Origin of the sequence: Enterococcus mundtii (genome assembly GCF_002947535.1) — a bacterium.
GTDB classification, from domain to species: Bacteria; Bacillota; Bacilli; order Lactobacillales; family Enterococcaceae; genus Enterococcus_B; species Enterococcus_B mundtii_B.
Genome location: NZ_PUAP01000010.1, coordinates 57,672 through 114,521 on the forward strand (window position 1 = coordinate 57,672; position 56,850 = coordinate 114,521).

Annotated in this window: 67 protein-coding genes, 1 tRNA gene, 1 pseudogene and 1 riboswitch (2 of these 70 running past the window's edge); of the genes and pseudogenes, 64 read left to right on the plus strand and 5 right to left on the minus strand. The window is 37.1% G+C overall.

Translation table 11 applies throughout. The features are described 5' to 3' along the window. The 4 genes from CUS89_RS03190 to CUS89_RS16280 form a co-directional block, all read left to right on the plus strand. Positions 1-165: the 3' portion of a helix-turn-helix transcriptional regulator gene (locus CUS89_RS03190; protein ID WP_002314901.1), read on the plus strand. It extends 63 nt beyond the left edge of the window; 165 of the gene's 228 nt are visible here — the last part of the coding sequence; its start codon lies off the left edge, out of view; its stop codon occupies positions 163-165. A 146-nt stretch (positions 166-311) separates the two neighbouring features. Further along, positions 312-491 (plus strand): XtrA/YqaO family protein, encoded by a 180-nt coding sequence (locus tag CUS89_RS03195; protein ID WP_002326226.1) that lies wholly within the window; start codon positions 312-314, stop codon positions 489-491. A gap of 102 nt (positions 492-593) precedes the next feature. Continuing rightward, a complete protein-coding gene (locus CUS89_RS03200) occupies positions 594-1,181 on the plus strand; it encodes a hypothetical protein (protein WP_002309105.1) in 588 nt (195 codons plus the stop codon). 244 nt (positions 1,182-1,425) lie between these two features. Beyond that, complete coding sequence (locus CUS89_RS16280; protein ID WP_002330140.1) at positions 1,426-1,557, plus strand: hypothetical protein; 132 nt, start codon at positions 1,426-1,428, stop codon at positions 1,555-1,557. Positions 1,558-1,565: 8 nt separating this feature from the next. Here CUS89_RS16280 and CUS89_RS03205 read toward each other — a convergent pair whose 3' ends face one another. Continuing rightward, entirely contained in the window at positions 1,566-1,730 is a 165-nt protein-coding gene (locus CUS89_RS03205; protein WP_002330141.1) for a YjzC family protein, read from the minus strand. 389 nt (positions 1,731-2,119) lie between these two features. On the opposite strand from CUS89_RS03205, the gene CUS89_RS03210 reads away from it, so the two are divergent. The 30 genes and pseudogenes from CUS89_RS03210 (at position 2,120) to CUS89_RS03355 (ending at position 26,884) form a co-directional block, all read left to right on the plus strand. Further along, positions 2,120-2,380: a DUF6275 family protein gene (locus CUS89_RS03210; protein ID WP_072538728.1), complete on the plus strand. Its 261-nt coding sequence runs from the start codon at positions 2,120-2,122 to the stop codon at positions 2,378-2,380. 40 nt (positions 2,381-2,420) lie between these two features. After that, entirely contained in the window at positions 2,421-2,645 is a 225-nt protein-coding gene (locus tag CUS89_RS03215) for a hypothetical protein (protein ID WP_104871020.1), read from the plus strand. A gap of 42 nt (positions 2,646-2,687) precedes the next feature. Continuing rightward, positions 2,688-3,398 (plus strand): phage terminase small subunit, encoded by a 711-nt coding sequence (gene terS, locus CUS89_RS03220; RefSeq protein ID WP_104871021.1) that lies wholly within the window; start codon positions 2,688-2,690, stop codon positions 3,396-3,398. After that, on the plus strand, positions 3,364-4,689 hold the full coding sequence (locus CUS89_RS03225; RefSeq protein WP_104871022.1) for a PBSX family phage terminase large subunit: 1,326 nt from the start codon (positions 3,364-3,366) through the stop codon (positions 4,687-4,689). The genes terS and CUS89_RS03225 overlap by 35 nt, the downstream gene beginning before the upstream one ends. Continuing rightward, positions 4,683-6,197 (plus strand): annotated as a pseudogene (locus tag CUS89_RS03230) (phage portal protein); the annotation flags it as partial. The gene CUS89_RS03225 and the pseudogene CUS89_RS03230, both read left to right, overlap by 7 nt. A 296-nt stretch (positions 6,198-6,493) precedes the next feature. Then, positions 6,494-7,630 carry a phage minor capsid protein gene (locus CUS89_RS03235; RefSeq protein WP_104871023.1) on the plus strand — a complete coding sequence of 379 codons (1,137 nt, stop codon included), beginning with the start codon at positions 6,494-6,496 and terminating at the stop codon, positions 7,628-7,630. Positions 7,631-7,740: 110 nt separating this feature from the next. After that, positions 7,741-8,316 (plus strand): phage scaffolding protein, encoded by a 576-nt coding sequence (locus tag CUS89_RS03240; protein ID WP_104871024.1) that lies wholly within the window; start codon positions 7,741-7,743, stop codon positions 8,314-8,316. Positions 8,317-8,334: 18 nt separating this feature from the next. Next, positions 8,335-9,207: a hypothetical protein gene (locus CUS89_RS03245; RefSeq protein WP_104871025.1), complete on the plus strand. Its 873-nt coding sequence runs from the start codon at positions 8,335-8,337 to the stop codon at positions 9,205-9,207. Positions 9,208-9,224: 17 nt separating this feature from the next. Continuing rightward, positions 9,225-9,470 (plus strand): Ig-like domain-containing protein, encoded by a 246-nt coding sequence (locus CUS89_RS03250; RefSeq protein WP_104871026.1) that lies wholly within the window; start codon positions 9,225-9,227, stop codon positions 9,468-9,470. Between the two features lie 37 nt (positions 9,471-9,507). Continuing rightward, complete coding sequence (locus tag CUS89_RS03255; RefSeq protein ID WP_002300152.1) at positions 9,508-9,903, plus strand: hypothetical protein; 396 nt, start codon at positions 9,508-9,510, stop codon at positions 9,901-9,903. Then, a complete protein-coding gene (locus tag CUS89_RS03260) occupies positions 9,900-10,247 on the plus strand; it encodes a putative minor capsid protein (protein WP_002300153.1) in 348 nt (115 codons plus the stop codon). Before CUS89_RS03255 ends, CUS89_RS03260 begins: the two co-directional genes overlap by 4 nt. After that, on the plus strand, positions 10,247-10,582 hold the full coding sequence (locus tag CUS89_RS03265; RefSeq protein ID WP_104871027.1) for a minor capsid protein: 336 nt from the start codon (positions 10,247-10,249) through the stop codon (positions 10,580-10,582). The genes CUS89_RS03260 and CUS89_RS03265 overlap by 1 nt, the downstream gene beginning before the upstream one ends. Next, positions 10,582-10,974 carry a phage tail terminator protein gene (locus CUS89_RS03270; RefSeq protein WP_104871028.1) on the plus strand — a complete coding sequence of 131 codons (393 nt, stop codon included), beginning with the start codon at positions 10,582-10,584 and terminating at the stop codon, positions 10,972-10,974. Before CUS89_RS03265 ends, CUS89_RS03270 begins: the two co-directional genes overlap by 1 nt. A 12-nt stretch (positions 10,975-10,986) precedes the next feature. Continuing rightward, the gene (locus tag CUS89_RS03275) at positions 10,987-11,454 is read left to right on the plus strand and encodes a phage tail tube protein (RefSeq protein ID WP_104871029.1); all 468 of its coding nucleotides are present in this window, start codon (positions 10,987-10,989) and stop codon (positions 11,452-11,454) included. Next, positions 11,454-11,711, plus strand: a complete 258-nt coding sequence (locus CUS89_RS03280) for an Ig-like domain-containing protein (RefSeq protein WP_172966955.1) — start codon at positions 11,454-11,456, stop codon at positions 11,709-11,711. Before CUS89_RS03275 ends, CUS89_RS03280 begins: the two co-directional genes overlap by 1 nt. Positions 11,712-11,824: 113 nt before the next feature. Further along, positions 11,825-12,205, plus strand: a complete 381-nt coding sequence (locus tag CUS89_RS03285) for a hypothetical protein (RefSeq protein WP_104871030.1) — start codon at positions 11,825-11,827, stop codon at positions 12,203-12,205. 4 nt (positions 12,206-12,209) lie between these two features. Beyond that, the gene (locus CUS89_RS03290; RefSeq protein ID WP_016627832.1) at positions 12,210-12,830 is read left to right on the plus strand and encodes a Gp15 family bacteriophage protein; all 621 of its coding nucleotides are present in this window, start codon (positions 12,210-12,212) and stop codon (positions 12,828-12,830) included. A 12-nt stretch (positions 12,831-12,842) separates the two neighbouring features. Further along, the gene (locus CUS89_RS03295; RefSeq protein WP_104871031.1) at positions 12,843-17,333 is read left to right on the plus strand and encodes a tape measure protein; all 4,491 of its coding nucleotides are present in this window, start codon (positions 12,843-12,845) and stop codon (positions 17,331-17,333) included. After that, the gene (locus tag CUS89_RS03300; RefSeq protein WP_104760079.1) at positions 17,326-18,153 is read left to right on the plus strand and encodes a phage tail domain-containing protein; all 828 of its coding nucleotides are present in this window, start codon (positions 17,326-17,328) and stop codon (positions 18,151-18,153) included. The genes CUS89_RS03295 and CUS89_RS03300 overlap by 8 nt, the downstream gene beginning before the upstream one ends. Positions 18,154-18,161: 8 nt before the next feature. Continuing rightward, positions 18,162-19,181 (plus strand): phage tail protein, encoded by a 1,020-nt coding sequence (locus tag CUS89_RS03305; protein ID WP_104871032.1) that lies wholly within the window; start codon positions 18,162-18,164, stop codon positions 19,179-19,181. Then, the gene (locus CUS89_RS03310; protein ID WP_104871033.1) at positions 19,182-20,231 is read left to right on the plus strand and encodes a hypothetical protein; all 1,050 of its coding nucleotides are present in this window, start codon (positions 19,182-19,184) and stop codon (positions 20,229-20,231) included. Beyond that, positions 20,231-22,510 carry a BppU family phage baseplate upper protein gene (locus tag CUS89_RS03315; protein WP_104871034.1) on the plus strand — a complete coding sequence of 760 codons (2,280 nt, stop codon included), beginning with the start codon at positions 20,231-20,233 and terminating at the stop codon, positions 22,508-22,510. Before CUS89_RS03310 ends, CUS89_RS03315 begins: the two co-directional genes overlap by 1 nt. Before the next feature lie 18 nt (positions 22,511-22,528). After that, entirely contained in the window at positions 22,529-22,975 is a 447-nt protein-coding gene (locus tag CUS89_RS03320) for a hypothetical protein (protein WP_104871035.1), read from the plus strand. A gap of 1 nt (position 22,976) precedes the next feature. After that, complete coding sequence (locus CUS89_RS03325) at positions 22,977-23,114, plus strand: XkdX family protein (protein WP_002290625.1); 138 nt, start codon at positions 22,977-22,979, stop codon at positions 23,112-23,114. Positions 23,115-23,151: 37 nt separating this feature from the next. Continuing rightward, complete coding sequence (locus tag CUS89_RS03330) at positions 23,152-23,445, plus strand: hypothetical protein (protein ID WP_104871036.1); 294 nt, start codon at positions 23,152-23,154, stop codon at positions 23,443-23,445. 22 nt (positions 23,446-23,467) lie between these two features. Further along, positions 23,468-23,665 (plus strand): phage holin, encoded by a 198-nt coding sequence (locus tag CUS89_RS03335; RefSeq protein WP_002302122.1) that lies wholly within the window; start codon positions 23,468-23,470, stop codon positions 23,663-23,665. A 10-nt stretch (positions 23,666-23,675) separates the two neighbouring features. Further along, positions 23,676-24,950, plus strand: a complete 1,275-nt coding sequence (locus tag CUS89_RS03340) for a LysM peptidoglycan-binding domain-containing protein (RefSeq protein ID WP_104871037.1) — start codon at positions 23,676-23,678, stop codon at positions 24,948-24,950. Positions 24,951-25,076: 126 nt separating this feature from the next. Next, a complete protein-coding gene (locus CUS89_RS03345) occupies positions 25,077-25,769 on the plus strand; it encodes a DUF3800 domain-containing protein (protein WP_104871038.1) in 693 nt (230 codons plus the stop codon). A 420-nt stretch (positions 25,770-26,189) separates the two neighbouring features. Next, complete coding sequence (locus CUS89_RS03350; RefSeq protein ID WP_002293041.1) at positions 26,190-26,387, plus strand: cold-shock protein; 198 nt, start codon at positions 26,190-26,192, stop codon at positions 26,385-26,387. Positions 26,388-26,810: 423 nt separating this feature from the next. Next, positions 26,811-26,884 (plus strand) — tRNA-Ile (locus CUS89_RS03355). Positions 26,885-27,399: 515 nt separating this feature from the next. Here the strand turns inward: CUS89_RS03355 and CUS89_RS03360 are convergent. After that, the gene (locus CUS89_RS03360) at positions 27,400-27,702 is read right to left on the minus strand and encodes a DUF5960 family protein (RefSeq protein ID WP_104871039.1); all 303 of its coding nucleotides are present in this window, start codon (positions 27,700-27,702) and stop codon (positions 27,400-27,402) included. A 43-nt stretch (positions 27,703-27,745) separates the two neighbouring features. Here CUS89_RS03360 and CUS89_RS03365 point away from each other — a divergent pair, with 43 nt between their 5' ends. Beyond that, positions 27,746-27,937 (plus strand): hypothetical protein, encoded by a 192-nt coding sequence (locus tag CUS89_RS03365; protein WP_002309144.1) that lies wholly within the window; start codon positions 27,746-27,748, stop codon positions 27,935-27,937. Between the two features lie 377 nt (positions 27,938-28,314). Here CUS89_RS03365 and CUS89_RS03370 read toward each other — a convergent pair whose 3' ends face one another. Beyond that, positions 28,315-29,400, minus strand: a complete 1,086-nt coding sequence (locus CUS89_RS03370) for a GHKL domain-containing protein (RefSeq protein ID WP_181055295.1) — start codon at positions 29,398-29,400, stop codon at positions 28,315-28,317. Between the two features lie 236 nt (positions 29,401-29,636). After that, positions 29,637-30,338, minus strand: coding sequence for a LytR/AlgR family response regulator transcription factor (locus tag CUS89_RS03375; RefSeq protein ID WP_181055296.1), 702 nt, complete (start codon positions 30,336-30,338; stop codon positions 29,637-29,639). A gap of 266 nt (positions 30,339-30,604) precedes the next feature. On the opposite strand from CUS89_RS03375, the gene CUS89_RS03380 reads away from it, so the two are divergent. The 13 genes from CUS89_RS03380 (at position 30,605) to CUS89_RS03435 (ending at position 42,686) form a co-directional block, all read left to right on the plus strand. Further along, on the plus strand, positions 30,605-33,256 hold the full coding sequence (locus CUS89_RS03380; RefSeq protein WP_104871042.1) for a class III lanthionine synthetase LanKC N-terminal domain-containing protein: 2,652 nt from the start codon (positions 30,605-30,607) through the stop codon (positions 33,254-33,256). Positions 33,257-33,263: 7 nt separating this feature from the next. Then, the gene (locus CUS89_RS16030; protein ID WP_181055297.1) at positions 33,264-33,404 is read left to right on the plus strand and encodes a SapB/AmfS family lanthipeptide; all 141 of its coding nucleotides are present in this window, start codon (positions 33,264-33,266) and stop codon (positions 33,402-33,404) included. Between the two features lie 310 nt (positions 33,405-33,714). After that, a complete protein-coding gene (locus CUS89_RS03385; RefSeq protein ID WP_104871043.1) occupies positions 33,715-35,091 on the plus strand; it encodes an FtsX-like permease family protein in 1,377 nt (458 codons plus the stop codon). A gap of 91 nt (positions 35,092-35,182) precedes the next feature. Next, a complete protein-coding gene (locus CUS89_RS03390) occupies positions 35,183-37,093 on the plus strand; it encodes a prolyl oligopeptidase family serine peptidase (RefSeq protein ID WP_104871044.1) in 1,911 nt (636 codons plus the stop codon). A gap of 105 nt (positions 37,094-37,198) precedes the next feature. Beyond that, positions 37,199-37,906, plus strand: a complete 708-nt coding sequence (locus CUS89_RS03395; protein ID WP_104871045.1) for an ABC transporter ATP-binding protein — start codon at positions 37,199-37,201, stop codon at positions 37,904-37,906. Between the two features lie 224 nt (positions 37,907-38,130). After that, positions 38,131-39,519 carry a C39 family peptidase gene (locus CUS89_RS03400; protein WP_104871046.1) on the plus strand — a complete coding sequence of 463 codons (1,389 nt, stop codon included), beginning with the start codon at positions 38,131-38,133 and terminating at the stop codon, positions 39,517-39,519. Positions 39,520-39,758: 239 nt separating this feature from the next. Then, complete coding sequence (locus tag CUS89_RS03405; RefSeq protein WP_258082369.1) at positions 39,759-40,121, plus strand: YxeA family protein; 363 nt, start codon at positions 39,759-39,761, stop codon at positions 40,119-40,121. 252 nt (positions 40,122-40,373) lie between these two features. Then, the gene (rpsN, locus tag CUS89_RS03410; RefSeq protein WP_065095743.1) at positions 40,374-40,643 is read left to right on the plus strand and encodes a 30S ribosomal protein S14; all 270 of its coding nucleotides are present in this window, start codon (positions 40,374-40,376) and stop codon (positions 40,641-40,643) included. Positions 40,644-40,660: 17 nt separating this feature from the next. After that, positions 40,661-40,828 carry a 50S ribosomal protein L32 gene (gene rpmF / locus CUS89_RS03415; protein ID WP_104871047.1) on the plus strand — a complete coding sequence of 56 codons (168 nt, stop codon included), beginning with the start codon at positions 40,661-40,663 and terminating at the stop codon, positions 40,826-40,828. A 30-nt stretch (positions 40,829-40,858) separates the two neighbouring features. After that, complete coding sequence (locus CUS89_RS03420; RefSeq protein ID WP_104871048.1) at positions 40,859-41,236, plus strand: hypothetical protein; 378 nt, start codon at positions 40,859-40,861, stop codon at positions 41,234-41,236. Positions 41,237-41,272: 36 nt separating this feature from the next. Continuing rightward, positions 41,273-41,680 carry a NusG domain II-containing protein gene (locus CUS89_RS03425; RefSeq protein ID WP_104871049.1) on the plus strand — a complete coding sequence of 136 codons (408 nt, stop codon included), beginning with the start codon at positions 41,273-41,275 and terminating at the stop codon, positions 41,678-41,680. A gap of 177 nt (positions 41,681-41,857) precedes the next feature. Then, a complete protein-coding gene (locus CUS89_RS03430; RefSeq protein WP_104871050.1) occupies positions 41,858-42,208 on the plus strand; it encodes a BMC domain-containing protein in 351 nt (116 codons plus the stop codon). Between the two features lie 43 nt (positions 42,209-42,251). After that, complete coding sequence (locus CUS89_RS03435) at positions 42,252-42,686, plus strand: EutP/PduV family microcompartment system protein (protein ID WP_104871051.1); 435 nt, start codon at positions 42,252-42,254, stop codon at positions 42,684-42,686. A 46-nt stretch (positions 42,687-42,732) separates the two neighbouring features. After that, positions 42,733-42,924, plus strand: a riboswitch (cobalamin riboswitch). A gap of 129 nt (positions 42,925-43,053) precedes the next feature. Here the strand turns inward: CUS89_RS03435 and CUS89_RS03440 are convergent. Beyond that, positions 43,054-43,962, minus strand: a complete 909-nt coding sequence (locus CUS89_RS03440; RefSeq protein ID WP_104871052.1) for a PocR ligand-binding domain-containing protein — start codon at positions 43,960-43,962, stop codon at positions 43,054-43,056. A 280-nt stretch (positions 43,963-44,242) separates the two neighbouring features. On the opposite strand from CUS89_RS03440, the gene CUS89_RS03445 reads away from it, so the two are divergent. The 16 genes in view from CUS89_RS03445 to CUS89_RS03520 are tightly spaced (at most 29 nt apart) and all read left to right on the plus strand, a layout consistent with a single transcriptional unit that may run on beyond the window. Beyond that, positions 44,243-44,524, plus strand: a complete 282-nt coding sequence (locus tag CUS89_RS03445) for a BMC domain-containing protein (protein ID WP_071867467.1) — start codon at positions 44,243-44,245, stop codon at positions 44,522-44,524. 9 nt (positions 44,525-44,533) lie between these two features. Next, entirely contained in the window at positions 44,534-45,343 is an 810-nt protein-coding gene (gene pduB, locus CUS89_RS03450) for a propanediol utilization microcompartment protein PduB (protein ID WP_104871053.1), read from the plus strand. A 20-nt stretch (positions 45,344-45,363) separates the two neighbouring features. Then, positions 45,364-47,025: a propanediol/glycerol family dehydratase large subunit gene (locus tag CUS89_RS03455; protein WP_104871054.1), complete on the plus strand. Its 1,662-nt coding sequence runs from the start codon at positions 45,364-45,366 to the stop codon at positions 47,023-47,025. 12 nt (positions 47,026-47,037) lie between these two features. After that, a complete protein-coding gene (locus CUS89_RS03460; RefSeq protein WP_104871055.1) occupies positions 47,038-47,715 on the plus strand; it encodes a propanediol/glycerol family dehydratase medium subunit in 678 nt (225 codons plus the stop codon). 13 nt (positions 47,716-47,728) lie between these two features. Further along, the gene (locus CUS89_RS03465) at positions 47,729-48,235 is read left to right on the plus strand and encodes a diol dehydratase small subunit (RefSeq protein ID WP_104871056.1); all 507 of its coding nucleotides are present in this window, start codon (positions 47,729-47,731) and stop codon (positions 48,233-48,235) included. Positions 48,236-48,264: 29 nt separating this feature from the next. After that, a complete protein-coding gene (locus tag CUS89_RS03470) occupies positions 48,265-50,094 on the plus strand; it encodes a diol dehydratase reactivase subunit alpha (protein ID WP_104871057.1) in 1,830 nt (609 codons plus the stop codon). Continuing rightward, positions 50,087-50,446, plus strand: a complete 360-nt coding sequence (locus CUS89_RS03475; RefSeq protein WP_258082370.1) for a glycerol dehydratase reactivase beta/small subunit family protein — start codon at positions 50,087-50,089, stop codon at positions 50,444-50,446. Before CUS89_RS03470 ends, CUS89_RS03475 begins: the two co-directional genes overlap by 8 nt. Next, positions 50,443-50,961, plus strand: coding sequence for a BMC domain-containing protein (locus tag CUS89_RS03480; RefSeq protein ID WP_104871059.1), 519 nt, complete (start codon positions 50,443-50,445; stop codon positions 50,959-50,961). The genes CUS89_RS03475 and CUS89_RS03480 overlap by 4 nt, the downstream gene beginning before the upstream one ends. A gap of 13 nt (positions 50,962-50,974) precedes the next feature. Then, the gene (locus tag CUS89_RS03485) at positions 50,975-51,256 is read left to right on the plus strand and encodes a BMC domain-containing protein (protein ID WP_104871060.1); all 282 of its coding nucleotides are present in this window, start codon (positions 50,975-50,977) and stop codon (positions 51,254-51,256) included. Then, the gene (gene pduL, locus CUS89_RS03490) at positions 51,249-51,875 is read left to right on the plus strand and encodes a phosphate propanoyltransferase (RefSeq protein ID WP_104871061.1); all 627 of its coding nucleotides are present in this window, start codon (positions 51,249-51,251) and stop codon (positions 51,873-51,875) included. The genes CUS89_RS03485 and pduL overlap by 8 nt, the downstream gene beginning before the upstream one ends. Positions 51,876-51,891: 16 nt before the next feature. After that, on the plus strand, positions 51,892-52,731 hold the full coding sequence (eutJ, locus tag CUS89_RS03495; RefSeq protein ID WP_104871062.1) for an ethanolamine utilization protein EutJ: 840 nt from the start codon (positions 51,892-51,894) through the stop codon (positions 52,729-52,731). 9 nt (positions 52,732-52,740) lie between these two features. Then, positions 52,741-53,226: a PduM family microcompartment protein gene (pduM, locus tag CUS89_RS03500; protein WP_104871063.1), complete on the plus strand. Its 486-nt coding sequence runs from the start codon at positions 52,741-52,743 to the stop codon at positions 53,224-53,226. Then, positions 53,220-53,483, plus strand: a complete 264-nt coding sequence (locus CUS89_RS03505) for a EutN/CcmL family microcompartment protein (RefSeq protein ID WP_071867455.1) — start codon at positions 53,220-53,222, stop codon at positions 53,481-53,483. The genes pduM and CUS89_RS03505 overlap by 7 nt, the downstream gene beginning before the upstream one ends. A 13-nt stretch (positions 53,484-53,496) precedes the next feature. Further along, complete coding sequence (locus tag CUS89_RS03510; RefSeq protein ID WP_104871064.1) at positions 53,497-54,483, plus strand: cob(I)yrinic acid a,c-diamide adenosyltransferase; 987 nt, start codon at positions 53,497-53,499, stop codon at positions 54,481-54,483. After that, on the plus strand, positions 54,483-55,883 hold the full coding sequence (locus CUS89_RS03515) for an aldehyde dehydrogenase family protein (protein ID WP_104871065.1): 1,401 nt from the start codon (positions 54,483-54,485) through the stop codon (positions 55,881-55,883). Before CUS89_RS03510 ends, CUS89_RS03515 begins: the two co-directional genes overlap by 1 nt. 11 nt (positions 55,884-55,894) lie before the next feature. Continuing rightward, positions 55,895-56,850 carry the 5' portion of a 1-propanol dehydrogenase PduQ gene (locus tag CUS89_RS03520; protein WP_104871066.1) on the plus strand. Its footprint extends 160 nt past the window's final position, so 956 of the gene's 1,116 nt are visible here — the first part of the coding sequence; it begins with the start codon at positions 55,895-55,897; its stop codon lies off the right edge, out of view.

Below are 56,850 nucleotides of genomic sequence, written 5' to 3' on the forward strand. Positions count from 1 at the left end.
CGCTATCTAACTCAAAAAGAAGCAGTTCATTACACGGGGACATCTGCAGGAACGATCAATGAGTGGGTAAAAAAAGGATTGAAAGTAATCATATTCGGTGAAAACAGCCGTCCAAAATATGACATCAAAGATATCGATGAGTTTATTGCTAAATATAAAGTATGAAGAATTATTGAAGTAGCTAATAGAGAATTCCTTATCAGCATAATATCGTTAATAAACATAAACAGCAAGCCATTATTAGCTCGCTGCTCGTGACAAATATGATTTGCCCCTGCCAAGGTAAGTCTATTATATCACAGGAGGCAGCTATGGAGTTAAAGGTAATTGGATTAAGCGACATTGAAAAAATGCAAGGAGAACATTGTTTAATCATTATTTCAAACGGTCAAATGAAAAGTGTCGAGCTTCCTTCGTTTGGAACAACAGTTATAGAATCCCATTGCAATAAAGTCAAGCAAGTTAAAGAAGAAGTGAAACAATTATTTTAAATATCGTCCTACCAGAAAACTGGCGGACACAAGTTGACAAGAACTTTCTTGTTGATTTGTGTCCGCTTTTTTGTTTGCGAAATTATTGAGGAGGCTATCTATATGAATGATTTAATCCAGGAATACAAGAATGACTTGAAAATGTTGAAAAAGCAACATCAAAAAATCTTAAATAAACGATATCGCACACCTGTCAAAGAACATGGGAGAGTGATACATAAATTAATTGATGATCGTTCTCCTCAAGATATAGCGGATCAAAAAGTAATAGCAGAAGCTATCTCTACTACAGAGTACGCTTTATTCTGGTTAGAAACAGGCAGAGAGAAGCCTTTCGATGATGAGCAAGCCAAGAAGATACCAAAGCATAGAAGAGCCGTTAAACTGGCAGATATAGACGTTATGAGCTATCAAGTTTATTTACAGGAAGTAGAAAAGCCAGCAGAAGAGACGATTTCTCCGAAGAAAAAAGAGATGTTGCTCCAAGTGACGGAGATAGAATCTTTGCTTTCTAATAAAGAACTGACATTATTTCATTTAATTAATAAAGATTTATGTACTTATGGAGAAGCAGCAGAACAAATGAATCTAGCTGTGGGTACTGTTAAATCTATGTCACAGCGAATTAAAAATAAGATCGACAATTATTTTGAATATGGTCATCAAATAAATCTATTTGAAATTTGCTAAAACTTGTAAACCATTCCCACCTATAAGTGAAGACAATTAATAGATTAGACACTCACAAGTTTATTCATTCTTTTATTCTGAATAATTGTTCTTCAAAAATAAAACGCAAGGGAGGGAATCTCCCTCATCGTTTTAAATTAAGCTTCGATAGATAGCAGCAAATATGAAGAAAAGGATGTGAACTCAACTCCTTCTGAATTCTTCGTATGCTGCTGTCTATTAAATTATTTAAGGAGGGGATTGTATGCATCATTATATTACTAAATATCAAGATGAAAATGGAAAATTGAGAATTGTATCATGGTTACAAATTAATCTATTTAACAAATCTTACTGTTTTTCAAAAAAAGAGCTAGCTGTCCCTAAAGACAACTAGCAGTAATCTTATTTTTTGGTCCATTTGTTTCCTGGCTTAGAAGTTGGAGGAAGTCTGTCTCCTTTATCGATAGTAGCATTATGACCTTTAGGAACATTTCCTCCTTTTGGACCAACTTCTTTGTACTTACCGGCAGGCTTATTATCTTCGCCTGGTTTGAAAAGATTACTCATGTTATCACCACCTATAATTTATTTCAGCGGACCACTCGCTGATAACTAAAATTATACGCTTAGTATTTATTTTCACAATATTAATTTGTCACTGTGGCGGAAAGGGTAGACGCTTAAAAATAAGGTCAATACGTCGAGGGATAGCCTTAACGTTTTATGATTTGACCATGCAATGTTCGATTCATTGCCAGTGACTTAAGTAGCTTGCACTTGGTAGACATAAATACCTGATGTGTCGTAGAGTTCAAATCTCTGAATCTAGGTGAGGTCCGTGGTAGAACCTATTAGGGCGGGCTGTTGGTTCAATTCCAACTTTGGTGCAAGTTACTATTACATATTAGATCACTCTTTGAGTGGTCTTTTTATTTTAAAAAGAGAGGATTTTGAAAATGAATCATGAGAAGTTTATCGAAAAATGCAAGGCTATTGTACGTGAAAGAATTGAAAATGAGATTGCAGAACCAAGTGGTGCAGTGCCTCAGTTTGATATATTTGTTGTGTGGTCGTGTAAAACACTACAGAATAGCAAAGCATTAGTTAGCGCTAGCTTAAAAGGAGCACCGTATTTTGAAATTACGTTGAACGGGGACAAAGGTGAAATCTATGTAGATACTTATCTCAAAAAATCAAATGAATGTATCAAAGTCTAGCACATGCTAGGCTTGTTCTTTACATAAAGGAGGCTACATAATGAGAAACTACTGGTATGTATCGCTAACAAACCGATATCCGCAACCGAACACTGATGATCCAGTGAGGGTTGTCCAATCAGTCCAAATAAAAAAGAAGTACTCCATCATTGAAATGACCAGAGAAGCAACACCAAAAGAGATTGATAAATGCAAACTTCTTTATTGCGGTCATGGTTTCTATTCAGATAAACACATACAGGAAAATCTTTCAAAGTATGTGTAGATTACAAAACAAATGTTGCAAACAAGCGAGGTGGTGTCACATGTGAAGAAATACGAACTAGCTAAAGATGATTATGAAAAAGGGTTGAAGTATAGAGAAATAGCGGAAAAGTATGGTGTATCCATCAGCACAGTAAAGTCATGGAAATCCCGTTACTGGTCTCGAGAAAAGGTTGCAACCAAGAACGCAACTATTCCGAACAACAAAGGAGCGCCAGAGGACAACAAAAACGCTGTTACCCATGGCCTTTTTGCCAATTGGTTACCTTCTGAAACATTAGAAATTATGAATGAGGTTGCAACCTCTAAACCTGAGGATATATTATGGAATAATATCATGATCCAGTACACGGCTATTATCCGAGCACAGAAAATCATGTATGTTGATTATGAGGGTAGTTTGTCCAAAGAAGTTTCTAAGTGGTCCTCGAGTGATTCTGGAAGTTCAGAAGAATATGCTATTCAATATGCTTGGGACAAGCAAGCTAATTTCATGAATGCACAATCAAGGGCTATGAGCACGCTATCTAGCTTAATTAGACAATTTGTCTCTATAGCTGATGAACATGATGAACGTAGAAAGAAACTAGAATACATGGATGTACAAGTCAATTTAGCAAAAGCACAATTGAAGCAGTTAGATGATGGTTATGATTCGTCAGAAGAACAAACAGTGATTGTTGATGATATCCCGATGATTGAAAGTGAGGTTGATTTAAATGGGAATGAAAGCCAAGACAAAGCCTCAGATTAAACTAACTGGAATGATTAACCCACATTTTTATAAGATGTGGCACACACAATGTCCGTATGTTTTGATGAAGGGCGGACGTGGATCGTTTAAATCATCTGTTATTAGTTTGAAACTTGCTACTGAAATGAAGAAACACACGCAAGCAAAACATAAGGTTAACGTTGTTTGCATGATGAGTCAGCACAAGTATTTAAGAGATGCTGTTTATGAACAAATCAAGTGGGCACTTTCAATGTTAGGCATTTCAAAAGAATATAAGTTTCGTACTTCTCCTTTGCGAATCATTCATAAACGTACTGGTTCTAAGTTCTATTTTTATGGTGTTGATGATCCCTTAAAACTAAAATCAAATGCAATTGGCGATGTCATTGCTTTGTGGTATGAAGAAGCTGCAAACTTTGAAAGCGAAGAAGTATTTGACCAGACGAATGCAACCTTTATCCGTCAACGGTCGCCATGGGTAGATCAAGTACAAGTTTACTATTCATGGAACCCGCCAAAAAATCCATACGATTGGGTCAATGAATGGGTAGAGAAATGCATACGCCTAGATGATCATTTAGTGGACCACTCGACTTATAAAGATGATGAGTTAGGTTTTACGGATCCTCAGCAATTAAAGCTGATAGAAACGTATAGAGAAAATGATGAAGATTACTATCGATGGCTTTACTTAGGCGAAGTGATTGGTCTGGGCACGCTAATCTATAACATGGATCATTTCCATCCGCTTGATGAGTTACCAGATGATGATTACATCGTTCAGATTTGCTTTTCAATCGATAGTGGACACCAAATATCAGCGACTACCAGTGGTTGCTACGCTATTACCAAAAAGAAAAATGTCATTTTATTAGATACTTATTATTATTCTCCCGAAGGAAAAGTAAATAAGAAGGCACCTGATGAGTTATCTAAAGATTTGCATGATTTTATTGAAAGATGTCAATCTAAATACAATAAATATGCCTATAAAATCACGATTGATTCAGCAGAAGGTGCTTTAAAGAATCAATACTATAAAGATTTTGGCATAAGATTTCATGCGGTGGCCAAAGCTAAAAAAGTGGATATGATCGATTATGTACAGAACCTCCTTGCACAGGGCAGGTTTTTTTATTTGGATACAGAAGCAAATCGAATATTTATTAAAGAGCATCGTGATTATCGATGGGATGAAGATACTCTACAATCTGATGATCCAAAAGTTATCAAAGTTGGTGACCATACATGTGACCAGTTCCAATATTTTGTAAAAGATAATCTAAATGATTTAGGACTGAAATGGTAGGTGAAATCATGGGAGTAATTCAAACGATCAAAAATATGTTCAAGAGAGGAGTTGATAGTGTGAATATGAACGTTAATGGAAAAGATATAGCGAAGATCACTGATCACCCAAAAATTGGGATTGATTCGCTAGAGTACGCTCGAATAGCGGAGAACTTCAAATATTATGCTAATTTATTTCCGGATGTCAACTATAAGAGTTCATTTGGCGACAATAAAAAACGAGAATTTAAATCATTGAACGTGACTAAGACTGCTGCGAGACGATTGGCTAGTATCATTTTCAATGAAAAATGTAAAGTTACGCTGAACGATCCCACTGATAAAAAGGATGTTTCTAAAGAGATTAAAGAAGCATCTGAATTTTTGGAACAAACATTATACGACAACAATTTCTATAATTTGTTCGAATTGAATCTTGAGAAAGGTATCGCTGTAGGAGGATTTGCTATGCGGCCTTACATTGATGGAGATAAGATTAAAATCTCGTGGATTCGTGCAGATCAGTTTTACCCGTTACGTTCAAATACAAACGAAGTTAGTGAGTGTGCTATTGCTACTAAATCAATTCAAACTGAAGGAGACACGAATTACTACTACACGCTCCTCGAATTTCATGAGTGGCAAGACGAAAAGTATGTTATCAGTAATGAGCTTTACAAATCTGACAACAGTAACGTTGTTGGAAAGCAAGTTCCACTGTCGATTCTATATCCTGACTTAGCTGAAACAGTCACACTAGAAGGTTTGAAGAGACCGCTTTTTGCTTACTTCAGAACGCCTGGAGCTAACAATAAATCGTTAGAGAGCCCATTAGGTGCCGGCATTGTGGATAACTCAAAAGAGATTTTAGATATGATTAACACAACACACGATCAGTTTGCTTGGGAAATTCAGTTAGGGCAGCGGCGTGTTGTTGTGCCAGCGGAATTCCTTAAAACAGATGAATCACACCCACCAATGTTCGACACGGACCAAAACGTATTCGCTGGTGTATACGGCGCTGAGAATATAGGGGTCAAAGATATTACAACACCTATTCGTACAGTTCAATATAAGGACGCTATCAGCCATCTGATTAAAGAGTTCGAGGTGCAGGTTGGTTTGTCAGTGGGTTCGATGAACTATGCAGATGACGGTATTAAAACGGCCACTGAGATTGTTTCTAACAATTCCATGACTTATCAGACACGTTCAAGTTATTTGACTATGGTTGAAAAAGTTATCAATGAGCTTATTCATTCTATTTTTGAGCTTGCAGGATACGGAGAAATGTTTGAAAGCGAGAAACCGCTATTCTCTATTGAATATGATAGTTATTTAGTAACAGTTAGTTTTGAGGATGGTCTATTTGTCGATCGAAATAAACAATTGGAGAATGATTTGAAAGTTTTTGTCGCAGGCGCAATGCCTAAAGATCAATTCTTGAAGCGTAATTACAATTTATCAGATGAAGAAGTGAAGCTTTGGTTGGGGGATGAACCTGATACTCCTGAGAGAGACAAAACAGTGCCGAATGGTGAAAATGATAGTTTTAAAACATCTGGGGCTTTACTTAATTCCAAGGACGACAACACTATTCAGAAGGTATCTATGAATGGCGCTCAAGTAACAGCGCTTATAAATATTGTTCAGCAAGTAGCGTCTAAGCAATTGCCTAGAGATTCGGCTATATCTCTTATTACAGCATCATTTCCATTTGACGAAGAGAAAGCCAATGAAATTCTCGGTGATGAGAGTTTCGAAATTGAACCGCCCAAAGAGCAGAAGAAAAGCAATAATAATTTGAATGAAGGCGATTAGTCATGATCACACCGGATAAAATGCAGCGTGATGCGGATTCAATCACTAATATTTATTCAGAACTTGAAGATCGTATCTTTAACATAATCATCAAAGCGTTAAAACAATCTCGCTTTGAGAATGTTGAAAAAGAAGACGTTCTACTATGGCAAGCTAAGCAGCTATCTAAAATGGGCGTGCTTAACGAAAATGTTATCGATCTTTTGGCTAGTTACACAGGAGAAACACAAGAAGCAATCGAACAATTAATCAAAGGTAACGGCGTAAAAGTCGTTAATGAAATTGATCGAGAGTTAGAACGAATGGTCCATAAAAGTGTTCCTGTATCTGACGACGTAAACAAAATTCTAGACTCTTTGGTTCGTCAAACGTTCAAAGATTTAAACAACAATGTCAATCAAACGTTAATAACTACGAATTTCAACGAGAATGCTGTAATGCGAGCTTATCAAGCAATTCTTAAACAATCTACCCTAGAATCCATGACGGGGCTTAAAACGCATGAGAAAGCCGTAAAAGATAATGTCTATAAAATGGTAGACATGGGAATTAAATCAGGTTTTGTCGATAAAGCTGGTCGAGAGTGGTCGATGGAAGCTTACTCGAGAACAGTGATTCAATCCACCTCACACAGAACGTTTAATGATCTTCGTTTGAAACGAATGGAGGACTTCGACTGTGTCACTGCATTAATGAGTAGTCATCCATCTGCCAGAAAAGCATGTGCAACGATTCAAGGAGATTGGGTGTTAGTTGTTCCGAAGAGCAAAGCTCCTGATGAATTTAAACATTTGCCTTCTATCTATGATCATGGTTATGGCGAGCCAGATGGCACCCAAGGCATTAATTGCAAGCATGTCCTTTATCCCGGAAGGCCAGATATCAATACAAACAACCAACCTCAATATGACGCTGACGAAGCGCAAGAAAATGCTGAAATACAACAAAAGCAACGCAAGATTGAGCGTGATATTCGTTACCAGAAGAAGCGAATGAATGCGGCGTTAGAATTGGAAGATCCCGAAACTGTCCAGATGTGCAAACAAGTGATTGCTAACAAACAGAAACAGTTAAGGGAGCTTATCAACGAACATGAGTTCTTAGTTCGTGATTACAGTAGAGAACAAGTACAAAGTTAATAGTTTTAGGCTTAGCAATCGCTAGTCTTTTTATTTTGCCCTGAATACGGCGTTAAACTGTTCAATCCATCGAGGGCGTAGCCTCGTTAAACAACGAAAGGATGAATGAAATGAAACGTGAAGAACTGAAAGAACTTGGCTTAACTGATGAACAGATTGGATCAATTATGGCTTTGCATGGTGTGACTGTGAACGAGTTGAATAGTCGTGTGTCTACCGCGGAACAACAGGCCACTCAATATCAAGAACAGTTAGAGAAAAACCAAAATGAGCTGAATGATTTCAAAGCAAATGCTAAAGGAAATGAAGATCTTACTAAGCAGTTAGAGGATTTACAATCTAGGTTTGATGAAATCAAGACGAGTTCTGAACAACAAATTGCTGATCTTAAAAAATCATCAGCGATTGACTTAGCTCTAACACAAGCCGGGGCTAAAAACATTAAGGCTGCTAAAGCCTTGCTAGACAGCGAATCATTGGAACTGAAAGATGAGGGATTAAAAGGATTAGATGAACAACTGGCCGCACTCAAAGAGAGCGACGGTTATTTATTTGGCTCAAATGAACCTGTTCCGCCCAATCCAGAAGGTAAAAAAGCTACTTTCGGGGGCAATCCTAGTTCTGGCCAGAATGTGGAAGAAGATGTGTTCGCTAAAGCATTAGGAGTTTTACCAAACAAAAATTAAATTTGGAGGGAATAAAATATGGCAATTAATTACATTACAAAAGACAATGGGATTTTCGATCAGAAGATCACTCAAGGATTGTTAACGACGATCTTAGGTATTCCACAAGTTGAATTTGTGAACGGTGGTAAATCATTTACATTAACGACTATTTCAACTTCTGGTTTGAAACACCATACACGTAACAAGGGATTCAACAGCGGTACTTATGGAAATGACAAAAAAGTTTACACAATGGGTCAAGATCGAGACGTTGAATTTTACATCGATAAACAAGACGTTGATGAAACGAATCAAGACTTAGCTGTAGCTAAAATTTCAAATGTATTTATCACTGAACACGTTCAACCAGAAATCGATGCGTATCGTTTTTCTACTTTAGCTTTAGGAGCAGGAAATACTAAAGAAGAAACAATTACTGAAAAGAATGCTTATACAGCCATTAAAGCTGCAATTTTACCAGCTCGTAGATTTGGACCACAAAATTTAGTAGCGTTTGTATCAACGACCGTAATGGATGCATTAGAACGTTCTTCAGAATTTACTCGTAATATCACTAATCAAAATGTTGGGCAAACGGCACTAGAATCTCGGGTAACTTCTCTTGATGGTGTGTTATTGGTCGAAGTTTGGGACGATACTCGTTTCAAAACTAAGTTCGATTTCACTGATGGCTACGCTGCTGCCGCTGATGCACAAGACATCAATATCTTAGTTGTCGCTAAACAAGCAGTTATCCCCGTGGTTAAAGAAAACACTGTCTTCTTGTTTGCACCGGGCGAACATTCACAAGGCGATGGCTACTTATATCAAAACCGCTTATACCACGACTGCTTTATCAAAGAACAACAAAAAGAAGGTGTATCTGTCTCTTTGGCCCCAAAAGCTTAGCCCCATCCGGCGTAACTTTGAATAAAACAACAGCTACGCTAACGGTGGGATCAACAGAAATATTGTCTGCTACTGTATCACCAGAAACGGCAACTGATAAATCAGTCAAATTTACCTCTAGCGATGAAACAATTGCAACAGTAACGCCAGTGCAAGGAAAGGTTACTGCTATTAAAGTAGGAGCTACGACGGTCACAGCGACAACCGTAAATGGTAAAACTGCTACGTGTGAAGTCACGGTAACCGCAGCAAGCGAAGGATAGCTACTAAACTATCCTTTTTAATTGAAAGGAGGCAGTTATGAGCTATCTTACGCACGATGAATATTTAAAATCAGGATTCAACAAAGTATCAGTTTCGGAGTTTGATGACTTAGAAAAATGTGCTGCACGTCAGCTTAATCGAGTGACAGGCGATTTTTACATGAGACATTCTTTAGCTGATGACACGTTCAAATATCGAGTGGATAAGTTCAAAATCGCAATGGCTGTCCAAATTGAATATTTGAAGTCAGTTGGAGTTACTTCGTTATCAGACTTACTAAATGCTTCCCCTTCAAGTGTCAGCGTTGGTCGTATGCGTATTGAATCTGGAAGCACGAATGCAGCAACAGTTGGCAGAACGATGGTTGCAACAGAGGCTTATAACGAGTTGATCTATACAGGACTTCTTTACAAGGGAGTTGACTATCGATGATTCCTTTAATGCCAAAAGAACTTTGTAACCAGTCAATTACTTTGAGGCTGCTAGATGGTCATGACAAATGGCAAAAACCTGTCTTTTCTGAACCAATCACGATTAATCATATGATCTTTCAACCTCAAACAGTGTACAGCGGTAGTAATAATAATCGGCAAGTGGTAGCCAACGCTATCGCTTTTTTGTTTGCTGGAGTATCTGATCCGATGCCAGTGATTAATAAAAATCATGTTGGGTCAAAGATTGACTTTGAAGGTGAGACTTACACTATCACGACGATCGTAGATAACCGTAATCCATACAGTAACGAAGTCTACTCGTATGAGTTGGAGGTGCTGTAATGCTCCATGTTAAGGTTGAAAAAAATGGCGTCGATCGTAAGTTGTCAGTGATGAACATCAATTCAGCACTGTATTATATGACATCTCAAATGCACATGGATATGAATCTATATGTGCCTAAACGCCAAGGAAATTTAAGGGACAAATCTTTCGTTAACAAAAACCGAATAACTTATGCTGCTCCTTATGCACGAGCTCAATTTAGAGGGTTTGTTAACGGCAGCAGAGTCAGAAACTATACGACTCCAGGTACCAGCCGTCGTTGGGATCTTAGAGCAAAAGCGAATCACATGGATGATCGGCGTAGAGCGTTTATCAAAGGAGGAAACTTGTAATGGATTTATGGGAACGATTATCTGACTCGATAGATTCTATTCAAGGCCTTCCAATGCCATGCTCGATGGGATTTCTAAACGGTGAAGATACACTTTGTGTTTATTCGATGCCAGGTAGTCGGACAGTAGAAGAATATTTTGACGGTACGAAAGAGCGTGAAATGCTCTATGAGGTCGGATTTAACACGAAAGACCAAGAAAAAGCCAACAAAACATTATGGCTTATATCAAATCATTTAGACGAACTCTCAACTCTGAAGTCAGAAGATGAGAGCTTCGTCTTTTTAGGTATCGAAATAAGCGAGACACCTTTTGTAAGCGAACAGGACACTCAAGGGAACTCAACTTATTTATTAGGTATCAAAATCACCATTCATCAATTCAAAAATTAGGAGGAAATTTAAATGGCAGAAAATAGTAAAGAATTTTTACTAAACTTTAAAAACAAATTGGAAATCGATACTTCAGGAAGTACAGATTTAGATCAAATCGCATCGGCTAAATTCGCACCATTAGCAGCAGGGATCACAACTATTACTCCGGCTGCAGCGGACACTACAGATGCATCCCCTTACTACGATGGAGAAGGATTCACTGATTCCACTGTAACTGGTAAAAATATCACGTTCCAAGTTGCGGGACACCGTGTATTTGGAGATCCAGCTCAAGATTATGTAGCGTCTAAATTCTTGTCAATCGGAGATGAATTACGCACGTTAGCACAATGGACTGATGCCAAAGGGAATAAGGTTCAAGCTGTTGTTACATTGACATCTATCGTGCCATTTGGTGGTGCAGCTAATGCTAAACAAACGTTCAGCTTCACAATGGCATTCAACGGCAAGCCAAAAACGGTAGCAGCGGGGGAGTAATTAGCCCCACAAGCGTAAAGCTTAATAAAACAACGTTATCGCTTGTTGTTGGGGCAACAGAAACCTTAACAGCTACCGTTTTACCGGCAAATGCTACAAATAAAAACGTTACATGGTCAGCTGTTGATTCTACAATTGCCACAGTTGATGCAAAAGGCAAAGTAGTTGCTGTTAAAGCAGGAACTACGGAAATTACAGTTAACACAGTAGATGGTAATAAGAGTGCAGAATGCGCATTAACTGTCACCGCACTATAAAACTATTTTAGAGCAGATGAACGATTGGTTTATCTGCTCTTATATTTCAGGAGGAAAACACGGCTATTAACAATATTATCGACTTAGATGCTAAATTATCGCTAACAAAATCTATGAAAATCGCAGGGAAAGTATATGAAGTTCAAATTTCAGATGAAATTGACAAAACTTTAACCGATTTAACGACTATTGATATTCCAGATCAATTAAAAAATATGACTTCAAAACTTGAAAAAATGGATGAAGATGATAATGGAGCTAAAGAATTCAAAGAATTTACTCAATCTGAAATGGATGAATTAAAAGATAAAGCTGTAACTACTCTAGATGTGATTCTTGGGAGTGGTGAAGGTAATCGCGTTTATAATTTTTACAACAAAAGTACAAAAGCCCTTTTCACAATTATTGGATTGCTTGAAAAAGAGTTGGGGGAAGTTGTTTCTGAACGTAGTAAAACAGCAAAAAAACATTACAAAAATAATCGTAAGAAGTGATTAGATGTTTGATCTAACGAGAAAACCAGAAACAACAGTGATTATTTCAGGTAATGAGTATCAAATTGATTTGTCTTTTGACACTGTTATTCGATTCTATGAACTAATTGACGATAAAAATTTGGAGTCTATAGAAAAAATAATTCTTGGGTTCAAATTGTTTTATATCGATTCAAAAAAAGCAGAAGATACATTCACTTTTGAAGAAATGCAACAAGCTATTAACGACATAGTTGACTATATTCAATCGAATCCATATGGAAGCATTGGAAGTGAAGGAGAACCGACTGGTCAGGATTCAAATATGAATTATTCGTATTCTCAAGACGCTGGAGCTATTTATTCTTCGTTTATGGCAGATTACAAAATCGACTTGTTAAATGAGCAAGGTTCAATGCATTATCTAACTTTCAAAGCGTTGATGTCTGGTTTAAGCGAAGACACTCAATTTCAGCGGATACTAGCGATTCGGTCAAGAAGCATAGCTGGTTTAGAAGGAGAAGAACTAAATAGCTTATTAGAACTGAAAAATTATTATGCTCTTGATTCTGAAAAAACAGTTAACAGTCTTGATGATCAACTAGGCGATATGTTTTCCATGTTAGCAGCACAAGCCAAATCATAAGGAGGTGAGTATTTGAGCGCAGATGCAACAATAAATATTGATGTGATGCTGTCGAATTTACCTAAATTTAAAACAGACGTTAGTTTTGTTGATGACGTATTAACAAAATTGGGAATGAATACAGGATCAAAAATTGATGATTCATTTAAAGCCGAGACAGCAAAAGTTACAACAATTGCCAAATCAACAAAAAAAGATGTCGATCAAACTTTTGATAAACCAGTTAAGTTCACAATCAAGGCTGATAATTCGGATGCTGAAAAAGATGTCAAAGAGACAAAGGCTTTTTTAAAAGGCATACCGAAAAGCAAAATAACTGAACTGAAGGCGGATAATGACGGAGCATCACTGAAAATAAAAGCTACAAAAGAGGGTATAAGCAAGATACCTAACAGGAAAGAAACAATACTTAACGCAGATGCTTCACAAGCAAAAACAGAAACAAAAGACCTCGGTGATACTGCTGAAAAAACCAAATCTAAGTTTATCAGCTTGAAAGATAAACTATCTATTGGTGCGATTGCTGGTGCTTCTTCACAAGCACTGCAGATTTTAACAGGTAGTTTTTCAGATTTAATCGGTGAAACTGCTCAATCATCTGACGCAATGGATAAATTCAAATCTACGATGCAGTTTGCTGGCTTTACAGAAAAAGAAACAAAAGAAGCTGCTAAATTTGTAAAAAAATATGCAGATGACACAGTATATGAATTGTCCGATATCTCGAATACTACAGCACAACTAGCAGCAAATGGTATTGGGAATTATCAAGAGTTAACAGAAGCAGCAGGGAACTTAAACGCTGTAGCAGGTGGTAATTCTGAAACATTTAAATCAGTAGCAATGATGCTTACCCAAACGGCTGGTGCAGGGAAACTAACTACAGAAAACTGGAATCAATTGGCTGATGCCATTCCCGGTGCATCAGGTAAAATGCAAGAAGCGATGAAAAACAACGGTGCTTTCACTGGAAACTTTCGTGATGCGATGGAAGAAGGTCAAATATCAGCTGAAGAATTTAGTAAAGCGATTGTTGACTTAGGTATGACTGATGTAGCTGAAGAAGCTGCAAAGTCTACTAAGACTTTCGAGGGCGCAATGGGTAACCTCCAAGCGAATATCGTTACTAAAATGAATGAGATCGTTGATGGCATCGGCAAAGATAAGCTTACAGATATTATCAGCTTCATATCAGACAATATTACTAAACTATTTGATTCTATTTTGAAAGGCATAGATTATTTAAACGATAATCAGGATAAATTATCGAGTATCTTTGATAATTTGAAAAAGATTTCTAAAATATTTTTCGGTGCTGCATGGGATGCGGTTCTTGATATTATAAAAAAACTCACTGGTAATTTTAGTTTACTTTCAAAAGAAACTGGCAAAACGAAAGACCCCTTACAACGATTTGATGATGTCTTAAGTGCTTTGTCGAAACATGAAAAGGGAATAGCACTTCTAGGTAAAGCATTAGCTACTTTATTTATTGCTAAAAAAATCGTTGGTGTGGTCTCGGCTTTTGGGAAACTGCTTGATATGTTCGGCGGAAAAGCATTACTTTCTAGTCCAATTTTTCTTATACCTGCAGCAATTGCAGGAATTGGATTTGCGTTTTATAAAGCATATAAGACAAGCAAGCCATTTCGTGAGTTTATAGATGGGATTGTCGATGCAGTAAAAAACTTTGTAGAGGTATCATTAAAGAAAATCAAATCATTTTTTAAAAATGTTACAGAAGGATTTGTTGAATTTAAGGATTCAGTTACGGATAAAGTGACTAGTATCAAAAAAAGCATCAAGAAAGTTTTTAACTCCGTTATTGATTTTTTTAAAGAGGATTGGAAAGAAGTATTAACATTCATTCTAAATCCAATTGCTGGTGTAGTTGCTCTATTGTACAAACACAATAAGAAGTTTAAAAAGTGGGTAGATGATCTACTTGATACTATTAAAGATGGATTGAAAGCTTTTAAAAAGAAAGTTCTTGATCCACCATACGATGCAATTACAGATTTGATTGATAAAATAGCTAAAACTTTTTCAAAATGGATGGGCAAAATAGAAAAAGCTCTTGAAAAAGCGGGTAAGAAACTTGGGAAAGCTACAGAGGTAATTTTTTGGCTTATCTATGGGCCAATACGGTTATTAGGTAGAAAAATAAAAAAAGGTTTCGATGAAGTTGCTGAATGGATAGAAGATAAACTTGAAAAAGCAGGGAAAGCAGTTGGGAAGGTTGTCGATAAAATCTCTTCAACAATAAAAAAAATCTTTAATTCTTTATCAAAATCAGTAAAAAAATCAATGGAATTATTTACTGAATATGTTATTGAGCCTGTGGATTCAGTTCGAAAAAAAGTCGTTAAAACAATTAGTAACTTAGTAGATAAAGTAGTCGATTTCTTTGTTGATTTAGTCAATATTACAAAGCACAAATGGAGAGAAATAAAATCCTCGATGGAAAAACCGGTTGACGATGCTAAAGAAAATGTCTCTAAAACCATCAGCAAATTAAAAAAAAAAATAGCTGAAATTTTTGACCGTATCAAATCAACAACTAAAAGCGCATGGAATACAATTAAGCGCTACACAGTGGAACCAATAGAGGACGCCTACAAAAAAGTAGTTGAAAAAGTAGGAGAGATTTATTCTGGTGTGACAAAATATTGGAATGATTTAAAGGACAAAACCAAAGAAAAATTCGATGAAATCGTTGATTATGTTAAAAAAGTTCCTGGTCGAATTGGTGATGCTTTTAAAGATGGAAAAGAAGCAATCGGCGATGGTATTAAAGCTGCAGCGCAATACATGGTTGATATTTTAGGTACGGGAGTCAATGGCGTAATTAAAGGTATCAACTGGGTACTGGAAAAAGTTAATGCACCAGATTCTGTTCGAGTTGATAAATGGGATGTTCCTAAATTTGCTACAGGTGGTATTCACCAAGGTGGATTGATGCTTGTTAACGATGGCGAAGGAGAGGAATTGGTTCGACATCCTGATGGAAGAATGGAAATTCCAAAAGGGAAAAATGTTTTGATGCATGCGGAAGCTGGTACCCAAGTATTGAATCATAGCCAAACAAAATCGTTTGCTGAAGCTTTTGGTATTCCAATGTACGCAAAAGGTAACGTAAGTAATCTAGGTGATTTCTTCAAGTCTGCATGGAACGGAATAAAAGACATTGGTTCTGATATTTTAGATGCAGTTCAACATCCAGTGGAGTTTGTCAAAAAAGCTATTTCAGAACATGTGAATTTTGATGCTACTCATCCAGTATTTGATATTGCTACAGGCGGTGTCAAGAAAGTAACAAATGGCGTTATGGATTGGATCAAAGATAAAATAGCAAGTTTTGGTTCTATTGGTGGAAGTTTTGACGGGGCGATGGCTGACAATGTCTATAAATATTTAGTAGATATTGCAAATCAAACAGTAAGTAAATTTGGCATGAGTGGTATCACTTCGGGTTATCGACCAGGAGACCCTTATTACCACGGAAAACACCAAGCGATTGATATTGCTTATCCTGCTGGAATGAATGGTTCAAGTAAGTATTTCGATCCTGCGAACTGGGTGTTTGAACATTTTGCTGATAAGGTTGGCTATGTTATTACTCAAGGTAAAGTTCGAGATAGGACAGGTCAATCAGGGCAACCTGCTACAGGAAATTGGGAGACATGGCCAGATAACGATCACTACGACCATTTGCATATTACAGGTAAGCTTGGCTCTGGTGATATTTATAAAGCAGGCGAAGGTGGCGGAAAAGGTTCGCCTACAGGTTCTGGCGTTGCAAGGTGGACTAGCCAATTAAAAGAAGCCTTGCGAATGAATGGATTACCAACCACTGCTTCGTATGTCAATGCTTGGTTAAGGCAAATCGAAACTGAATCAGGAGGCAATGAGCGTGCTGTTCAGCCTGGAATAGACCCAGATGGTGATGGCTCTGGTCCAGCAATGGGACTAATACAAGCTAAGAAAGGAACATTTTTAACAAATGCGTTTCCTGGCCACGGAAATATTTTTAATGGTTTTGATAGCATGCTTGCTGGTATTAGATATGCACTGAAAAGATATGGTCCTGATATGCTCGCAGTCATTGGTCATGGTCATGGTTACTCAAATGGGGGAGAAGTATTTGGACCAGAGTTAGCTATGTTTGGTGAAGACCCTGCTTATCCATATGAAATCAACATCAATCCTGCAAAACCAAGTGCAGATATGCTGATTCAAAAAGCGATTGTTGCAAGAGAGAGATACAAACCAGCCGTACAAACAAATCAAGCAGTTTATTCAAATCAACATCCAAGTGGCGGAAATGAGCACAAAACGATGAGTAAAAAAGATATTGAAACAATCGTTCAAGCGTTAAATGAAAGACCAGTGCGTGTCGAAAGTATTCTAGACGGTAAGAAAGTCAGCAAAAGTGTAGATGAATATACTGGTTCATCATTAGCAAGAAAACTATATATGAGAGGAAAGAATTTCAATGGATGATAAAACATCAGTATTTCTCCAATTTAGTACAGGTAAATTTGACTTACTAGCAAATTACCGAATAAAAATCATTGATATAAAAATTGGGATGCCTGTACCGAAAAATGAATTTTCTTCTTATGCAGGTTCAGTAGGAAAAAAGCTGCTGACACACTCATTTGATTCTTTTCCTATTACTTTTGAATTTGATTATTTTGCTGATAATCTGAATGACCTTATTTTGACTGAAACAGAATTGAGAGAACTATTTAATAAAGAAGCTGAATACTACTTTATCTATACGAAAGAACCTGGTAAAAGATACCCAGTGATCGTTGAGAGTATGACTGTAACCAAAAAGGCATATTTTAAAGGAAATTGCGTTGTATCATTTTCTGCCTATAAAGGATATTCTGAATCGATGGCAACGACTTTATCTGATTTCAGTTTGGATGAGGATTGGCAGTTTTCTCAAGGCCTAGTTTCTGAAGACTTTAGTTATACACACAATACTAGTTTCTTTAAGATTTTTAATGCTGGCAGTTTTGAAATTGATCCGAGAGAGTCAGATTTACGTATTACCCTCGAAGGAGAATCAGAAGGAAATGTGACTATTTTCAATAAGACCACAGGCGATCGTTTCATTTATTATCCTTCTCTCTCAACTAATTTAGGGCAGACGTTAGTTTTGGATGGTGTATACCCAAAATTGAATGGTGTAAGTTGTGGTATTGATACAAACCATGGACTAATCACTTTAGCTGAAGGGGTCAATGAAATCGAAATTCAAAATATTACTAGAGTGAAATCTTCTTGGGATTTCCGTTTCTTGTATAAGTAGGTGATACTTTGAAAAACATATTAATACGTAATTATGAAGAAACGAAAGAGGAAATCCTTATTAACTACGATAAGGATTCTTTTTCTGTCTCGTGGCAACAAAATGAAACGTGGGAGTTATCTGTGACTGTACCAGAAACAAAAAGGAATCAAATAACCTTTGATTTAATTGACTATGAAAACTATGTTGTTTTTGATGGTCAGCAGTATTCAATCAAGCAGATGAGACCATATGCTTCTGGTAGCCAAATCTATAAAGATGTAGTAGCAACTCATGTCTATTACACTATTCAAGATAGATGGCAATATGACACCATATCTGGAACAAAATCAATCAATGATCTTCTGACTCATATTTTTAAAGCTGGAAACCGAGGATTTAGTTGGGAAGTTGTAGATCCCAATAATGTATTTTTAAAAAAGGAGCAGGAGAATTTTGGAAATGATAATTATTTAAATCTTATTAATGAAATTTTGGAAGATTACGGTGCAGTTGTGATACCAAATAATAAGCATTTAGTATTTTACCCCATTTCAGATTATGGAAATATAACTGAGCAACAAATCCGATATAAATATAATACAGATGAAGTTTCGTTTGATATTGATACTTATGCTTTGAAAACACAAATTAAAGGATTTGGTAAGAAAAAAGAAGACGACTCATATTATTTTAATCCAGTTACTTATACCAGTCCCGAATCACAGAAATGGGGAATCAGGATACAAGACCCAATAGAAGACGAACGTTACACTATCCAAAATAATATAATTGAATATCTAAAACAGCAGTTACACGACTATCCAGATGTTTCAGGATCCGTAACACTAAAATGGGCCGTATCTCTTAACAAAGGGGATAAGGTCCTTTTTGTTTATGAACCTTTGAATATAAGTACCTACATTCAAGTTGTGGGAATTACTGATTATCCAGCTATCCCTAATAAAGCGCCAGAGATTGTATTATCAAATACCAAGAAAACAATCACTTCAATACTGGCAAATCTTACTAAGAAAGGACTGATGTAGATGGGGCTTGTTAAACTAATATCAAATAATATCGCTTTAAAATGGAAAGAAACATTCAATAAAAACGTTGATTATCTGAACAATCTTGAAAAGAAATTGTCTGATCAAGACAAATCAACGAACAGTCGTATTGATAATCTCGTAATCAACTCGGGCGGGGATTCGCCAAACGAAGTAGTGGATGCACGTGTAAATAATAAGGGAGAAATCTTTGATACATTACACGGAAGATTATTAGAACATGAAAACCTGTCGGACGAACAAATTAGTGAATTAATTACAAATGCCGCTAGTCAAAAAGCACAAGTAGAGCAATTAAACAAAGCAGTCCAACAAATCATTGGAGGGTATAACGAACCTATCAGTATCTATGTTTCAAAGGATGGAAACGACCAGACTGGAGATGGATCTCAAGAGAAACCATTTCTCACGATTCAAACTGCAGTTAATTCAGTTCCGCTCATTACTACATCATCTGTCACCATCTGGATTAGCGATGGGGTGTATTTGGAAGATGTATTTGTCAATGGTTTAACATTTAGAACGTTTGTCATACGTCCTCTAAATGATACTAGCACGTTAGACCCTCAAGTGTCTGATTGTCCAGTAAAAGTTAGAAGTATTATGTTCGCAACATGTACTGGCTATTGTCAAATCGTCGGAATGCAGATCGTTGATGCTGCAAATTCTCCTCTCTTTCAAGGAAGACAGTATGGAATTGTCAATGAACAGAGTGGCTATATGGCTATTAGTCAATGTAAATTTGCGGAGAATACTAAATCCTTGGCATATAACGCTGTATACGTAGGTGGGACTTCTAAGATGAATATGTATGGTTCAACAACATTCATTAATCAAGACATAGCTGTGCAAGTTCGTTTGTTATCAGAGTTTAACGTGGGCGACTTGAAAGGTTCAGGAAATAACATTGGGGTGTATGTTGATGCAGCAACTGCTAGATATGCCAAGCCAGCTGCAGGATTTGCGACAACTGAAAATAAAATTATCGGCAGAGGTTTGATTATCAATAATGGGCAGGTGTTAAGTTAATGGTTTATAAAACAAATGAATCGATCATTGTGATTCAAGCAGAAGCCACTAGTCCAAACAGGACGAATGTTGTTTTTTGGTCGCATGATCGAGGAACAGCTAAGCTTCGAATGAAGTTAGTTCGGAAAAACGGCATCCCTCAAAGTCTGCCAGAAGGAACAACCGTTCCAATTCGATTGATGTTCCGTTCTGCAACAGCAGAAGGTGGTTATGGTAAACATGACTATCTAGCTACGGTAGAAGATCCTGTGAATGGGATTGTGTCTATCGTATTAGAAGATAATATTTTAGGATATGTTGGAAAAGTAGAAGGTAGCGTATATATTGATTTTCCAAACGACCGCTCGTTAGATACAGCTGGTCGTTTTACTTTTGACATCAAACGCAGTCCAATCGATGATAGTACGCCAGAACTAGAAGATTATTATTTCAATGGTTTCAGTCAGACCATTGACAAAATCGAGAAAATTCTAGCTGATGGAAAGCTAGAGATTGAACAGAAAATTGCGGAATCCGAAACGCAGATTGACGGGAAACTGAAAGAAACAAACAACAAAATCACGAAAGCCAATCAAGATGTCGCAACTCTCAATACTAATATTGATAAAGCAAATGATCGTATTGATCAAACCAATCAGCAAATCGGCGATCTCGGCAAGCTGAAGAAGATGTACTCCAACAGCATCGACTTCGGGGACTATGATTATTCGGGGAATCCAAATTTGTTGCCAGTAATAGATTATTCTCAGCTAAGTAGAACAAATTCCAGTATCCAACCGCCGCCAGCATACGTCAAAGACCATGGAACTTATTTTGAAGTTGATATGAGTGATCCATCTGCATCTGGTGTTGATAGGCATGTATTTATACCACTTATTACGCGTTTGCAAAAAGGAAAAACATATACAATTAGTGCCAATATCATGATTAGTGATGGAATGATTATAGGTAAATGCCCACTGTACTATTCAGTATATAGAAGTCAACCTAAACCAGAGACAATCAACCCAGTTGTGTTATACCCAACTAATAGTAATAATAATTTTGTGCGTGTAAGTAAAACATTTACTATACCATCTGATTTAACTGATGGTGATTTTGCACCATTTTTACAATGGTATTTTCCATCAGATGCTGTAGGTAAATATTATGTAGGGTACGATATTAAAATTGAAGAAGGTTCAAAAGCAACACCGTACCAGCCCAACTTACTAAATGACCCTTACTGGTTGGGTAAAGCTCCTTTGGGTGAGAATATTGCTGACCCTATAAAAATATTTCCTATTAAAACTAGTTCATATAGTATATATCTAGGTAAAAATACTGAAAAGTATCAATTGAATCAAACATATACAATTACCATGAAGGCAACTAAACCAGCTACACAACAATTCGGTGTTTTCTTGTTAGGTGGTGCAATGGGTGTTGGTAATATGAAACCTGTAGAAGGTTTAACTGACGTATGGGAACTCACATTTAAAGTAACACAAGTCCACATTGATGCTGGCATAACTGATGTATTAAGCCTATATCAACTTCCCAACACTAGTGTTGGTGCAGTTACCATAGATTGGATAAAACTAGAAAAAGGCGCCACCCGAACTCCCAATATTAGTCAGTTTAAATACTTCGGCGAAGGCTTGAAAGACAGTAACAATCCGAACGACTACAGCTGGGACATCACGCCTGAATATACTGAAAAAGGCTTGAATGATTCTGTGAGCTTAACCGAACCACAATCTGTAGATGGAACTAAGAACTTTTTAGAAACCCCTCTAGTTAATGGGAAAAATGTACTGGTAGAAGAAAAGCCGTTGCCTTATGAAGCGTGGCATTCAACAGGAACTGAACAAACTGGTATTTCTAATAAAGCTCGGTTAATTATTGGACCAGTAGCAACCACCATTGGAGCAAAATTGAATCGATCCATGAAAGAGAATCCGTTGACTTGGAATTCTGGAAATTGGCAAGCAACAGCTAATCGAGACTGTACATTGTTGGTAGAAGGGCTAGTTAGATATCAGTTTGGCGGATCAACAGCTGGCCAGTATGGTTATATTACTTTTTATAAAGACGATGCTCAAACTAGTTCTATTGGTTTCGCAGGTGGTGTTGGTATAAATGGAACTGCATTGCAATGGAAGCAAGGGCTTCACTTTAGTAGAATTTTCGCGTTGAAAAAAGGAGAGTACTTCAATATCACTTTTGAAACTCAGGATGGTAAGAAGTTAGATTTTTCTCAAATAAACACGCTGCACATTATGGAAATAGAATCTTAGATTAAAGGAGTGAAACGAATGAAAAACATTTGGAAATACGGACGTACTGGTGGAGAGTACGCAGGAAAAGTATTGGACGACATGCTTGTGTCCGTTCCCTACACGGATCAGCCACCGCTTGAAGGGATTCGTGCTGATGGCGAACCGCTAACGATTGCTGATCAGATGTTTGATCCTAAACTGAACCAATGGATTGTTTTAGCGAACGCACTAGATCACAACGATTTAAACAATCTCAAAGCGATGTATGAGTCGTTAGAAAATGAAAACGACAACCTAAAACAGCTAAATGCCGAGCTCATGCTAAACGATGTAGCAATTAAACAGGAAAATACTGCATTGAAAGAAAAAGCGGATAGTTTAGCACAAATCAATTCAAAAACGATGCTTGCTTCGTTCCAAAATAGCAAAGACATTTCAGAAATTAAAGAGCAACTAAATCCAGCTTCAAAGGGAGGTGAGTAGTATGTTTAGTTTTAGCGATGTGAAAATGATGTATGATTGGGGCTGTTTTACTGACGATCAAGTTCGACTATTCGTTCCACTATGCATTACAGACGAAGAAGCAGATAAAATCATTAGCAAAGAAGAGAGCGCATCTTAATTGATGTGCTTTTTATTTTGATTCAAGGAGTTGTCACATGATTAATTTAGGAGAATGGGGAACAATCGCAGGATCAATCACTGCGATTGTTTCTTTGATTTTATTAGTAATAAGACCAGTCACTGCATCTTTCTCGAAGATTACTGAAACTCTTTCAAAAGTAAGTCACAATTTAGATTTGCTGACTAAAGATTTAGAATCGAGCAAATCAGATCGATTGATGATTCATGAAGAACTAAAGAAACACGATGAAAGATTAGATGCACATACAGAAAAATTGGTGGAACACACACAACAAATTAAAACTTTATTTAGAGAAAGATCTCGGTAAAAAAGAAAGGAGTTAAGAAGAAATGATTTTACCCGATAAGTATTATCAAGTTATTAAATGGACAGTTTTAACAGTATTGCCAGCTGCATCTGTGTTAGTTGCAACACTAGGCAAAGCATATGGATGGAATGGAACAGATATGACAGTTCTGACTATCAATGCAGTAGCGACGTTTTTAGGTGTTATCACTGGTGTGTCGGCTTATAACTTAAAAAAATAGGAGGAAAAAAATGAAGAAGAAAATAGTATTGTCATTGAGCCTTTTAATGGCTCTTTTTTTATTGCCAATTAATGGATTTGCTGCAAAAAATGATCAGGGTGTGGATTGGTCGATTTATCAAGGGGAGAACGGAAGATTTGGGTACGCTCATGATAAATTTGCTATTGCACAAATTGGTGGTTATAACGGAGCTGGTTTATATGACCAATGGACCTACTCCACGCAAGTTGCTTCTGCAATTGCTCAAGGTAAACGAGCGCATACCTACATTTGGTGGGATGTGTGGGGGTCTCAAGCGATTGCTAAACAAACGATGGATTATTTCTTGCCAAAGATTCAAACGCCTAAAGGTTCAATTGTAGCGATTGATTTCGAGGGTGGGGCATCTTCTAATAAGCAAGCTAATACGGATGCCATTCTTTATGGTATGCGGCGAATTAAAGCAGCAGGCTATACTCCAATGCTTTATTCAGGAAAGCCGTTTTTATTAGCTAATGCTTATTATCAGCAAGTAATCAAAGAGTTTCCAGATTCGCTATGGATCTCTGCTTATCCTGATTATAATGTAACGCCAACTCCTAACTGGAATATTTTTCCATCGCTGGACGGTATCGGTATCTATCAATTTACCTCAACTTATATTGCTGGTGGATTAGATGGTAATATCGATTTAACTGGCATTACAGACAATGGTTATACAGGTTCAGATAAACCAGCAACAGATACTCCAGCAACGGATGCAGGGGAAGAAGCTAATGATACGCCAAAATCAGAAATTAAAGTGGGCGACACTGTGAAAGTGAATTTTTCAGCGAAAAACTGGGCAACTGGAGAAGCAATCCCACAATGGGTAAAAGGAGAAAGCTACAAGGTTCAACAGATAAATGGCAACAAAGTTTTACTTGCAAATATTTTATCTTGGATTGAAAAATCAAATGTAGAAATCTTGCCAGATTCTACAACTGTTCCAGACAAACCATCAGCTGCTATCCAAACCCATATCGTCCAATATGGAGAAACACTATCTTCGATTGCTGCAAAATACGGAACAACGTATCAAGCACTTGCTTCGTTAAATGGACTAAGCAATCCGAATATGATCTATGCTGGACAAGTTCTAAAAGTGAGCGGAATAGCAAATGTTACTAGAACATACACTGTTCGATCAGGCGATAATTTATCATCAATCGCATCTAAGTTAGGCGCAACGTATCAAGCGTTGGCACAGCGCAATGGATTATCAAATCCTAACTTGATTTATCCAGGTCAAGTACTATCATATTAAAAATAGCCCCTCGTTGAGGGGCAGTACATATAATTAGGCTACATCTGCAATTTTAGTTATTGTTATAAAGACGGCTAAGATGTAAAATTAACATATATTTATAACAAATGATCGGAGAAGCGGCTGTTGGAAGAATTACATTTATTTTTTGATGATTCAGGCGTCTTGCATAGGAATGCACCTAATAGATTTTTTGTCTACGCTGGATACGCATTCATTGGCAAGGATAATAAAGAAATTGCAAAAAGAAAATATAAAAAAGTGGTTCAACGAATTCAAACCAAACGAGGTAACAGAGAAAAATTAAAAGCTTGTTATTTAGATAAAAGTGAAAAATACGAATTATACAGGGTTTTAAAAAACGAACATAGTATGGGATTAACAGTTGATATCAAAAGGGTACAGCCAAATATTTTAGATCATAAAAAATCAATACACAGATATAAAGATTATGTATTAAAAAGACTGGTCAAAGAAAAAATTAAGTTGCTGATAAATAGAGGATTATTGAATCCAGAGGACGATTTAAAGCTATGTATCTGTGTGGATGAGCAAGCCACTGCAAGTAATGGCTATTATAATTTTGAGGAATCAGTATATGAAGAACTAAAAAATGGTGTTCATAATTTTAATTATGGTGTATTTTATGAACCTATTTGGAAAGGTAAGTTAGAAATAAATGTGTCTTATTGCGATTCTAAACATAATTATTTGATACAAGCTAGTGATATATTGGCAAACAGATTATGGGCATCGTTCAAGATTGATAACAGAGAAATGAGAAATATACCGGAACATTCTTGTATGAGGTTGCCTTAAAAAATAAGCTAAATTTTTTTAAGCATAACTATTGCATTTAGCAGATAGTTACTTTATGATTAACTTACAGGCGAATTAATTTCGCACTGCCGACACAAGGAGTACGATAATAATTATTAAGCGTAATGTAAGTACGCCGTCCCTTGTGGGCCACCTCCAAAAGGTGGTTTTTTTATTTAATTTTAATCAGTATTGTATTTGTATGTTCGTTCTGCAATTAACTCTTCTAAATGCTTAAATATAGTTCTTTATATTAAATCATGTTAGCCTTGTGTTACCATTACATTCGTGTTATACTAAACAAGTAATCTAATTTGAAACGTAATCTGAGCGATATATTCACAATATAAAAACTCCTTTTACAAAGTAATATTAATTGCAACAAAACACGTATTATATACGTATCAGGAGGAAATATATATGAATAACGGTACAGTAAAATGGTTTAACTCAGACAAAGGTTTTGGATTTATCACTGGAGAAGATGGAAATGACGTATTTGCACATTTCTCAGCGATCCAGGGAGAAGGCTTCAAGTCTTTAGATGAAGGCCAAGCAGTTACTTATGATATTGAAGAAGGTCAACGTGGCCCTCAAGCAGTAAATATTGTAAAATAATGTTGAACTTTAAACACCTCATTTGAGGTGTTTTTTTATTTTAAGCTAGATACCGTAATTATTGCTAGCAATTTAGAGTAGTTCGTTACTAATTAAGGAGCAAATAAAATTATTATAATATAAAAAATTAAGCAAATAATAGACTAAAAAATAACTATGTGAGATAATAAACATAGAAAAAAGCTTCAGATACCTCCTAACCCTAGAGTCTTTCCCCAAAAGATAAGTATCTGAAGCTTTTTCTTTTTATGACTTAGAAATAATAGCATAAAATAATATATTCTACAAAGAATAAGTACAATCTAGTTTTTTGCTATTAAATATGTAATAATAAAGATGCCACCGCAACGTAAAGAATGAAAAAAATAATTTATCTTTTCTCAGGTCCATTCTTTTTGTTTGCAGGAGTTGTGGTGGCTTTCCGTACCCTTAGCTCAGTTGGTCAGAGCAAACGGCTCATAACCGTCCGGTCGTAGGTTCGAGTCCTAAAGGGTACCTTAATGTAGCCATTTGAATCGTTCTGTGTTAGAATTTTTTGAAGAGTATTATACAAGCTGAAGCTTTTCTCCATTGCCACTCAAATGAGTGGTTTTTTTATGTAACCTTTTATGGATTAATGAAAGGATGTTTCACATAGTTATACTTCTGTATATTTGAAAAGTTTTACTTTGACTTTTAAAATAGAAAGACATTTGGATTAAATTGTGAGATAATAATAAAGAAGAGTTTAAAGCGTTCCCCAAAACCACTCCCCCATAAGTGTGTTAAGCTTTAAACTCTTTTATATTTGAAGCTATTAAACAGCATACCATATAACTGTAAAAAATAATGGGAAAAAGGCTTACAATTGGAGTGGTAGTTAATTAGTGACTTATTTTTGATTTTATAGCACTGATACTATAAAATATAGATATCATCATATTACACAATCTTAATACTAACTTAAAAAACATCTCCTTTCATAAGTATGGTGATAAAATCCGTTCCGGGCTACCTTTTTAGGTAGCCTACTTTAATCTTTATACCTTTCTGGATCAATAAAAGTATACTTTATATAGCCATAACGCCGATGATCGCTCCGTGCGTCCGGAACGTCAGTCACGATATCAAACAAAAAATACACATCTTTCTTCATTCTAGTTTTCGCAGCAGGAATTTTAAAGTAGTTTTTATTAGAATAGTAGAGATTGATTAATAAGCTTTCTTCGATTGCTAAAAAGAAAACTTCTGAATCCCATACTTTATAAAAATCTTTGATAAATCTATTCGAAGGATCAAATTTAAACCATAATTGTGTCTTTCCTTCTATTAAAATATCTTGGTTATACGCATCTTCTTTGAAATTTAAGGTAATTGATATGTATCCCGACCAAATATTAGGGTTGTTAGAAATTAAAGACCCTAGTCCTAGTGATAATAAAATACCAGATAATTATACAGCGCAACAGTATATTGAAGATATTTACAATGTTAGATCTGAAATACAAAGAGTTCTAGATAGAATTGAAAATGAAATTGGTAAGATAATGATGGAAATGGAAAGATCGTGATAAAGTTTTTGTTACTATTTTTAATAATGCAGCAAAAAAATATTGCCACCATTTTGCCACCGATGACTGAGGTTTTCTAAGGTGTTTTGAAATGACCTAAAGATAGAAGAGATTATTTAGTTCCTTTATAACCTTTAATACTAGAAGCTTAGAGACTATCTTAGATTAATAGAGAATAGTACAGTTAGATTATTGCGAAAAGAAGCCTTCATGGCGGTTCTGAAAATGGATGAGGATGAACCGAAGAAATAGGGGATTTAAATTGATTTTAGAGGAAAGCATCTCGCAGGAGATGCTTTTTTTATCGTCAAAAATTCAAGTGGAAAATAAATTAAGTGAAATTATAACTACTGATTAAATGAGCGGTTATGATACTTTTATTCTTTTTCCTCTTCGCCATAGATATTCATTAGAATAACTGATGCATGATAAATACCATCTTCAATCCAATGTCGGTATAATCCATTCTGCTCATCCACAATAGTTTGAACGATTTTTAGCCCAATTCCTTTTCTAATACGCCATTTTCTTGAACGAATTTCGCTAGGATCAAAAGTATTATCGATATTTATGATGAGATTGTTATTAAATAATTTTAGCGAAACATTCATTTTCTTTTCTAAGTTTTTTTGCCTAATGCATGCATAAAGGGCATTATCAAGCAGATTGCCTAATATTGAGGTAATAATAGAATTTCCTATATAAAAATTATTTGGTATAAATGTTTCAATTGCTATTTTTATATTATTATCTCTAGCTTGTTGCGCTTTTTGATTCAACAAATAGTTAATGCTTGGATTACTCGTATAAAAATCAATTAATGAATGATCCAATGTGATAATGGATTTATTTATATAATTTAAAGCCGCTTTCTCATTATGATTCTCAATATAGCTAGCTAATATTAGGTATTGATTTTTTAAGTCATGGTGCATTGTTCGAATTCTTTTTTCTTTAGTTTCAAGATCATTAAGATACTGGCTATTATTCTTTGCAATAATTTCTCTTTCTTTTTTGTGTGGTAATTCAAGAATATGTATTTGGATAAATTTGAATATTAGTAAGTTAGCCATAGTTATTGTTATAACGCCAAAATCTATTCCTAATAAACCAATCACTGATAAAACAATGCGATTATACCACCATAATCTAGTCGTAAGTAAAATTGCTATTGATGAAATAGGAACAACACATAAGATGAGAACCAGTTTATTTGGAATCTTGGGTATTTTTTTTAGATGATCTTTAAAAAAAATCAAAAATATGATGTAAAGCAATAATACCTTAAAAATACTAGAAAAGAGAGAGAGGTTAAGATATGGAATTAACGATGTAACTGAATCGGAGAACCAGGATTCTCTAACTGTGTCTAGTTGAGTAAGATGTGCAAGGTTTTCAGAAATCATAACAATACTCGAAAATACAAAAGCCCATAATATAATGCTGCTTTTTTCAACTTTCATTAAGATTCCGACACAAAGGTAAATAATAAATGAAAAAAGTAAATTAATGAACTCCTTAATAAATAAATTTTCAGGTATAAAGATAAATAACGCGTATTTTAGTATGAAGCAAATAAGTACTAAAATTATCCACTTATTCGTAGATTGTGTAGGAGCAGATTTTTTATAAATGTAAGCCATTAATAGACAGTCGATGAGAGTGAATAAAGTATTAATAAAATAAACTAGCATAAATTTCACACTCCTAACGTTGATAGGATTTGTTCCTTGCACTGTTTATTGAATTTTGCACTAATAGGTAACTCTTCAGAACTATCATAAATTTCAACAATAACAGATCTTTTTTTCACACCACGTATATAATATGCGTTTACGATATATGAAGTATGAATCTGCACGAAACCGTCACCTAATTTCTCTAAAAGGGTTTTTGTATCCATATAAAAGGATTTTTTACCGATTTTACCATGCATTATGACTTTTCGTTTCTGTTTCTCAAAGAAATAGATGTCGTTTTTAGCGATTATAAAATTAGTTTTTTCACTTAAATAGGAAAATTGATTTGGAAATTCATTCAGATGGCGCACAGCTTTTGCCAAAATTTCCCAAATCTTCTGTCTATCTAAAGGTTTCAACAGATAATCGAATGGCCGTACTTTAAAGACACTTTCCATATATTCTCTATAACTAGTAAAAAAAATTAAAATGGCATAGTCATCTTTTTCTCTTATTTTTTCAGCTAACGAAATGCCATCCAACTTAGGCATATCTATGTCTAAGAAGTAAATATCATATTTCTCCTTTTTTAGTTTCTTGTACAATTGAACACTGTCTGTATATACATCAACGTCGAATTTTAAATTTGGATAACATAAAATTTGGCGTTCAATTTGCTCTATAAACGAAGGTTCATCATCGCAAATTGCTATATTTAACATACGACTCATCTCCCATAAATATTTAGCTCTATTTTACACCAAAAAAATATATATTTAATATCTTGTAACGATTTTTCATTTAATTGTAACTGTTACCAATTTTTACAAAATGGAATTTCATTAATGAAATAAATTTTATTTTTCGTTACATGTAAATTAGTTTTTGTTACACAATACGTTCAAATGATTTCTCTTTGATAAACTATTAATATAATTAATACACCAGATAATTTAATAAAAAATTTTTTATATACGGAGGGGATCAAGTGGAAGGTAACTATTCAATGGGGGATGTACTTTTTTTCACAGATTCGAAATACGATACAGATAATTCTAAATCCTTTTCAGTGCCGATCCCTAACAATTGGGAAGAATTTCGTGAAACTGAGTGGACGTATATCATTCCTCTAAAAAATAATATGCAACGTCAAGGATGGAAAGTTCATATTAGTTCAACTCTTGAGTATACAGATGAGATACTAAAAATCGTCTCTGAGAATTGCTATAAAAAAAACATAGTTTTTAAACATTTATCAACAGTTAAACGCTTTGTTAACCGCAATGGCAAACAAATGCCTCGAGAACATGCTGGAAAGTTCATCACTTGTTATCCTGATGAGTCAATATTAGAAGAATTTCTTGACTATTTAGAAGACCAATTACATGGTTATCCGGGGCCTTATATTTTAAGTGATAAACGTTGGGCAAAAGGGCCGATATATTTACGATATGGAATGTTTAAGAAAGGTTCGCCAAATAGTGAAGGAATGTTTAGTGATGAACTTGAAATAGATGGGGAAATGGTCGCTGATAACAGGAAGTCTTTCTTTGTGAGACCTGATGATAGTGTCATTCCTGAGTTTCTAAAGCAGTGGCTAAATGTGCAAGAAAATGCTTCATCTTCATCAGACTTAATTCCTTTTGAAATAGCTAGAGCAATTCGATTTTCAAACTGTGGAGGTATCTATGAAGGATACTATTCTGGATCGGGAGACGAATTAGTTTATATAAAAGAAGCGAGACCATATACAGGAATTGATGAAAAGGACCTCACAGCGATTGATCGAATGAAAAATGAAGGAAAAGCGTTGAAGTTGCTTGAGGATTCAACTTGTGTACCTAAATTCCTGTGGGAAGGAGAACTTTGGGAACATCATTTTCTTGTTATGGAGAAAGTTAACGGAGTAACATTAAATCGATGGATCACAAAAAATTATCCATTGTATTCTAAAGGTGACAAAGCTGGTACATGGTACGCGACGGATTATCTTAACAGAGCACATGAGTTAGTAAAAAAAATAGAGATATTTTTTGAAACTATACATGAAAAAGGTATTTTTCATCAAGATGTTCATCCTAAAAACTTTGTGATTGATGTGCAAGACAGCTTTAATGTAATTGATTGGGAGCAAGCGGTATTCAATGAACTTGATAAAAGATTCCATATGGTAGCAGCACCTGGATTCAGGCAGTGGGGACAAACAACACCAGAGGAAATAGATTGGTATGGCGTTTCTCAAATTGCTCATAGTTTGTTTTTCCCTGTTGCTTTACAAGGAGATTTAGTTTATGGGTTTTCCAAACAGCAAGAAAGGGCAGGCAAAGAGATATTTGATTCGCTAAATGTTGATGTTAAAGTACTAAGTGGATTTTTAGTAACGCTCAATAGGTTAAGAAATAAAGCAGGGAATGTACAAGTTTTGACTGATCGAAAAAACTTACATCCTTATTTAGATCGATATAAGGAGAAAAATATTAATTTTAAGAATGTATTAGGAGAATTACTTCAAGGCTTTGATGAAACAATTAGAAGATGGAAATATCCTTATCGTAACTGTCCTGTGCACTATTATGGGTTAACTACACTCCAAGGAATAGCTTTTTCTGATTTAGGTATATTTTGGGCTTATTCACTTGCTGCAAAAAGAATTGGGATTACTTTATCTAATGACTTCAAACAACTACAAGAAAAAGTGAGAATTGAACTGGTAAATGAAATTGCAAATGGTCACATGCGTGATTTTAGTTTTGGAGAAGGAGTAACAGGAACTTTGTGGATCATGCATAAAATGGGAAAATCCGATGTTGCTGCTAAAATATTTGAAAATAATTTTGAATCTTGGTGGAAAGAGACCAATTATCATAGTATTTATAAAGGTAAAGCAGGCATTTTATTAGTAGGATTGGATTTTGCCAATGGTGGATTATTTTCAAAAGAGTTTGAAGTAATACTTAGGACTGTTACAAAAGTTTATGTGAAGGAGTACATTTCTGATCCTGAAAGATATTTATCAATTGGAAAAGGTAAAATTGCGACTAATAATCCGCATAAGATTGAAGCCGGGCTACTATATGGACATGCCAGTCTTGGCTGGCTTTTTGCTGAAATGTATAGATATACTGGAGAGACTATTTATATAAAAGGATTAAATCAATCAATAGCTAATGAGCTAAAAGGATATTTCAAAGATGATACAGACATGATGCAATATGCTCAAGGTTTTAGAATTTTACCATATCTTTCGATGGGAAGTGCAGGATTAGGAATACTCATCTCACAAAATGCCGATATAGTTGATAAAAAATACATGCATGTACTTGAATCGCTTTATAAAGCGACAAAAACAAATTTTTGTATTTCACCAGGGTTATTTAATGGATTTTCAGGGTTGAAATTGGGACAAATGATGATGAATAAGTATCTAAAAAAAGATGATGTTCAAGAAATTATAAAATCCGTATATTCTGGTATTTCGCAACACTTAATCAAGTTCGGTAATGGTTCCTGTGTTGCAGGTGATAGTGGTATGCGTTTAACCACAGATGTTGCTTCCGGTTTCGCTGGTTTAGTACTTGTACTGGAATCTATTGCAACAGATGAATTTTTATTATTACCAAAAATTACAGAAAGGAGGTGAACTAGCAATGTCAAACGAAATTTTGAAGTTTCAATCTCTTGAGATCGAAGATGAAGTTATCGAGGAAGTCGAAGGAGAACGTGGTAGTACAGCTAGCTGGGGTTGGTGCGATACTTCTCCAAGTAATATAAGTCTGGTTGGGTGCTAAATATACTGTGACTATCACAGATTGAATCAAAAATGTAGTGTGCCTAGTTACTTATTTTAGTATGTGCAAGAAGAAAGTATATCCTAATCTGGTTTATATTTTGAAGCAAGTGGTCGAATTTTTGTTACTTCTGTCTGCTTCTCATAGAACCATTTTAGGATATTTTTATCGAAAGCAGGTATTTTTGAATTTGATACTTAATATTTTCAAAAGTATTAAATCTAATGATAAGGCTAAGGTCTTATTGTTAGTGCCGTTTTCTTATGATACCTTAAAAATTAGAAATACTGGAAGAGGAGGTTGCTAGTAAATGTTTAAATTAATTATTAAGCAATTTTTACAGCATTGGAAGATTTGGCTATCAATACTACCTATTTTTATTGTTTCTGGATTAATATTTAGCACTGCTTTCGTGATATTAAATGCGTTAAGTAGTGCTGATCTTAACAGTTCGGTTGATTATGGTGTTTTTATGCAATTACCGATTATTATAGGGATAATAGTATTAATTTTGTTGACTACCAATGCAATGAAACAGTGTATAGATTTTTTTGATGAAACAAATGACATAATGCTTCTTTTAGGAGCTTCTCCTGCTCAAATCAGTTTGGTGATGACTGGACAAATGTTAGTAATTGGTATGATTGGAGCGGTTATTGGGAGCGGCTTTTCCTTAAAAGCTTCACAGCTTTTTTTGACCACCTTACCTTCGAGTTCTGCTAAAGATTCTCTTGTACATATTCCTCTTCAATTCTCATGGAATGTTGTTTTTGTTGTGATATTGATCCAACTAGCAATTATTCTATATACATGTATGCGCTATTGTCTTAAAAATTATAAGAAAAGAAAGGGGAGCCTTTCTTCTAATAGAGCGTTTATTAAAATGAAGAATAGCGGCAAATTTTTGGGAATACTTGCATCGCTAGTGAGCTTAGGTGCAACAATATATTTATATTTAAAAAATGTTCCTGATCCAACTTTAATAAAAGAATATACTCGAAGTATGAGTAACTCGATGAATTTATTGCTTCTTCTGTGGCTTTCTATACTTATTACTATGAATTTTTTGATTCGTCCCATATTCCGAGGTATAGTGAATAAAATTGTTGAGTTACCCACAATGACAAAGAATCCAATGGTTTGCACTGCATTTTACAATATGCAATTCAATATAGAAGAATTAGTAAAATTAATTCGACCAGTCAGCATCATTACCTTGCTAGTTGGGAATTTTATAGCTTTGTTTCTCAACACTAAATTACTGATTGACGGTACTAATGATAGTTCTTATATCACAGATTTGATCATCAACCTTATTTTTGTATTCGGGGCTCCAATACTCATTAGTTTAGCAAATGTAATTGTGTCAATTTGCCTTTTTAGAATAAAAACAAAAGTTGAATCTAAAAACTATTTCTATACTGGATGTACACCAGATTGGATTTTTAAAATGAGAATCATTGAAATCAGTTCAGTTTCATTCATATCAATAATAATTACCTTCATTGGAACAATATTGTTTGCGATTCCACTATTAAGAGTTACCTATCTGGGTGGTGGCAATATTTTTAAGGCAAATTGGTCGGTTAATCTCCTATTATCGTTAGGCGATTTTCTGATATTCGGTTTATGTTTTATTTCAATATATTGGTTTGAGCGCTATACGTTAAAAAAGTATGTCGAGTAGATTTATTAATATACTAAAAGAATTAAATTATTTTAATTGAATAAATACAAGAGCAGAATTAGTCTAACTTGAAGGAAGTAGGTGAATATCAATGATTTATAGTAAAGAAAAAATTGCATCGACTATTCAATCATGCTTACTTGATTATAAAAAAGTTTACAATCATAAGATCCAAATAAATGATTACATTTACAGCTTTGAAGATTGGAAATTACCGTACTCTGGAAGCATTACTGTACAACTAAGTGATACAAACAAAGATCTAATTATAACAGAATCCGAAAGAAGTCATTTTAAAAAATCTAAACTGCTTTTTGATGTTCGCTTCCATCCTAATAAACAGGTAGTAAAAGTAATTCTTGATCCAGTTCACTTATTTCGAACGATGATTTCTATTTCAAGTAGTAATTATATAATTGAAGTAATGGAGTTGAATTCAGAAAAAGTAATGTCCACAGTTCTAACCAGTCTTGATCGGTTTCCTGTGTTTGAGTTACATAAAGATCGTATTGTTTTTATTAGTAATACAGAAGACGGGAGACCAAATAAAATTTCGGAAAAGAATTTCAAACAATTGAAAGAGAAAGTCTGCTATTACGAAAACAGGAGTACGCATCAATTAAAACTGATTAAAACATCTTTATCAAATCGATCTTTGTTTAAAAATAACGTAGAATACTTACTTTTTTCATCTGAAGAAAAAAATCCTGTCAAAGTTATTTGGTCAAAAAAAAGTGGAAGAATCGATCATATTATAGGATTTACAAAGGATTCAATAGACTACATATTATTTGTATGTAGGAAAGAGAAATCGGTGAATCATAAATTAATACTCTATAACTGCAATGGTAAAAAATATCAAATAATTCCTACAAGAAAAAATATAAGTATTATTACCATTGAGGCGAATCATACCTATATTTTCCTTCGATACTTTAATGAAAATGGGTTGAATTCTGGAATAATATCCATTGAAAATTTAGTAAACGCTAAGATTGAATTTATTGAAGATACTTTCAGCATTGCTTTACAAGGTGATGTTCACCTTTGTCAAAATACTAATGATGAGAGCGTGACATACCTTTGTTGTGAAGACGGTTGTGTATCTAATATGTTATATTCCTACAATCCTAACCTTCCTGAGAGATTAGTTTTGGTTAAAAACAAACAATGTATACCTAATCTTAACGTGAAAAAGTTACATAGAAAAATTTTCTATGTAGCATCTGTTTTTGATGGGATGAAAATACCGTTAACAATATATTGGAAGGGAGACTCAAAACAATTACCCATAAAACAGCCTGGTATCATTTATGTCTACGGATCATATGGTTCGAGAGAACAAAAAGGAAATCTTGATCCCATGATGATAGCTATGATAGAACTAGGTTTTGTATACTGCATTGCTCATGTTAGAGGGGGAGGATATTTAGGTGAGAAATGGCATCGTATGGGGAAAACTTTGAACAAGTGGAATACAATACACGATTTTTTGGACTGTTGTCACTATTTAATTGACGAGGGAATAGTGGCTACTGACAGATTATCGTTAATTTCTTCTAGTGCTGGAGGAATAGTTGCTGGAGCTAGTCTGAATGAAGAACCAAATTTGTTTAAATCTATATTACTAGCTTCACCATTTATTGATCCTTTTAATACTATGCTATATAAACGTGATTACTTATCGCATATGGAAGTAGCTGAATGGGGAGATCCTTCTACTGATTTAAAAATACGAAAATATATTCATTCATATTCACCCATGCAAAATGTGAAAAAAGCCAAAGGATCAAAGACAAATTTATTTGTGGTTTGCGGAGAAAATGATAAGCAAATTTCAAATGAAGATGTGAAAAGTTGGCTACATAAACTTAAAGAGTTAGGGGTCACTTCACATTTAGAGATTCACCCAAAAGCTAGTCATGGAGGATTGCCTCAAGGAGATATCCAAGCTTTGACAAAAATTCTAGCTGATTTTTTATATTCCGTTATCAGTGAGTAGTTTGCGCCCTACAGTTTTGTATGACAATTAGATTTATAAACTAGAATGATTTTGTGGTAGGGATAGTACTATTGGTATCATTAAATTTTTTGGAGGTTAATTCCGATGAGACAGATAATTATTTCAATAACAAAGCTAAAAAAAGAAATAGAGCTTGCGAAAGGAAATCTTTTACAAGTGCTTACTGATATCTCTTTTGATGTAAAGCAACAAGAGTTTGTATCAATCGTAGGACCTTCTGGTTCAGGAAAAACAACGTTGCTTCATTGTATCTCTAGCTTATTACCTCCTACAGAGGGAGAGGTGATGATCGATGGCGAATCACCATATGGATGGAGTGCAGCGAAATTAGCAAAGTTTCGTCGTAAAAAAATTGGCTTTATTTTTCAAGATTTTCAACTCATACCTTCATTGTCAGCCTACGATAATATGGTGCTCCCAGGAACATTGAATGGGCACAAAATAAAAAAGGAAAATGTCGATACTTTGGCAGAACGATTGGAATTAAAAGCGGATTTACACCAACCCATTGATGCTCTTTCGGGTGGTGAACAACAAAAAGTTGCAATTGGTCGCACAATATTAGCGGATCCAGATATATTATTTTTAGATGAACCTACTAGCGCATTGGATACTCACTCACGTGTCCTTATTATGGAAGTACTGAAAGAATTAGTAAGCAAAGGTAAGACAATTGTTATGGTTACTCATGACCTAGAGCTTGCCAGTCAATCTTCCAGAGCAATTGTTTTAAAGGATGGGCGCATTCATAGCCATATACACTCACCTACTTTGGAAACCCTCGTATTCTAAATGATGTGATTCATTGATTTTAACCTTTGACCATAAGCATGTACTGAACAAAATTAGCGCATGCTCCTTTTGGTTCTCAAATGGATTAAACAAATCATTCGGACAAAAAAATAGATTCATGTATAATTTAATCAGAGTTTATATTACTATCGTTATAATATTTTTAGGAAACATCTTATGTAAAATCTATTGCTATTTTTTGTTCATTTATGAGGAGGAAAAAGATGAAAAGGGGATCTATTACTAAGGGGATTTGTGGGTTCACGATACTTGCTATTTTAGCGAGTTCGTTTGGTGTGAGTCAAGTTATTGCAGAGGAGTCATCCGCTGTGGGTACTACAAGTGAATCGACTCAGATGTCAGAAGTTCCACAAATCCAAAATACAGAAACAAATGAAGTCAGTGAGGAAACAGGAACAACAGAAACAATGGTACCAACGCTAGAGTCACAACAATCACCACAAGTACAATCGAGTGAAGTAACTGAAGTTCAACCAGAGCAACCACAAACCGCAATCGTTGATGGGGTAGAAGTAGTTTTGGAAGCTCCGGAAAAAGCTGGTAAGAATGAAGCTGACGTTACACAAGCGCCAAAAGAGGAATTGATCGAAGGTTCTCCAAGATTATTTCGAGCAGCTGTGCAAACGATTCCAATGTATCGTTTATTCAATCCGCATAGTGGTGAGCATTTTTACACGAGAGATACTGGTGAACGAGATAATTTAAGTAGGATTGGTTGGAATTACGAAGGTGTTGGTTGGCAGGCACCGACAAGTGGCGATCCTGTCTATCGTTTGTACAATCGCTATAATGGTGAGCATTTTTATACGTTGAACGCAAAAGAAAGAGATAGTATCACGAAACAAGGTTGGACATATGAAGGGATCGGTTGGTATTCCTATAAAGGAGCGAATGCCATTCCTGTCAGTCGTTTGTACAGTAAACGCGTGAACTGGCATCATTACACATTAGATGAAAACGAGAAAAAAGTGATCACGAAACAAGGCTGGGTCTATGAAGGTGTTGGTTGGTATGCGGTCGGCAATGGTCAGCAAAGCCAAGATGACTATAAATTATTAGGTGTGAAAAATTACAACCAATATGCTTTAGGTGCACCAAGTGGTTGTGAAGGAGCTTCTTTATTGCAAGCACTTCAATATAAAGGGAAGATCACCAATTGGAGTTTGACTCAATTCTTGAACACGATTCCTAAATCACCGAATGGTAATCCAAACAGCGGTTTTGTTGGCAGTCCTTTTGTTGAAAATTCATGGACCTATTCTGCGATTTATCCTGCACCTTTGACGACATGGGGCAAGAAGTACGGAAATGTCCAAAATATTTCGGGTAGCTCGATGAATACGTTGTTGAATGAAGTTAAAAATGGTCATCCGGTTGTTGCTTGGGTCACGATCAACTTCCAACCAATCCGTTGGGGGAATTGGAATTTTGGCGTTGCGGCGAATAATAATCATGCGGTGACTCTTGATGGATATAATAAAGGAAGCAATCAAGTCCACGTGTCAGATCCTATCAGTGGTTCTTATTGGATGAATCGGACAACATTTGAGAACATTTATAATGCACGTAAATACGCGGTAGTCGTAAGATAGTCTAAAGCTTAACAAACCAATTATTGTAGTAATGATTTTCTATAGCCTGTAGAATCCGAGAATATTTTGGGTTTTACGGGTTATTTTCATTGAATTATTCTGTCTAGGTCAAAAGCAATCTCTAGACAAAAATTTTATTACGTTAATGTAAGCTAATCACTAGTGGAATAGATTTCGACTTATATACATATACAGTATGATTTAGACAGGAAGTGAAAAAGAATAAGGAAGTGGGAATGATGATGGGAAAACTAGTAAAAGGATTATTAGCAATTGCGCTTATTTTAGGAATCGGTGCATTTTTTATTGAATCAAAGACAGAAGGCTTTCAAGCATTAACGGATAATTTTTTATCTGATAAAGAAGTAAAAGAATACTATGTCAAAACAAGTAGTGGTGATAAAAAAGGGAAGGATTATCTCTATACGTTTGAAGGATATGATGAAGATGGCAATCAACAAACAGTAAAAAAATTAGTGGATCACGAATTAAAGCAAGGTAGATACTTAAAAATCTATGCAAAAGGTTTACAAGGAAAAGGTTGGAGTGAAGTACCAGAAAATGAAGTACCTGCGAAAGCATTGGAAAAAATCAATTTGTAATGGCTAAAATGTTGAATTGCATTTGACGCAGTTACTAATAGTAGAAAAAGCTCACCGTGATGGATGTGATACATGTCATGGGGGCTTTTTAGTGTTCTCAAAAACACACGCTCATTCCAAGGTTGTTCAGCCATTTTCTTTATTAGTATTTCTCTTTTGACAAATAAAGAAAGAAATGGTATTGTGGTTCTACCCAAAACGTAATTATTACGATTTGAACAATACAAAGTGAAATAAAGGAGCAGATTATTAGTGGCAAAAAAATCAAAAATTGCAAAAATGAATAAGCAAGTAGCTTTGATCAATAAATATAGTGAACAACGTCAAGAGTTAAAGGCAGCAAAAGATTATGAAGGACTAGCCAAGCTACCAAAAGAGTCTAATCCTAATCGTTTGAAACTGAGAGATCAGACAGATGGACGTCCTCGTGGCTACATGAGAAAATTTGGCATGTCTCGAATCACTTTTAGAGAACTGGCACATCAAGGGTTGATCCCTGGAGTTAAAAAAGCAAGTTGGTAAAATAGGAGGAAAAAGTCATGGCAGTACCAGCAAGAAAAACATCGAAAGCAAAAAAACGTTTGCGACAAACACACCAAGCTTTGACGAAACCAGAGATTTCTTTTGACGAGGTGACTGGGGATTATCGTCGAAGCCATCACGTCTCTTTAAAAGGCTACTATAAAGGACGCAAAGTAACAGAATAACCGATTGGACGATGCAAGGGGGGTCAAGAAATGGAAATTATTTATCCGCCATTAGTTGAACAAGGGATCAAATATTATTCGGAAACGGTGAAAGAACCTGTAGACAAAGGGGAATTCTATCGTGCGATGGTCGCTAAGGAACTGATCACAGAAACTGGTCTTCCTACACAACATGCCATTGATCAAGGTTTTGTCAAAGACTATTACGAAAAGCAAAACTTGTCCTTTGAAGAATTTTTGGACATTTATCCTATTTTTCAAAAGTATGACGCCGATTTGTTCAAATCCATTGACGGCTTCTGGGAGATTCCTGTAGACTTGAAAATAGAATTGATGGAAATGCTTGAAACTGATCAACTGGATTATGATGACGAACAACAAATCAACATCTATTTAGAAGATCGATAAAAGGATAGAATAAAAAAATCCAAAAGGACATTCTATATGCATAATTTTCGTAAATCAGGTATAAAACCTTGGGATATCATCATTATTTTTGTTCTGGTAGTTGCTTCTTTCGTTCCGACAATTGTTTTTGCTTTGTCATTTGAAAGTGCAGAAAGCGAAAATAGTGTGAAGTATGCGATAGTAAAAATCGACGGAAAAGAAGTCGAACGTTTTGCTTTAGATGAAATCAGTAGCAAGATGGTGACTTACCATCCATCTGATACCCAATACAATATAGTCGAAATCCAAGAAGGTAAGATCAGAGTCAAAGAAGATAATAGTCCCGATCAAATCGCTGTAAGAACTGGCTGGATCTCGGAACCTGGACAAACGAGTATCTGTTTGCCGCATCGGCTAGTCATAACAATTGAACAAGAAGGACAGTCGGATTTTCATATCTACTAAGTAAAAGGAAACTGCTACTATCAGCCTGATTTAAGTTGGTAGTAACAGTTTTTTTGATCGCATAATAAATTATACCAAGCCGCAAATATTTGTTACTCCACTGGATCAAAGGCAAAATCCTTTTATTCATCTATGCTAGAATATAGTTATTATCAGATTGTAGGTGGTGGCAAACAAATGGCAAATGAAAGAAAAATCGAACGAACGATCCAAGAATACGTTCCTGGTAAACAGGTCACACTCGCGCATATCATCCCAAATGCAGATCGCGAAGTTTTTACAAAACTTGGATTAAGGGAAGCAAGTAATGCGATCGGTATTTTGACGATCACGCCGAGTGAGGCGTCGATCATTGGGGCAGATATCGCCAAAAAATCTGGAGATGTGGCGATTGGTTTCATGGATCGCTTTAGTGGATCAGTGGTTTTCACTGGTGAGGTATCTTCTGTTGAATATGCGTTGCAACAAGTCATCCAAACAATGAGTACGGTTTTGGGGTTTGATACGCCTGACATTACAAAAACCTAAATGATTGGTAGTTATTTATTTATGAGAGACGATAGGTGAAGAGATGCGTCGAGTGATTTTTATCGGACAAACAGGTAGCGGTAAGACTACATTATCGCAGTGGCTACAAAAGAAAGACATTTCTTATCACAAGACTCAACAAGTGTACTATCTCGATGATTCCATCGATACACCTGGTGAGTTTATGGAGAATCAGTTTTACTACAATGCGTTAGTCAGTGCTTCGATTGAGGCAGAGGTAGTGGCATTCGTTCAAGATATTACAAGCGCACAAAACTATTTTCCACCTTATTTTTCATCGAGATTCAACAAAGAAGTGATCGGTGTGATTTCCAAAGTCGATTTAGCAGATCAGCAGACGCTAGCAAAAGCCCGTGAATTATTGGAGTTAGCCGGTGCTTCTAAGATATTTGAAGTTTCTACGATAACAGGTTTTGGTTTAGATGAGTTAGAGAAACACTTGTCTACTAATGGATAAAAGCCCAAAACATTTTTTAAAATAAATCGTTTCCGTTATCTATTGACCGCGATTGTGAATTAATGTATAATTGAAAATAATAAAATATCAGCACATGATGTGAAGGGAACAAGGTGCGAATCCTTGACAGACCCTTTTTACTGTATATGCAGACGACCCCTCAATTTAGCCACTTACGGGAAGGCGAGGTAGTAGGATGAAGCAAAGTCAGGATACCTTACATGATGTGAAAGTGATTTTATTGGGAAAATTACTTTGCGAGCCAAACCGATTCCTATTGAACGGTTTGTTTAGTGAAGTGTTTTTTCGAAGACACTTCATTTTTTTATTAAACAAAAAGACAGTCAGGCAACTGTCTTTCAGTGGATCAGCTCGTTCTTCGAAAGGAAGCAGGAGTTGTTCCGGTCTCTTTTTTGAATAACTTACAGAAATAGCTCGGTTGGGTATAACCGATGCGATAAGCAATTTTTTGAACGCTTAAATTGGTTTGGCGTAATAATTCTTTTGCTTGTTCGATTCTCTGTTTATTAAGGTAGTTGACAAAACTGATGCCTAATTCTTTTTTGAAGAGCCTGCTGAAATAATAATGACTCAAATAGACATGATTTGCCACTTCATCCAAGGTAATATTGCGAGAGAGATTTTTATTGATATATTCGATTGCTTTATTGATTTCTCCATGGCCGGAGTCGATTTGTTTATTTTTAGACTTGATCGGTTTATGGTCAGTTGTTTTGATATTGAATTTGATTCGATCTCTAGGATGGTTTTCTTCTTTCTCATAATGTTGAGCAATCGTTTCGAAAAGTGAGGCGGCAGCCGTGACCTGTTTTCTGTTCACTACACGTACCTTATTACGTGCATGCCTCAACTCCGCATGCTCTTTCCAATTCGTGATGGATGGATGAATGCGGTCGATTTGATGCTCTTCGATATCTGATACTTTTACTTGCCCAAAAAGTGCAAAACCGTGCAGTTGTCGATCATAGATCAAAGGTAATGAGATATCCGTCAAGCCAGCATGGCATTGATAAATGTGTGGTTTTCCAGTCTTTGATGCTTCTAGACCACCGTAAGCATCACACTTTTGACAGAGATGTTTGAATTGCGGATTTGCTCGCATGTTTTGGCAAAAAGGAGAAAAATTAAATAGATTTGACGTTTCTTTGCCATGGATATCAACTAAAACAGCGCCATAATCAACTGCTAATGCAAATTCTTCCATTATCTTTGTTAGTCTATCTAAATGAATTCCTTTTGGATGACCTTGAATCATGCAACAGCCCCCTTTCATGGCACTTATTTTAACAGAAAAACATTGGTTATTGTATAAAACATCACAAATACCACAATTTTGACTATCAAATGACAAGAATTTGATAGATTATTTGGCTTGAATTATTAAAATTTAAGCCTATTTGTCGTGTTTTCTTTTTTTATTCACAGCAAATTATTATTATTCTCTCAAGAGGTACAAAAAAGATGGGGCAATTATTTCCCATCTTTTTTTATTATGATAGTTTTTGTAAGCGCTACTAAAATTAGGAGGTATGACAATGGGTCAAGAAGCTTTAGGCATGATTGAAACTCGCGGTTTGATTGGATCGATCGAAGCAGCAGATGCGATGGTGAAGGCGGCGAATGTAACGCTGATCGGCACTGAAAAAATCGGTTCAGGTTTAGTCACTGTTATGGTCAGAGGAGATGTAGGTGCAGTAAAAGCCGCAGTTGATGCTGGAGTGACAGCAGCTAGTTCTGTGGGAGAAGTTGTTTCAAATTACGTGATTCCACGCCCTCACTCTGAGGTTGAGAGAGTACTCCCAAATTTAACTGACTGAGGTGATTAAATGGTTGAAAACAATGCAGCAGTAGAAGAAATCTTGAAAAAAGTTTTGAATAAAATCGAATCGAATGAAGCAAAGGAAACTACATCGGGAGGAACAAGCAAAATGATTGAAAAACATTGTGGATTAACAGAATTTGTCGGTGCATCAGCATTTGGAGATACTATTGGTTTAGTGATTGCAAATGTTGATTCAGCCTTATTGGATACGATGAAATTAGAGAAAAAATATCGCTCGATTGGTATCGTAGGTGCTCGTACCGGTGCTGGTCCGCATATTTTAGCGGCAGATGAAGCAGTCAAAGCAACAAACACAGAAGTCATCTCGATCGAAATGCCAAGAGATACTAAAGGTGGCGCTGGTCATGGCTCGCTTATCATTTTTGGTGGGGATGATGTTTCGGATGTTAAACGTGCTGTAGAAGTGACGTTAAAAGAAGTGGATACTCGCACGTTCGGAGATGTGTATGCGAATGAAGCAGGCCACATTGAATGTCAATACACTGCCAGAGCAAGTTATGCGTGTAACAAAGTATTTGGAACTCCAATCGGTAAATCATTTGGTTTGATCGTTGGTGCACCAGCTGCAATCGGTGTAGTGATGGCGGATACAGCCATGAAGGCGGCGAATATTGAAGTGGTTAGCTATGCTACTCCACAAAATGGACAGAATTTCTCAAATGAAGTCACGATGACATTTAGTGGTGATTCAGGGGCTGTCCGTCAGGCTGTGATTTCTGCCCGCGAAATCGGCATCAAACTATTAGGTACATTAGGCAGCGAGCCAACAAATGATCAGCCATCATATATTTAAATTGGAGAGTGAGTAAATAGATGAAATCGAAACGATTTGAAGAATTATCAAAAAGACCAGTGAACGAGGATGGATTTGTTGATGAGTGGATAGACGAAGGTCTGATTGCCATGCAAAGTCCCAATGATCCAAAGCCAAGCATCAAGATCGTTGCGGGTGAGGTCGTTGAATTAGATGGAAAAGCAAAAGAAGACTTTGATTTGATCGATGCTTATATTGCACAGTATGGCATCGACATCACTCGTGCGGAAGAAGTTATGCAAATGTCATCGAAAGAATTAGCGAATAAAATCGTTGATCCGAACATTTGTCGTGAAGAAATCATCCAATTGACGACTTCTGCTACACCGGCAAAGATCAATGAAGTGGTTGGCTACATGAACGTGGTTGAAATGATGATGGCTGTTCAAAAAATGCGTGCTCGTCGTCGTCCAACCACCCAATCTCACGTAACAAACTTACGCGATAATCCAGTGCAGATCGCTGCGGATGCTGCTGAAGGCGCTTTACGTGGCTTTGATGAGCAAGAAACAACAGTTGCGGTTGCACGTTATGCACCATTCAATGCCATCTCGATCATGATTGGTTCACAAGTTGGACGTCCAGGGGTGTTGACACAGTGTTCATTGGAAGAAGCAACTGAGCTTGATCTTGGTATGAGAGGATTCACAGCTTATGCTGAAACGATCTCAGTTTATGGAACAGAGAAAGTATTTACCGATGGCGATGATACGCCTTGGTCGAAAGGATTCCTTGCTTCATGTTATGCGTCTCGCGGCTTGAAGATGCGTTTCACTTCTGGGACTGGTTCAGAAGTACAAATGGGTTATGCAGAAGGCAAATCGATGTTGTACTTGGAAACTAGATGTATTTATCTGACAAAAGCAGCGGGTGTTCAAGGGTTACAAAATGGTTCAATCAGTTGTATCGGTATTCCAGGTGCGGTGCCATCAGGGATTCGTGCGGTCTTAGCGGAAAACTTGATCGCTATGTTGCTTGACCTTGAAGTGGCATCTGGAAATGACCAAACATTCTCTCACTCAGATATCCGTCGAACAGCTCGTTTATTGATGCAATTCTTACCAGGGACTGACTATATCTCTTCTGGCTACTCTGCGACTCCGAATTACGACAATATGTTTGCGGGTTCCAACTTTGATGCAGATGATTTCGACGATTACAACATTTTACAACGTGACCTTCGTGTTGATGGCGGTTTACGACCAGTTGAAGAAGCAGAAGTGATCAAAGTACGTAATAAAGCAGCGAAAGCGATGCAAGCATTATTTGCAGAGTTAGGGTTGCCAACGATCACAGATGAAGAAGTAGAAGCGGCGACTTATGCTCGTGGTTCTGATGACATGCCTGCTCGCGATATGGTTCAAGATATCAAAGGTGCAGAAGAGTTGTTGGCTAGTGGAGCAACTGGATTAGATCTAGTTAAAGCATTATCTAAAACAGGCTTTGAAGATGTGGCGGTCAGTGTATTGAATCTATTGAAACAGCGCGTTGCCGGCGACTTCTTACAAACTTCTTCTATCTTTGATAAAGATTGGAATGTCATTTCTGCTGTCAATGATAAAAATGACTATGCTGGACCAGGAACTGGCCACCGTTTAGACGGCTCAGAGTGGGAAAAAGTGAAAGCAATTCCTAACGCAATCAACCCGCAGGATATATAGGAGGAGTATGAAATGGCAGAAATCAACGAAAACTTACTAAGATCGATCATTCAAGAAGTCTTGACTGAAATGGATACAACGAAAAGTGAACAAACAGTTGCGTTCAAAAGTACACCGTCGACGGCTGTAGCGACAGACAACAATTCTGAATCTTGGTTCCGTTCCATGGGTGTGGCACAACCTGGCAATGCACAAGACGAAGTGGTTATTGCTGTTGGACCTGCATTCGCAACATCTCAAACAACGAATATCATTGGTGTGAGCCATAAAGATATCTTGAAACAAGTGATTGCAGGTATCGAAGAAGAAGGGTTGAAAGCCCGCGTAGTCAAAGTTTTCCGTTCATCTGATGTGGCATTTGTCGCAGTTGAGGGAGATAAACTTTCAGGTTCAGGGATTTGCGTGTCGATCCAATCAAAAGGAACGGCGATCATTCACCAAAAAGATCTACAACCATTGTCAAATCTTGAATTGTTCCCGCAAGCGCCACTGATCACGCTGGAAACGTATCGAGCAATCGGTAAGAATGCAGCAAAATATGCAAAAGGCGAATCACCAAATCCAGTGCCGATGATGAATGACCAAATGGCACGTCCGAAATACCAAGCACAATCTGCTTTACTTCACATCAAAGAAACGAAGCATGTTGTCATTGGGAAACCAGCAGAAGAAATTGCTGTAACATTATAACGAGGTGAAACAGATGAACGAACAGACATTAGAAAGCTTGGTAAGAAATATCTTACAAGATATGAACAATAAACCGACTGGAACAACTGAAGTTGCAAATGGCACCCAAGCGACGACTGCTGATTATCCAATTGCTGTCAAACATCCGGACTGGGTGAAAACGAAAACAGGTAAAACATTAGAAGATATCACTTTAGCTAATGTATTGAACGGTTCTTTAACGCCAGAAGATTTGAAGATCACACCATCGATCTTAAAAGCGCAAGGTGAAATTGCTCATAGTGCAGGACGTAAGACGATTTCTTCTAACTTCGATCGTGCCGCAGAATTGACAGCGGTCCCTGATGAGCGTGTCTTAGCAATGTACAATGCGTTACGTCCGTATCGCTCAAGTAAACAAGAATTGTTAGATATTGCTGATGAATTAGAAACGAAATACCATGCGAAAATCTCTGCTGCTTATTTCCGTGAAGCGAGTGAACATTATGAAACACGTAAGAAGCTCAAAGGGGATAATTAAAGGATCGCCAGTTATCGGGAGGAATGTGCATGAAACGTATTATAGGTATTGATATTGGAAATTCCTCAACGGAGATCGCACTTGCAGAGATCGATACAAATGATCAGGTTCATTTTCTACAATCGGCTATTACTGAAACAACGGGGATCAAAGGAACGAAGAAGAATCTCTTTGGGATCTATAAAGCAATCAATGAAGCTTGCGCTAAAAATGATCTAACAATCTCCGATATCGATTTGATCCGCATCAACGAGGCAACGCCTGTCATTGGTGACGTGGCGATGGAGATGATCACTGAAACGATCATCACCGAATCGACGATGATCGGTCACAACCCCAAAACGCCTGGCGGTCACGGCTTAGGTGTAGGAAAAACGATCAAATTATCAGAATTAGTCCAAAAAACATTCAGCGATGATGACTATGTCGTCGTCGTTGAAAAAGAAATCGAATTTGATCAGGCGGCAAAATGGATCAACCAAATCGTTGAAAATAACATTCGGGTCACAGGTGCGATTCTTCAAAGTGATGACGGGGTTTTAGTCAATAATCGTTTGACCCATAAGATCCCGATCATAGACGAAGTTGCTTATATTGAAAAAATCCCACTAGGCATGTTAGCTGCGGTAGAAGTAGCGCCTGCCGGTCAAGGGGTTGCTCAATTATCGAATCCTTATGGTATTGCTACGGTTTTTGAACTGGATTCAGAGGCAACAAAAAGCATCGTGCCAATGGCTCGTGCGCTGATCGGAAATCGCTCTGCTGTAGTCATTAAGACACCGCAGGGGGATGTTCAAGCACGAGTGATCCCGGCAGGAAGTATTGAGATCACAGGGGGCAATCGTCGTAAAATCGTTGAAATCTCAGCTGGCGCAGAAGATATCATGACTGCGGTTAGTTCATTTGCAGAAATCGACAATGTGACTGGCGAGTCAGGAACAAATGTCGGTGGTATGCTCGAAAAAGTTCGGCTAACGATGGCGAATTTAACTGAACGCCCCCTCGCTGAAATCTTCATCCAAGACTTACTTGCAGTCGATACTTTTGTGCCGATAGAGGTCAAAGGTGGCGTTGCTGGTGAGTTCTCGATGGAACAAGCAGTAGGGATTGCTTCAATGGTCAAATCGGATCATTTGCAAATGTCGAAAATCGCACAATCCATTGAAGAAGATTTGAAAACACCTGTTGAAATTGGCGGAGCAGAAGCAGAAGCGGCTATTTTGGGCGCCTTGACGACACCTGGTACAAGCACACCTTTAGCTATTTTGGACTTAGGTGCTGGTTCTACCGATGCGTCGATCATTGGGGAACAAACAGTTTCTGTGACACATTTGGCGGGTGCAGGAGATATGGTGACATTATTGATCAAGTCGGAGTTAGGGATCGACGATATTTACTTGGCGGAAGATATCAAAAAGTATCCTTTGGCAAAAGTAGAGAACATCTTTTATATCCGACATGAAGACGGTAGTGTGCAATTCTTTGAGGAACCGTTAGATCCTCATTTATTTGCGAAAGTTGTCGTTGTCAAACCAGAGGGTCTCATTCCAATTCCACTTGATCTTTCAATCGAAAAAATCAAATTGGTTAGACAGACAGCGAAAAAACGAGTGTTTGTAACTAACACGATCCGAGCATTGAAACGGGTGAGCCCGACTGGCAATATTCGTGATATTCCATTTGTCGTGATCGTCGGAGGATCAGCGCTTGATTTTGAGATTCCCCAAATCGTGACAGATGCGTTATCTCACTATGGGTTAGTTGCTGGGCAAGGAAATGTACGTGCGTGTGAAGGTCCTAGAAATGCAGTTGCGACTGGCTTGATCCTTTCACATCTGAGGGGGGATCGAAATGGATAGACCTTCGATCGTGATCTACGTAGATGGGATAGATGAAACAATCTTGACTTCATTACTGTATGGTATCGAAGAAGAAAGTATCCCATATAAGCTAGAAGCAAAAGTATTTGAAGATGCAGCACAAGCGGCGTATGAAGCGGCTTTGGCTTCTTCGTTGCAAGTAGGGATAGGTGGGAGCAGAAATACCCTTTGCTTACATCACAAAAGCTTGAAAAAAGAGCAACCTTACCAAGTGCTGGAACATGTTTCGATCGTCCCTTCCAGGATCTTGAGAAGTCTAGGCAGTAATGCCGCTCGCATCGTCAAAGGTATTCCATTAAAATCCTTGGAATTATTGGAGGTGAAACAATGAATCAAGCAATCGGAATGATCGAATCAACAGGATTAGCCAGTGCCATCAACCTTTCTGATATCATGGTGAAATCCGCAAATATTGAACTTTTGAGTATAGAAAAGACAAAAGGCTTTGGCTGGATGACCGTGATGATCCAAGGGGATGTCGGGGCGGTCAAAGCAGCGATCGACGCAGCGAAGTCGGCTGCCATTGGTCTGGATGCTTACGTCTCTTCTCTGGTTATTCCAAGACCAGGAGACAATATCCTTCATGTGTTTTCTTCAAAAGAAGAGCAACCTGAACCAATCCAAGAAGAGACACCCGTCGTGATTGTTGAGGAAACAGCAACGAAGCAAGAATCCTCAATAGACAAAACCACACCAGTGAAGAGTGAAAACGTACCTGTTATCAATGAAGATAAGACAGAGCCTACTTCACTTAGTGCTGATGTAGTGGCAAGTAAAGAAAAAAAGCCAAAAGATTCTTCAAAAAAAGGAAATAAAACTGCAACCAAAAAAAATAAGAAAAACTAGGAGGAACACATAAATGAATGACGCATTAGGAATGATCGAAACAAAAGGTTTAGTAGGAGCTGTCGAGGCAGCTGATGCAATGGTGAAAGCTGCAAACGTCCAATTGATCGGAACAGAGAAAATCGGTTCTGGTTTAGTAACGATCATGGTTCGTGGAGATGTTGGTGCGGTCAAAGCAGCGACAGATGCAGGTTCTGTCGCAGCTGAACGTGTAGGCGAAGTGGTTTCTGTACACGTGATCCCTCGTCCTCATCATGATGTGAACAAACTATTAGCTGGTCAAAACAATGCTTGATTTTTCAAAAGCTGAGTTGAAAGAAATCGTTCGGAAGGTGATCGCAGATCTTGATCAAACCTTTCCGATCGGTATCTCTAATCGTCATATCCATTTGACACCTGCTCACTTTGAACAACTTTTCCCAGGACAGTCTATCGAAAAATTGCGTGATTTAAAGCAACCAGGTGAATTTGCGGCAAAACAAACGGTGACGTTGATCGGTCCAAAAGGAAAGATCGAAAGAGTGCGGATTCTGGGTCCGTTCCGCCATCGCTCGCAAGTAGAAGTGTCAAAAACAGATGCACGCCTATTAGGGATCAATCCACCAATCAAGCTTTCCGGTGATCTTGATGAGGCAGTAGAAATCACTTTGATGACTGAATCTGCATCGATTACAATTCCAGCCGCAATCATCGCACAACGTCATATCCATTTGAATCATGAAGATATGAAACGTTTGGATCTGCATAAGGATGAGATCGTTTCAGTCGAAATTTTATCTGGCGAACGAGGGACTGTCTATCATGAGGTTGCGTTACGTCCGCATGAAAAATTTATCATGGAAATGCACATCGACACAGATGAAGCCAATGCGGCCAATGTCACTACCGAAACTAGAGCAAGGATCATTCGTTGATCAGAAGGAGCAAAAGATGCAAGGAATTGAGAAAGGCAATGAGTTACTAGAATCTTTCAATAAAATCGTCCACTCTTTTGTGCCGACTGGTCACAAATCGGTCGATGGCTATAAGGTTGGTGTCGATCTGGGAACAGCTTCGATCGTCTTAGTTGTCTTAGATGCTGACAATCAACCATTGTTCGGTGCGTTCAAAGAAGCTAAGGTGATACGTGATGGCTTGGTCGTTGATTATCAAAAAGCAGTAAAGATCGTTGAAGCATTACGGGAAGAAGCGGAAGCCGCTTTAGGGTTTGAACTTAAAGCAGCTTCCGGGGCTATCCCCCCAGGAACGATCGGTAACAACAAAAAAGTTGTGGCAAACGTCATTGAAAGTGCCGGCATGGAAATCGACCAGTTAGTGGATGAACCATCAGCGGCTGCCTTGACACTTGATATTGCAGATGGGGCGGTCATCGATATCGGGGGCGGTACGACGGGGATCAGTGTCCTTAAAAATGGAGAAGTTGCCTTCGTCGATGATGAACCAACTGGTGGTACACATATGACTCTAGTGATCGCCGGCTATCATGGCGTGGATATAGAGGAAGCAGAAAAAATAAAGAGAAATCCAAAAAATGAAGCAGAAAATTTTACGATTTGTCGTCCAGTGATCCAAAAAATGGCGACCATCGCCAAAAAAATGCTGGATGAACATCCGATCGAGCCGATTTTTGTTGTCGGTGGGGCTGCCTATTTTTCACAGTTTGAAGAAGAAATGAGTAGCGTCATTGGTAAGAAAGTATTGAAACCCGTTCATCCGCAATTCGTTACACCGATCGGCATAGCGATGGCCTCAAAAGTCATTGTGGAATAGGAGTTTCGTATGGAAGATATTGTTCAAAAAGTAGTTGATTGGCTAATAAAAAGAGAAAAAAGTACATTGTTCGTATCAACTGATTCAGTTCAAACCGATTCGATCAGCCCTTTTTTGTCGAATAAATATATCTATGTCAAAAATTGCGACTGCTTCTTTTTAACGAAATTTGCAACAAAAAATGAGAATGACCCATTCGTACGATGGCTATTTCGTAGCTTTGACTACGGTTGTGAGCTTAGATTTCAATGCTCTTTTTCGGATCTGACTTTGATACCTGAAGAAATCTTCCATTATAACGTCGAAGTTTTTACAGTTGCTGAAAAACCATGCTATGCCTTTTCAAATCGGTATATCACTTACAAGCAAGTGGCTGTTTTACCGAATCATGCAGTGTTGATACTTTCAACGAATCAAAACTTTACATTATTGGCGCAAGAAAGAATTCAGGAAAAGCAGATGACTATCTGTAAAAGGAGCGGATCGCAATGTTAATGGGAAAAATCATAGGTAGCGTTGTTTCTACTCAAAAAGATTCCTCTCTTGTAGGCAAAAAATTAATGATCGTGCAACCGATAAATGCTCAAAAAGAGGCAGTACGTTTTCAACAAGTGGCAGCAGATACTGTGGGTGCTGGAATTGGGGATTATGTGCTGTTAAATAGCGGTAGTTCAGCGAGACATCTATTCTCGGAGCCATCAGAAGCGGTGGATTGTGCGATTGTTGGTATCATCGATACGTTTGATATGTAAGGAAGTGAAAAGAATGCCGATCTATACAAAAACTGGTGATCAAGGAATGACCAGCCTTTTTGATGGGACACGAGTAAAAAAAGCGAGTTTACGAGTCGAAGTTTATGGAACATTTGATGAATGCTGTGCGCAAATCAGCTTGGCGCAAAAAATGTTAAAAAATCCAGAAAGCCAACAAGCGCTCGACTGGATCCAAAATAAACTTTTCCAGATGAACGCAGAATTAGCGACAGCAACGAAAACGGATAAATTAGCGCATAAAAGTGACTTGATCTCTGCGGAAGATATTCATCAATTGGAAATCTGGATCGATGAAAAAACAGCAAAACTACCAGAAATCCATGAATTTATTTTGCCAGGAAAAAGTCTAGCAGGGGCGCAGTTGCATGTTGCTCGGACGGTTTGCCGTCGTGGGGAACGTGTACTTGATCGCTTTATGGAAAACGAAGAAGTCCGTTCAGAACTCAGCAAGTTTGCCAACCGTTTATCTGATTGTCTGTATTCTTTTGCCCGTGAAGCAGATCATGAACAGGAACAAGAAGTGCTGCTCAATCAAATCATCCGTCGGTATCTAGAACGGGTGCAACAACCAAAGATCAAACTTGATTTTGAAGAGATCGTTCACGCGTGTATCGAGCATGCGAATTGTTTGAGCGTACCGGTTTCTATTGCAATCGTTGATAAAAACGGGGCTTTGAAACAATTCTATCGAATGGACGATGCACTGATCGTTAGTGAAAGCATGGCGATAAAAAAGGCTTATACAGCGGTCTCGATGAAAGCTGACACCCACGAACTAACGGAGTTGGTCCAACCAAACCAACCGCTTTTCCAATTAGAAACATTAAGTGATGGGAAGCTTGTGACCTTTGGTGGTGGATTCCTTCTCAAAGATGGGCAAGGAAATATCGTTGGTGGTATCGGTGTGAGCGGTGGCAGTCCAGATCAAGATATGGAAATTGCAACAAAAGGAATCAAAAAGTTTAAGGAGCGAGCATGATGGGCGAAGAACAATTAAAAGAACAAATCATGAAAGTGATTCAAGGAATCCTTTTAGAAGAACCGACTACCGCAACAGTTTCAACTTCTTCAGTCGGGATTTTTCCAACGGTTGATACAGCAGTTGCCGCAGCAAAAGTAGCACAAGAGCGTCTAGATGACTTGTCATTGGAACAGCGAAGAGCAATCATTGCTGCGATTCGTACTGGAATGACGCCTCATATCGAAACAATTGCTCGTGAAACAGTGGAAGAGACGAAAATGGGAAGATATGAAGATAAGATCCAAAAATTGACTCTTGCGATCAACAAGACACCAGGGGTCGAAGATCTTATTACTGAAGCGGTCACTGGTGACAACGGAATGACCCTTTATGAGTTATCTCCGTATGGCGTGATCGGTGCGGTGACGCCAAGTACTAACCCGGCAGAAACGTTGATCTGTAATGCAATCGGAATGATTGCAGCAGGTAATGCTATTTATTTCAGTGTCCATCCAGGTGCAAAGCGAATTTCTGGTTGGGTCGTTTCAAAATTGAATGAATTGATTTATCAAAGCTGTGGCATCCATAACTTGGTTGTAACGATCGAAAAACCTTCGATCGAAGCTGCTCAAGAGATGATGTCCCATCCAGACATTTCACTATTAGTGATCACAGGTGGTCTTGGTGTGGTGAGACAAGCAATGAAGAGTGGCAAGAAAACGATTGCTGCTGGAGAAGGCAATCCACCTTCACTCGTAGATGAAACCGCAGATCTTGATAAAGCAGCGGCAGACATCGTTTTGGGTGCATCTTTTGACAATAACATCCTATGTACGGCAGAAAAAAGTGTCGTTGCCGTCGAACAAGTCGTTGACTACTTGATTTTACAAATGGAAAAACAAGGAGCTTATTATGTAGGTGACGAACAAATCATTCAACGATTGGTCGATCTGATGATTGCGGAAAATGGCGCGCCTAACCGACAATTCGTTGGTAAAAACGCTAGTGAGATCTTAGCTGCAGTTGGTGTCTATGTATCCGCGGACATTCGAGTGATCATCATGAAAACAGAGAAAGATCATCCGTTTGTTGTCAAAGAAATGTTGATGCCGATCTTACCGATCGTGACTGTAAAAGATTTTGATGAAGCATTACCGACAGCATTAGGAATCGAAAATAAGTGCCACCATACAGCAACGATGCACTCCCAAAATATTCAACGATTGAACCTTGCAGCGAAGAAATTCCAAACCTCGATCTTTGTCAAAAATGGTTCTTCATTTGCAGGATTAGGATTTGGTGGCGAAGGCCCAACCACATTCACGATTGCCACACCAACCGGTGAATGTACGACGACTGCTAGGAATTTTGCTAGAAAACGTCGTTGTGTATTAACGGATGGATTTTCGATTCGTTAGGAGGAAACAGTTTGAAACAATGGTCAATGAAAACAAAAGTAGCTGTAACAACGGACATCGTTAAAAGGTTCGAACGTTTTTCAGACGAAACGGTCTTGTTCGTTTTTGATCCTTTTTTGAAAAGCAATCAAAAAGTACGTGAAATGATTGCATATCTTGAACAAAAAAATCGCGTGATCACTTTTACGGAGATCGTGCCAGATCCACCGATTGAAAAAGTAGTCAAAGGCATGCAAATGGCTTTGCAAGCTGAACCAACCGTTGTGATCGCAATTGGCGGTGGTTCGGCGTTAGATACGGCAAAAGGAATCATCTATTTCTATCAGAAGGTAGCAAAGCAAACGATCAATTATTTTGTAGCGATCCCAACAACGAGTGGCACTGGATCTGAAGTGACCAGTGCAGCTGTGATCACCGATACGGCAAACAAAATCAAATATCCGATATTTGCTGAAGAGTTGATTCCTGACGAAGCAATCTTATCCATTGATTTTGTGATGACAAGCCCGCCTTCGATCACGGCCTACAGTGGTTTGGACGTCCTGACTCATGCGTTAGAAGCATTGGTTGCGAAAGGTCGAACAAATTATTCTTCTGCGCTTGCAGAAAAAGCAATCACGCTTGTCTTTTCGAATTTAGTTGAGTGTGTCAAAAATGGCAACAATGAAGATGCACGCATCCAAATGCACGAAGCAGCAACACTTGCTGGGGTGGCTTTTGACAATGCTGGTTTAGGTGTTTGCCATGCTTTAGCACATCAAGTCGGCGCGCATTTCAAAGTTCCTCATGGTTTAGCAAATGCGATGTTGTTACCACATGTCGTTTTAGCGAATGCTAAAGATTGGACGGCAAAGTCTTTATACGCAGAAGTGTCAAGAAAACTTAAATTATGTACGAACGGTCTTTCAGACGAAGTGGCTGTAATCAAATTAGTAGATGCCATCAAGCGATTGAGTAAAGATTCTGG

What these genes read in the sequence shown, in the direction of transcription:
- CUS89_RS03195 (WP_002326226.1), top strand. Translation starts at nt 312, where the DNA reads ATGGAGTTAAAGGTAATTGGATTAAGCGACATTGAAAAAATGCAAGGA.
- CUS89_RS03200 (WP_002309105.1), top strand. Translation starts at nt 594, where the DNA reads ATGAATGATTTAATCCAGGAATACAAGAATGACTTGAAAATGTTGAAA.
- CUS89_RS16280 (WP_002330140.1), top strand. Translation starts at nt 1,426, where the DNA reads ATGCATCATTATATTACTAAATATCAAGATGAAAATGGAAAATTGAGA.
- CUS89_RS03205 (WP_002330141.1), bottom strand. Translation starts at nt 1,730, where the DNA reads ATGAGTAATCTTTTCAAACCAGGCGAAGATAATAAGCCTGCCGGTAAG.
- CUS89_RS03210 (WP_072538728.1), top strand. Translation starts at nt 2,120, where the DNA reads ATGAATCATGAGAAGTTTATCGAAAAATGCAAGGCTATTGTACGTGAA.
- CUS89_RS03215 (WP_104871020.1), top strand. Translation starts at nt 2,421, where the DNA reads ATGAGAAACTACTGGTATGTATCGCTAACAAACCGATATCCGCAACCG.
- CUS89_RS03225 (WP_104871022.1), top strand. Translation starts at nt 3,364, where the DNA reads ATGGGAATGAAAGCCAAGACAAAGCCTCAGATTAAACTAACTGGAATG.
- CUS89_RS03235 (WP_104871023.1), top strand. Translation starts at nt 6,494, where the DNA reads ATGATCACACCGGATAAAATGCAGCGTGATGCGGATTCAATCACTAAT.
- CUS89_RS03240 (WP_104871024.1), top strand. Translation starts at nt 7,741, where the DNA reads ATGAAACGTGAAGAACTGAAAGAACTTGGCTTAACTGATGAACAGATT.
- CUS89_RS03245 (WP_104871025.1), top strand. Translation starts at nt 8,335, where the DNA reads ATGGCAATTAATTACATTACAAAAGACAATGGGATTTTCGATCAGAAG.
- CUS89_RS03255 (WP_002300152.1), top strand. Translation starts at nt 9,508, where the DNA reads ATGAGCTATCTTACGCACGATGAATATTTAAAATCAGGATTCAACAAA.
- CUS89_RS03260 (WP_002300153.1), top strand. Translation starts at nt 9,900, where the DNA reads ATGATTCCTTTAATGCCAAAAGAACTTTGTAACCAGTCAATTACTTTG.
- CUS89_RS03265 (WP_104871027.1), top strand. Translation starts at nt 10,247, where the DNA reads ATGCTCCATGTTAAGGTTGAAAAAAATGGCGTCGATCGTAAGTTGTCA.
- CUS89_RS03270 (WP_104871028.1), top strand. Translation starts at nt 10,582, where the DNA reads ATGGATTTATGGGAACGATTATCTGACTCGATAGATTCTATTCAAGGC.
- CUS89_RS03275 (WP_104871029.1), top strand. Translation starts at nt 10,987, where the DNA reads ATGGCAGAAAATAGTAAAGAATTTTTACTAAACTTTAAAAACAAATTG.
- CUS89_RS03285 (WP_104871030.1), top strand. Translation starts at nt 11,825, where the DNA reads ATGAAAATCGCAGGGAAAGTATATGAAGTTCAAATTTCAGATGAAATT.
- CUS89_RS03290 (WP_016627832.1), top strand. Translation starts at nt 12,210, where the DNA reads ATGTTTGATCTAACGAGAAAACCAGAAACAACAGTGATTATTTCAGGT.
- CUS89_RS03300 (WP_104760079.1), top strand. Translation starts at nt 17,326, where the DNA reads ATGGATGATAAAACATCAGTATTTCTCCAATTTAGTACAGGTAAATTT.
- CUS89_RS03310 (WP_104871033.1), top strand. Translation starts at nt 19,182, where the DNA reads ATGGGGCTTGTTAAACTAATATCAAATAATATCGCTTTAAAATGGAAA.
- CUS89_RS03315 (WP_104871034.1), top strand. Translation starts at nt 20,231, where the DNA reads ATGGTTTATAAAACAAATGAATCGATCATTGTGATTCAAGCAGAAGCC.
- CUS89_RS03320 (WP_104871035.1), top strand. Translation starts at nt 22,529, where the DNA reads ATGAAAAACATTTGGAAATACGGACGTACTGGTGGAGAGTACGCAGGA.
- CUS89_RS03325 (WP_002290625.1), top strand. Translation starts at nt 22,977, where the DNA reads ATGTTTAGTTTTAGCGATGTGAAAATGATGTATGATTGGGGCTGTTTT.
- CUS89_RS03330 (WP_104871036.1), top strand. Translation starts at nt 23,152, where the DNA reads ATGATTAATTTAGGAGAATGGGGAACAATCGCAGGATCAATCACTGCG.
- CUS89_RS03335 (WP_002302122.1), top strand. Translation starts at nt 23,468, where the DNA reads ATGATTTTACCCGATAAGTATTATCAAGTTATTAAATGGACAGTTTTA.
- CUS89_RS03340 (WP_104871037.1), top strand. Translation starts at nt 23,676, where the DNA reads ATGAAGAAGAAAATAGTATTGTCATTGAGCCTTTTAATGGCTCTTTTT.
- CUS89_RS03350 (WP_002293041.1), top strand. Translation starts at nt 26,190, where the DNA reads ATGAATAACGGTACAGTAAAATGGTTTAACTCAGACAAAGGTTTTGGA.
- CUS89_RS03365 (WP_002309144.1), top strand. Translation starts at nt 27,746, where the DNA reads ATGTATCCCGACCAAATATTAGGGTTGTTAGAAATTAAAGACCCTAGT.
- CUS89_RS03370 (WP_181055295.1), bottom strand. Translation starts at nt 29,400, where the DNA reads ATGAAAGTTGAAAAAAGCAGCATTATATTATGGGCTTTTGTATTTTCG.
- CUS89_RS03375 (WP_181055296.1), bottom strand. Translation starts at nt 30,338, where the DNA reads ATGTTAAATATAGCAATTTGCGATGATGAACCTTCGTTTATAGAGCAA.
- CUS89_RS16030 (WP_181055297.1), top strand. Translation starts at nt 33,264, where the DNA reads ATGTCAAACGAAATTTTGAAGTTTCAATCTCTTGAGATCGAAGATGAA.
- CUS89_RS03385 (WP_104871043.1), top strand. Translation starts at nt 33,715, where the DNA reads ATGTTTAAATTAATTATTAAGCAATTTTTACAGCATTGGAAGATTTGG.
- CUS89_RS03390 (WP_104871044.1), top strand. Translation starts at nt 35,183, where the DNA reads ATGATTTATAGTAAAGAAAAAATTGCATCGACTATTCAATCATGCTTA.
- CUS89_RS03395 (WP_104871045.1), top strand. Translation starts at nt 37,199, where the DNA reads ATGAGACAGATAATTATTTCAATAACAAAGCTAAAAAAAGAAATAGAG.
- CUS89_RS03400 (WP_104871046.1), top strand. Translation starts at nt 38,131, where the DNA reads ATGAAAAGGGGATCTATTACTAAGGGGATTTGTGGGTTCACGATACTT.
- CUS89_RS03405 (WP_258082369.1), top strand. Translation starts at nt 39,759, where the DNA reads ATGATGGGAAAACTAGTAAAAGGATTATTAGCAATTGCGCTTATTTTA.
- rpmF (WP_104871047.1), top strand. Translation starts at nt 40,661, where the DNA reads ATGGCAGTACCAGCAAGAAAAACATCGAAAGCAAAAAAACGTTTGCGA.
- CUS89_RS03420 (WP_104871048.1), top strand. Translation starts at nt 40,859, where the DNA reads ATGGAAATTATTTATCCGCCATTAGTTGAACAAGGGATCAAATATTAT.
- CUS89_RS03425 (WP_104871049.1), top strand. Translation starts at nt 41,273, where the DNA reads ATGCATAATTTTCGTAAATCAGGTATAAAACCTTGGGATATCATCATT.
- CUS89_RS03430 (WP_104871050.1), top strand. Translation starts at nt 41,858, where the DNA reads ATGGCAAATGAAAGAAAAATCGAACGAACGATCCAAGAATACGTTCCT.
- CUS89_RS03435 (WP_104871051.1), top strand. Translation starts at nt 42,252, where the DNA reads ATGCGTCGAGTGATTTTTATCGGACAAACAGGTAGCGGTAAGACTACA.
- CUS89_RS03440 (WP_104871052.1), bottom strand. Translation starts at nt 43,962, where the DNA reads ATGATTCAAGGTCATCCAAAAGGAATTCATTTAGATAGACTAACAAAG.
- CUS89_RS03445 (WP_071867467.1), top strand. Translation starts at nt 44,243, where the DNA reads ATGGGTCAAGAAGCTTTAGGCATGATTGAAACTCGCGGTTTGATTGGA.
- pduB (WP_104871053.1), top strand. Translation starts at nt 44,534, where the DNA reads ATGGTTGAAAACAATGCAGCAGTAGAAGAAATCTTGAAAAAAGTTTTG.
- CUS89_RS03455 (WP_104871054.1), top strand. Translation starts at nt 45,364, where the DNA reads ATGAAATCGAAACGATTTGAAGAATTATCAAAAAGACCAGTGAACGAG.
- CUS89_RS03460 (WP_104871055.1), top strand. Translation starts at nt 47,038, where the DNA reads ATGGCAGAAATCAACGAAAACTTACTAAGATCGATCATTCAAGAAGTC.
- CUS89_RS03465 (WP_104871056.1), top strand. Translation starts at nt 47,729, where the DNA reads ATGAACGAACAGACATTAGAAAGCTTGGTAAGAAATATCTTACAAGAT.
- CUS89_RS03470 (WP_104871057.1), top strand. Translation starts at nt 48,265, where the DNA reads ATGAAACGTATTATAGGTATTGATATTGGAAATTCCTCAACGGAGATC.
- CUS89_RS03475 (WP_258082370.1), top strand. Translation starts at nt 50,087, where the DNA reads ATGGATAGACCTTCGATCGTGATCTACGTAGATGGGATAGATGAAACA.
- CUS89_RS03480 (WP_104871059.1), top strand. Translation starts at nt 50,443, where the DNA reads ATGAATCAAGCAATCGGAATGATCGAATCAACAGGATTAGCCAGTGCC.
- CUS89_RS03485 (WP_104871060.1), top strand. Translation starts at nt 50,975, where the DNA reads ATGAATGACGCATTAGGAATGATCGAAACAAAAGGTTTAGTAGGAGCT.
- pduL (WP_104871061.1), top strand. Translation starts at nt 51,249, where the DNA reads ATGCTTGATTTTTCAAAAGCTGAGTTGAAAGAAATCGTTCGGAAGGTG.
- eutJ (WP_104871062.1), top strand. Translation starts at nt 51,892, where the DNA reads ATGCAAGGAATTGAGAAAGGCAATGAGTTACTAGAATCTTTCAATAAA.
- pduM (WP_104871063.1), top strand. Translation starts at nt 52,741, where the DNA reads ATGGAAGATATTGTTCAAAAAGTAGTTGATTGGCTAATAAAAAGAGAA.
- CUS89_RS03505 (WP_071867455.1), top strand. Translation starts at nt 53,220, where the DNA reads ATGTTAATGGGAAAAATCATAGGTAGCGTTGTTTCTACTCAAAAAGAT.
- CUS89_RS03510 (WP_104871064.1), top strand. Translation starts at nt 53,497, where the DNA reads ATGCCGATCTATACAAAAACTGGTGATCAAGGAATGACCAGCCTTTTT.
- CUS89_RS03515 (WP_104871065.1), top strand. Translation starts at nt 54,483, where the DNA reads ATGGGCGAAGAACAATTAAAAGAACAAATCATGAAAGTGATTCAAGGA.